Here is a 57,671-nt window from a genome sequence, read left to right as displayed (position 1 = left end):
GATAAAGAATCTAATCGGGTTTTAGGTGTACAAATGGTAGGGCCAGAAGTATCATCTCTTATTGCTGAAGCAGTTTTTGCAATTGAGTCAGGGGCAACGGCAGAAGATCTCAGCCTTACAATTCATGCACACCCAACTTTACCTGAACCACTCATGGAAGCAGCTGAAGGCGTTATGGGACATGCTATTCATATGCTGAATAAAAAATAATTCGAACAGTTAGAGCATATTTAATTTAACTAGGCCTGCACAATCATACGTGCAGGTCGAATTATTTATTTTGGAGTGACGATTAATGGAAATCATTAATGTTGGATGTATTAAAGAATGGATTGAAGTGTGAATGTCTTACTTGGTCGGAATGTTTCACAAAGGTTCATTCAAATGGCACTTGTTGTTAAAACGTGATAGAAGAATGAAGGTATTTTGAAAAAGATAAAAGCTTACTTAACTGAGAAACAATTCGAAAAGATAGTATTAATAAAGGATGATTTTAAAAGTGAATATTACTAGAGAAAAGTTAGAAAATCAACAAATTTGGATCTATGGTATATCGCTTCTGTTTGGAGGGATTCTAGGTATCTCAAACGAGGATTTAGGAAAAGGCTTAGATTGGGCTATTTCGCCACTCATAGCCATTCTCATGTATGGAATGTTTGCACAAATTCCATTCTTAAAACTACGTGAGGCAATTTCAAATCTCAGATTCATGGCGGCATTACTAATTGGAAATTTTATAGCTGTGCCTATAATTGTTTGGATATTAACAATGATATTTCCACAATCTCCACCAATTTTATTAGGCGTTTGTTTGGTTTTACTTACGCCATGTATTGACTACGTAATAGTCTTTACTCAACTTGGAAAGGGAAATGAGAAATTAATGTTAGCTTCCACGCCTATTTTGTTTGTAGTACAAATGATATTACTTCCATTGTATTTATGGCTATTTATAGGTGAAGAAATGGGAGGAGTTGTTCATATAGAGCCATTCCTAGAAGCTTTTTTATTACTAATAGTTACGCCTTTAATATTAGCGATCATTACTCAATTGTGGGCTAAAAAGACAGCACTAGGTGAGAAGGTATTAGATATTACAACGTGGTTCCCCGTACCATTTATGGCTTTAGTATTAATTGTGGTAGTGACTTCCCAAATTGGTAAGGTATACAGTGATTTCGAAATTATTGTGCGTGTGATTCCGATATATATTTTGTTTTTAATCATTACACCATTTATATCGCGTTTTATCGCATTTGTGTTCAAATTAGATATAGGTGCAGGAAGAGCATTAATCTTTAGTACTGGAACAAGGAACTCCCTTGTAGTTCTTCCTTTAGCATTAGCTTTACCCGATTCTTGGGCAACGTTAGCTGCAGCTGTGATTGTTACACAGACCATTGTGGAGTTGATCGGAGAATTATTCTATATCAAGGCTATACCTAAATTGATACTGAAAGATCATACTGATTACAAAGAGGGACTTTAAGTAATATTAATGTTTGATTGAGAGAGGGAAATGAATATATCAATAGTTTCTTCTTTTACTAAACCAGTTAATAGAAGCTTTAGTGATCTACAACAATCATGCGCGATTGTAGAGCAACATAGGTAGAAAATGATCAAACTTTTTTATAAAAACCAAACTTAAATCTGCTGGATAAGAATCCATTTTGATCAAACTTTTTTCAAAAATGGATTCTTTTTATTTATCGTAAAATATGGGTTTGCGAGGTATTTTTGATCAAACTTTATTTCAAAGCAACACTTAAACAAGATACTTCCACAAACGGACGCTTTAATGAAGCAACGAAAAAAGCCTAATTTCTCAATTTATTGGGACATTGGGCTTTTTATATTTACTTATAGTGCAAAATCGCGTTTAAAAAACGTGCAATTTATCTCTTAAAGTCACAGTTAATCGATAAAATATAAATAATACTATTCTTGACCCTATACCATGGTACAGGGTTTATACTTTATATGAGGTGAGATAAATGCAATTTCGTATTGGAGAACTGGCTGAAAAGTGTAGCGTTAACAAGGAGACCATACGATATTATGAACGTTTAGGATTAGTTCCAGAGCCTGATCGTACCGAAAAAGGGTACCGAATGTATTCAGAACCAACCGTCGATCGGTTGAATTTTATCAAACGGATGCAGGAACTGGGATTTACCTTAAACGAAATTGATAAATTGCTAGGGGTCGTCGATCGCGACGAAACCAAATGCCGTGATATGTATGATTTCACTGTTCTTAAGATAGAGGACATCCAGCGTAAAATTGAAGATCTTAAGAGAATTGAACGAATACTGGTGGATCTTAAAGAAAGATGTCCCGAAAACAAAGATATTTACGAATGCCCTATTATTGAAACACTGATGAAGAAATAAGAGGTGAAACAGGATGAAAAATACAATAAAAAGCACAGGTTGGTTTCTTGTCGCTCTAATCACATGCCCATGCCATCTGGTTTTACTGCTTCCGTTGTTTGCAGGAACAGCATTGGCATCATACTTCACGGAATATAAAGATATTATTTTCATCATGATGGGTCTGTTGTTCGTTTTTGCTCTTTTTATGGGTTGGAGGAAACTTAATCCAGAAACAAAGAAAGAAAGCACAACGACACATGATTGTTGTAGCATGGAGAGGTTTAAAGCATGAAGGAAAGAGTGTCGCAATTAGCTACCATCTTTTCGGCTTTTGTTATGGCTGGATGCTGCCTGGGCCCGTTGATTTTTATCCCCCTGGGATTAACCGGTTTTGCCGGAGCATTAGCCTTCTACTCATTGAAATATCGATTATTGTTTAGCATCGTAACGATTATCCTTCTTGCTTACTCCTTTTACATGGTTTATGGAAGAAAGGGAAAAAGAAAAAGTTCTATCATCGGCTTATGGATCACGACATTTTTCGTTTTTTGTATGTTTCTTTTTTTATTTCTAGTTGAAGGTGGATTATAAAAATGAGGTGTTTATATGAGAGTACACTTAATTAGGATTAATTATCCCTTCTGTTAGTGGTTAGTGCGTGTAGTAACGAAAAAGAAGCACAAAATACTATAGATGCTAAGGAGCATGTAAAAGCTACCATTGAAAAAACTAAAACAGGGACATTTACGGTTTTGGGGATGGATTGTTGTCCGCCTTCAGTTGTCAAAGATGTTTTGAAACAAGTGAATGGTGTTGGCAAAACAGCCATTAAAGTCAGTGGAAGTAAGGGGAAAGTAACAGTATCTTATGATGATAAGAAAACGGATTTAAAATCAATTAAGTTGGCAGTGTCGGATTTAGGGCTTGGAGTCGAGTAAAAGGAGGGCTTTAACATGAAAAAATATCGAGTAAACGTTCAAGGAATGACCTGTACGGGTTGCGAAGAGCATGTTGCTGTTGCTCTTGAAAACATGGGAGCAAACGGGATTGAAGTGGATTTTCGCCGTGGGGAAGCTGTATTTGAACTTCCAAATGACGTAGAAGTTGAAACAGCGAAGAAAGTGATTGCTGAAGCTAAATATCAACCAGGAGAAGTTGAAGAAATACAATTGCAAGAAATGGTACAGTTAGGTGATGAAGGTGACTATGATTACATCATCATTGGTTCCGGCGGAGCTGCCTTTTCATCAGCCATTGAAGCCGTGAAATATGGAGCAAAAGTGGCGATGATTGAGCGTGGAACAATTGGTGGAACATGTGTAAATATTGGTTGTGTTCCTTCAAAGACCTTGTTACGTGCTGGCGAAATTAATCATTTAGCAAAAAACAATCCGTTTGTAGGATTGCATACATCAGCCGGTGAAGTTGATTTGGCGCCATTGATTAAACAAAAAAATGAGTTGGTAACAGAGCTTAGAAACTCTAAATATGTTGATTTAATTGATGACTATGGTTTCGAATTAATAGAAGGTGAAGCAAAATTCGTAGATGAAAAAACTGTTGAAGTGAACGGAGCACTTATATCGGCTAAACGATTCTTAATCGCGACAGGTGCTTCACCAGCTAAACCAAACATTCCTGGGCTTAATGAGGTAGATTATTTAACTAGCACGTCTTTACTTGAATTAAAGAAGGTACCAAAACGTCTTGTGGTTATTGGTTCTGGTTATATTGGCATGGAATTAGGACAACTATTTCATAATCTCGGCTCAGAAGTTACGTTAATGCAACGAAGTGAACGCCTCTTAAAAGAATATGATCCAGAGATTTCAGAATCAGTTGAAAAATCTCTAGTCGAACAAGGAATAAATCTTGTAAAAGGAGCAACCTATGAACGAATCGAAAAAAATGGAGACATAAAAAAGGTTCTTGTAGAAGTTAATGGCAAGAAGCGTATCATTGAAGCAGATCAATTGCTAGTTGCGACAGGCAGAACACCAAACACGGCTACTTTAAACTTACAGGCAGCAGGCGTGGAAATAGGTTCTCGTGGTGAAATCATAATAGATGATTATTCAAGAACAACAAATACTCGTATTTATGCCGCAGGAGATGTCACGCTAGGTCCCCAATTCGTGTATGTGGCAGCCTATCAGGGTGGAGTGGCAGCAGGAAATGCTATCGGAGGACTGAACAAAAAGCTAAATTTAGAAGTGGTTCCAGGGGTTACGTTTACGGGCCCGGCAATTGCAACCGTTGGTTTAACGGAGCAACAGGCAAAAGATAAAGGCTATGAGGTTAAAACATCCGTTTTACCGTTAGATGCCGTTCCGAGGGCCTTGGTTAATCGGGAAACAACAGGCGTGTTTAAATTAGTGGCAGACTCGAAAACAATGAAAGTTTTGGGAGCTCATGTGGTGGCAGAAAATGCAGGAGACGTAATTTATGCAGCTACATTAGCTGTCAAATTCGGTTTAACCATAGATGATATTCGCGAAACCCTTGCCCCATATTTAACAATGGCAGAAGGGTTAAAATTAGCTGCCCTTACGTTTGATAAAGATGTTTCAAAATTATCTTGTTGTGCTGGTTAAATCTTCTTTTTTGGAGCTTTTTTACCTTACCTTTTGCTACTAACGGGTCGCTTTAGTATAGTAAGAAACATTACTTCAATATTGATTCTTTTATACTAAGATCTTCCACACTCAGACGCTTTTCTAGAGTAACGAAAAAAGTCCAAATTCTCAATTTTAATACTGAGAAATTGGGCTTTTTATTATTGTAATTTCCTTATCGTTGTAAATCCGCATTTTCCTGACGCTACCCCATCAAAAAGATGATTCTTCCGTTGTTCCAGTCTGCTATTGTTTCGGTTGGACAAAAGAAAAAATTAAACAATATATTGAAAAAGGACTTACTCCTAATCCAGTAAAACATATTCGTGAAAACATAAAAGGAAACCGATGTGGTTGTGAGGTGAACAACCCTCAAGGTAGTTGTTGTTTAGGGAATGTTATTGGCTATATCAAAGAACTAACCTAAATAAAAATTCACCTTCAACGAAATGATCAAACTTTTTTATAAAAAATTGAACTAAGTATTGATATGAGAATCCATTTTTATCAAACTTTTAACATTTCAAAGCTACAATTAGCATGAAAGACGTAAATATTGTGTAAGGATATAGGAAACTGTTTTTTTATTTATAAAAAAAAGAAAGAGCTTGGACATTTATTGTAGCCCATGCTCTTTCTGTTGTTATTTTCTACCAACAATCGTCATACATAGAATGGTTTTGGTTCTGGTGGTTATTCGTGGTACTATTATTTGAATTTGTCTGTCCTGTATTTAAATTCTTTGATGTTGAGGTTTCATTAGGTATATTGTTTTGATGATTATTCATGAAAGAATCCATCATTTCAGAACAATAATCCATCATTTGTTGCAAATTTCCATTCCCATTCCCTTGACTAGGAGTGTTGTTTGAATGTGCAAGAGCAGCAGTGCCAATACCTAGAAATAAAGCAATAGCTACAAAAGACGTAAGTAATTTTTTCAATACTTCCACCCTCCTTTGTCTTCATTATACCCATATATATAAAATACGAAAAAAGGGAAGATTGAATTTTACAAAAATTCAAAAATGATAAAGCTTTCTTTATAAGTAAAATAAACTTTTTTAAACAAACACTGAGTTTTACCTATATACATATTTTAGATTGATCGCTCGTATGAAAAGGAGGGTAAAAATGTATTATTATCCTAATCAATGGTATCAATATCCATATGTTTATCGATTAGAAGAAAATAATGGACAAGAGGAAAAGGAATGGGAAATTGAGAAAAAATTTATGGATGATATGAGGAAAATGATGTATCAGCAATTGTTGATGCAAAAGGAAATATTAGAAAAGATCCATCATATTGAAAGGAGATTATGTAATTTAGAAAGAAAGTATAAAGGCCTTTCATAATATATAAACAGGTTACTCCTTTTTTTCACTAAAAAAATTCTATGGGTGTAGCTCTTAACAAGTTACACCCATAGAATTTTTAACCTTCGAATTGATAAAGAGGTGTGCTTAAATATCTTTCTCCATTACTTGGAATAATCGCAACAACTTTTTTTCCTTTACCAAGCTTCTCAGCTACTTTCAAGGCAGCATATATGGCAGCTCCTGAAGAAATCCCACCAAGAATCCCTTCTTGTTTTGCTACCAGACGTGAAGTTTCAAAAGCTTGCTCATTCTCTACTGTAATGACCTCATCATAAATTTCAGTATCTAAAATTTCCGGTATGAATCCAGCTCCAATTCCTTGAATTTTATGAGGTCCTGGCTTACCGCCAGAAAGGACTGGGGATGCTACTGGCTCAACGGCAACAATATGTATTGCTGGAAACTTTTCCTTAAGGACCTGACCAGCACCTGTAACCGTACCTCCTGTACCAATTCCAGAAACAAAAGCATCAATTCCACCAATTTCTTCAGCTTGACCAACAAGCTCTTGTCCAGTTGTTTCTTGATGGATTTTTGGATTGGCTGGATTATTAAACTGCTGAGGAACAAAATACTGTGGATTTTCCTCCAATAACTCTTGAGCTTTGCGAATTGCTCCCCCCATACCTTCCGGTCCAGGAGTTAAAACGAGCTCGGCACCATAGGCACGGAGTAAATTTCGACGTTCCATACTCATGGTTTCTGGCATGACGATAATCGTTTTGTATCCCTTTGCGGCAGCTACCATTGCTAACCCAATTCCTGTATTTCCACTAGTTGGCTCAACAATCGTACTTCCCGGCTTTAGGATTCCATCTTTTTCAGCTGCTTCAATCATGGCTATAGCAATACGATCCTTTACACTACTTCCTGGGTTAAAATATTCAAGCTTTAAATAGACATCTGCATGATCAGGATTTACAACGCGATTTAGTTTAACAAGTGGAGTATTCCCGATAAGTTCTACAATTGAATTAGCCACTTTCATCAAAATCTCCTCCAATACTAGTAATTGTTGGTATATAGGCTTACCAACCACTGCCCTTCACAGTGATAGGGCTTATCTTTCCTGAAATGGCGATAGCTATTTATTACCACCCTATATCACAGTCGTTATCACGTATTGTCTATGACTTAGTTCAACTTTCATTGCATTTTGCTCATTATTTTTCGTACTGAGCATAGCGTTTAAGGCTTGTCCCTGGTCGCTGAGACACAAATCATACATATTTTTGATTTCTTGTTCGGTTAGATTTGGCTGCATTTCCTTCATAAATGGTAGTGTGTACGATCGAACATTGAGTGATTATTGCTATTGTTATTACTGTTGTGTGCTAACGCAGTAGTTCCGATTTCAATCAATAATACAATTTATCACCTCCTTTCGAAAGGATGATAAAAAAACTTAAAAGCTCTTTCCTGAAGAGTTTTACGGAATATTCATATAAAGAAAAACACACTTCATTTCAATAATAAAATAATCGTTTAATTAATAAAGTTATTTTGTCAATTTCTTTAAAAATCGAATGAGAAATGGATTTGTGTCTATAATCTAGGATAGATTTTTTTGTGTTTTAGATTCTCTATAAGTACTTATCATTAATAAAATAGCTCCACTAACTAAAAATACATCCGCAGTATTAAAAATTGGATAATTAATAAATGTAACTTCGAACATATCTGTTACTTCCCCAAAAATTAAACGATCTACAACGTTTCCCATTGCACCTCCTATAAAAAATCCAAAGGCTATACGTGTTAGCTTATCGGAGACTTTACGAGAATAAATAAGGCCAAAGACAATAACAATAATTGCAATACTAATCAAGAATATTTTTTGTCCCGAAAAAATTCCCCAGGCAGCACCCGCATTACGATGAGATGTTAATTGAAAAACACCATTGATAAGTGGAATGGATTGTCCGTAGTCCATAAAATTTCGAACTAAATATTTACATAATTGATCAATACTTACTGTGAGAATAATGATCCAATACAAAGTCGTCACCTCGGAGTTCTATTTTCTATAAAGAATTGTACTTAATACTTTAAAAGTAAAGGGGATTTATCAGTAAAATGATCGTAAGTCATTACGGTTAATTGAGAATTTAATTATTTTCAAAATTTACGAAGTGAGACCACAGGTTAGAAAATATATTATTTTCTGCCATGATATAAAGGCCTAATCCTATAAACACAATTGGAATAACCCATCGGCCGTATTTCTCAAGTGTTTCAGAAACATATCTGAATCTTGCTAGACGATATCCGATTAAACACCAGACCGCAACCATTATAAAGAAAGTAACAACTGTAATGACCAGTTGGTTGTTATTTAAAGTAGAAAAGAACGGAACATAAATTCCAATATTATCTCCACCATTAGCAAAGGTGATAAAGGCTACACTTAAATAGAACTTATTAAATTTATTTAAACTGGAAAGAATAGCACCTTCATTTTCATCTTCACCCTTTATAAACAGTTTAACTCCTAGGTAGATCGGGATTAGTCCTAATAATCCTACCCACTGATCAGGAATGAGTGTTACTCCAAATGTAGCTAAAAGGCTAATTAAAACTAAAAGTGCAAAACCAAGATATTGGCCAATGACTATATCTTTAGGGTAAATACGACTTCCCTTCGGCTGCATGTTAACCGTTCGGCCATTACTTGCTTTAGCTTGTGAACTTGCCTGAGAGAACAGCAACATCAAGACAAAAATATCATCGATATTGGTTACTATAAAAGACCCTAAAGCAGAGAGAATAGTTAAAATTAAATTCATAAAAAAACTCCTTTTTAAAATACGGAATAGAATATATTTTGTTGTGTTAGTTTGTTACACATTCTATTATTTACCCTTCATGTAATGATTTAGAATTTCACTTTGCACGATCCTAAAATTAATAGATAGTATTTTAGGTGAAAATATTGGAAGTTATTATTCAAATAATCATTTGAGTATATTGTGCTTTTAGATTAAAATTATTAATGTAAAATGTCAACATTAAAATGTTGGTTTGAATGAAAATAAAAAGGGAGAGTAAAATGAAAAACAAAAGAACCAGATCTATTGTACGTATTAGCCTTCTACTTCTTATGGCTTTAGCAGTAGCCTATACTCTTTATCAAAACTTTTTCACTGAAAGAATACGGGTTCAAGCAGGGGATCAAGCACCTGATTTTGTTCTTGAAGATATGAACGGTAACAACGTTCAACTTTCTGATTTAAAAGGAAAAGGAGTTTTTCTAAACTTTTGGGGTACTTGGTGCAAGCCTTGTGAAAAGGAAATGCCATATATGGAAAGACAGTATAACCATTTTAAGAATCTTGGTGTAGAGATATTGGCGGTTAATATTGCAGAAAGTGATATTGCTATTGAATCGTTTGTAAATAGGCATGGGCTTACATTTCCTATACTTAAAGATAAAGATCGAGCTGTGACGGAAGCATATGACATAACCCCGATTCCTACAACATTTTTGATCGATAAGAAAGGAAAAGTGTTAAAAGTGATCACAGGAAGTATGACCGAAAGGGATATAGCAAATTACATGGAACTCATTAAGCCATAGAATTAATAAACAGTTAGGTGGTATCTTTTTGGAACAACTAAGCTTATTTCTTGCATTTGGTGCAGGTCTTTTATCATTTATTTCGCCTTGTTCACTTCCTTTGTATCCAGCTTTTCTTTCCTATATTACAGGAGTGTCTATAAATGACCTAAAAGAAGGAAAAGGTATTTTAAGAAGGAAAGCTTTTATACACACCATCTTGTTTTTGGTAGGATTTTCCATCATATTTTTAGCTTTGGGACTTTCTACTTCTTTTATCGGTACATTTTTTATGGATTATCAAGATTTGTTAAGGCAACTTGGAGCTATTGTGATGGTGTTTTTTGGTTTAGTTCTAACAGGGGTTCTTAAATTTGATTTCCTACTTTCTGATAAGAAAATTCATTTTCAAAAGAGGCCTTCAGGTTATATTGGATCAATTTTAATTGGGCTTGGTTTTGCTGCTGGATGGACTCCTTGTACAGGTCCAATTCTTGCAGGTGTCATTGCATTAGGTGTATCAGACCCAGGAAAAGGATTACTATACATGCTGTTCTATGTCTTAGGTTTTTCTATTCCATTTCTATTAATGTCTTTATTTATCGATAAGATGACTTTTCTAAAGAAACACAGTGCAATCTTTATGTCAATAGGAGGCATTTTGATGATTGTGATGGGGGGATTATTGTACTTTAATATGATGACAAAAATTATTGCAGTCTTAACAAGTTTGTTCGGAGGATTTACTGGATTTTAAGGGGTTTTTAGAATCATTCTTTTTAATGGATTAAAAAGCAAATCTGAAAAATTAAAAGTGTAGTTAAGTATATTTAAATGATTAAATCGTAAGGAGTTATTAGAATGGAACATGTCAAATGCGAATGTGGTCACTCCATTCCACATGGAACGGTTCTTTGTGAATCTTGTGGACGAACTATCGGGAATAAGAAGGATGAAGTTTCTGAAAAACTATTGGATATGAGATACGATGGAGGCGCAAGACGCTCACAAACATATAAAAAGTCACTTATCGATAAGATTTGGAACTTTTTCTCATCCGTTAAAGTAGGAATTTGGATAATTGTTCTTCTTTTAATTGCTTCTGCGATTGGAACCATTTTTCCTCAAGAGATGTATATTCCTCCAACCGTTGTCCCACAAGAGTTTTATAAAGATGAATATGGATTTCTTGGACAAATGTATTATGAATTAGGTTTTCACAATCTATATAGTTCATGGTGGTATTTTTTATTAATAGCAGCTCTTGGGATATCACTTGTTGTCGCGAGTTTGGACCGGTTTATTCCATTGTATCGCGCTTTGAAAAAGCAAGGGATTACACGTCATGAAAGTTTCTTGCGTAGACAACGTCTTTTCAGTGAAACAAATGTCGAAGAGAACCTTGATGAACAACTGGATTTGATAATATCCAACTTGAAGAGGAAGCGTTATCAAGTACGTGAAGAAAATGGTCATTTTCTAGCTGAAAAAAGTCGATTTTCAAGATGGGGACCTTATGTGAACCATGTTGGACTAATTATTTTCCTCATTGGAGGAATGCTGCGATTTGTGCCGGGGATGTATGTAGACGAAATGCTTTGGATTCGTGACGGTGAAACAAGTGTTATCCCAGGAACCGATGGAAAATACTATTTAACCAGCGATAAGTTCATTATGGATACCTATCAAAAAGATCAAGAGGATGAAGTTTTTTCTAATACTCTTTCACGAGTCGGAGATGGAAATGTCGTTAAAAACTTTCAAACAAACGTGACTTTGTATGAACGAAAGGGTGAAATTGTTCACGGGGCAGAACCTGAACTTGAAAAGATAAAAGATGAACAAATTAGAGTTAATTACCCCTTAAAACACGATTCATATGCTCTTTATCAAACCTCTTATAAATTAAATGAACTAAATAAGTTTAATTTTAATTTAGTAGACAAAGAGACAGAAGAAAGTTTTGGCAAGATTAAAGTTGATTTGTTAGAGCCAAACAAGGAGTATGATTTAGGCAATGGGTATAAAGTTGAAATTGTGACTTATTTGCCAAACTTCTATTTCAATAGTGAAGGTGTACCTGATACAAAAAACCGTGTTCCCGACAATCCAGCATTTGTATTTAACATGATATCTCCTGAAAAACCAGAAGGTGAAAGAAGCTTTATTGCCATTAAACAAACATTTGACCCAGACGAAGATAATCAATTAAAAATGAAATTTGAAGGCGTTGAAACAAAAAACCTGTCAGCCCTTACAGTTCGGAAAGATAATACGTTATGGTTTCTAGGAGTTGGCGGTGCTATTTTCATGATTGGAGTTATTCAAGGAATGTATTGGAATCATAGACGTATATGGATTAGACGGGATGGTGACAACGTATTAATTGCAGGACATACAAATAAAAATTGGTATGGTATACAAAATGAAGTGAACGGTATTTTAAAAGAAACCAGCATTCAAGAACTAACCGATCAAACAAACGAGAAAAGCTAAAATTCGTAAAGGAGGAAATGATGTGGTAGCCCTTAGCAGTAACTTATTATATGCAGCATTCTTACTATATCTAGTTGCAACATTTTTATTTGGAGGAGCTATTCGAGATAAGAGAAAACAATATGAAAAACCAAGTAAATGGGCAAAAGTCGCAATAACTATCACTATTCTAGCTTTTGCTTCCCATTTGGGATATTTTATTACTCGATGGGTCGCTTCTGGACAAGCGCCTGTTAGTAATATGTTTGAATTCATTACAGCCTTTAGCATGATGATGGTCCTGGCTTTCATAATTCTTTATTTTATCTATAAGGTAGCAGTATTAGGTTTGTTTACTTTACCAATAACATTATTGATTATTGCTTATGGGAGTATGTTTCCGACAGACATTTCTCCATTAATACCAGCACTTCAAAGCGATTGGCTTGCTATTCACGTAACAACAACTGCACTAGGTTCAGCTATTTTGGCCAGTAGTTTCATTTCAGGGGTCATTTATTTACTTCGTTCTGTTGATCAGACGAAACGCTCAAAAGGGACCTTTTGGCTAGAAGTTGTCATGTACACGATTGTGGCGACACTTGCTTTTGTAGTGGTTACAAGTGTTTTCAGAGGGATGGAGTATGAAGCCGTCTACAAATGGGTTGATAAAAATGATCAAGAGGTTGAAATGACATATAATCTACCTTCCATTGTAGGTCCAAATCAAGGTGAATTACTTACAAAAGGTAAAATGGAAGCCTTTGTTGAAGTACCAGCTATCATTGCAGCAGGCAAACTAAACACAGTTATCTGGTCATCTGTTACAGGTTTATTTTTATACGGGGTGCTAAGACTGATTTTAAGAAAAAGAATTGCTGCAGCGCTTCAGCCATTAACGAAAAATATCAAACTTGATTTGGTCGATGAAATCGGATACAGATCCGTTGCAATAGGTTTTCCAATATTCACTTTGGGTGCTCTTATTTTTGCGATGATCTGGGCTCAAATTGCGTGGACGCGTTTCTGGGGATGGGATCCTAAGGAGGTATGGGCCTTAATTACATGGTTATTTTATGCTGCCTATTTACACCTCCGCCTATCGAAAGGTTGGCATGGTGAAAAATCAGCATGGCTCGGAGTAATAGGTTTTGGAATTATTATTTTCAACCTAATTTTCGTTAATCTAATTATTGCTGGTCTACACTCTTATGCATAAAGAAATAAATTCTTTTAAAGCTAACTAAAAGTTTATGTGATAAATCTAAATTCATTTTTATCTATGTTATTGGAGGGGAATAATCTTGTAGATCCCCTCCACTTATGTAAATTGACAGTATTTTTGAAAATGTATTTTAAACATATCCGAATTTCTATTCTTATTCAACTCTCCTTATGATGAAAAGAAAGTAGAACCATCGATTTAAAAATTTCATCATCGATATAGTAAAATGCTAATTTACCTTCCTTTCTATAGTTAGCTACACCTGAGCGTTTTAAAAACCTCAAATGATACGAAGCTGTAGCTATAGAGGACTGAATAATATTAGCCACATCACATACACAAAGTTCCCCTTCTATAGCTAATGAAAGAATAATCTTTAATCGTGTCTCATCAGCAAGAAGTTTAAATTTTTTTGATAGATGAAGTGTACTTTTAGAACTTAACAAATCTTGTAACCTTGATACTTTTATAGGGTCATAACAATAGATCTCACATTCATCTTTTAGAGTATCTTTTATATTTTTATCAACTAATGACAATTTTCCCACCTCATTAAAAATATGTGATTAGCTTATAATGAGCAAGCTTTAATGTCAATATTCAAATATTTACTTGAATAAAGAAGCGAAGTGTTTCATATTCTTTTATGTCACAAATCGTAAGATCAACATGTTACTTTATTTTCGCTCTTAGTTTATAAGTAATCCAAAAATCATCATAAGTTATTATAAATGAAGGGATGCATGTTTAATGGATAAAAACAAGAAAGGTGATTATATCCCTGCACTAAAATACCATTGGATGACTCGATTTTATGATCCGTTAATTCAATGGGGAATGCAAGAAAAAAAGTTTAAAACGCATTTAGTTAAGCAAGCAAACCTCCAACAAAAGGAAACGATAATGGATTTAGCTTGCGGTACAGGTACGCTGGCACTTTTAATACAGCAATCACAACCTGGTGTGCAAGTAATTGGGGTTGATGCTGATCCTGAAATATTATCAATTGCTATGGAGAAAATTAAAGAAACTCAAGTTAATAATATCACCTTTGAGGAAGGGTTTTCTTATAAACTTCCCTTTTCCAATAATCTATTTCATCACATATTTACAAGTTTATTTATTCATCATTTAACTCTGGAAATGAAAAAGAAAACATTTGAAGAAGTTTATCGGACACTCAAATCTGGTGGCCAATTCCATATTATTGATTTTGAAAAGCCACAAAATTGGTTGATGCGTGTTGCATTTTTTCCTATTCAATTTTTAGATGGGTTTGAAACAACTTCAAATCATGTTAAAGGGGTTATCCCTAGCCTATTAAAAGAAACAGGATTTGTTTTAATAGAAGAAACTGGACAATTTTCAACTATCACGGGCACACTAAGGGCATATAAAGCTTTTAAGCCATAAGCTGTTTGATTTTTTATCAGACTTCTTGCATTATGTAATTTTTAAATGTCCATTTTACTGTAAATAGTATTGACCATAAAAAATTAAAACAGAGAGATGGGAATGACATACATGGAGAATATTTCACCTTTAAAAGCAGTTACGGATATCTGGAAGGTTAAACGAGGCAAACCAGAAGACATTCTCTCTCGGCAACTATCTCGTTTAACTGACCTTATTAGTTTTGCAAGATCAAACTCTCAATATTACGCACAAAAATATAGCGAGTTGCCTGAACGGATTTCAAGCATACAGCAAATCCCTCCAGTCACCAAATCAGAACTCATGGACCATTTTAATGATTGGGTAACTGATCCAGAAATCACCATAGAAGGTGTAAAGGAATTCGTGTCAAATATGTCATTAGTTGGACATCTTTATTTAGGGCGCTATATGGTTTCGACCACTTCAGGGTCAACCGGAGTACCTGGAATCTTTATTCAGGATAAAGCTTCAGATACTATCATGAAAACATTAATGGCTATTCGCGGAACAACAAAATTAAAATGGAGTGACATATTGAAAGTAGCAGCCAAGGGCGGACGAAATGCGGCGGTATGTTCTACGGCTGGTCATTTTACGGCATTCAGCACAGCTGAACGTCTGCGTTTAAGAAATCCTTCGAACGGAAAAATTAGAGCTTTTTCTATCCAATTCCCCCTTTCCACGCTTGTAAAAGAATTGAATGAATATCAACCAGCCTTAATTGGGGGGTATGCAACAGCGATGGAAATTCTAGCAGAGGAACAAAAAGCAGGTCGGTTACATATTCAGCCTGTTGCAATCCTTTTGGGGGGAGAAAAGTTATATCCAAATGTTCGTGCGAAACTAGAATCTGTTTTCCAAGCTCGCGTTCTAGATCTTTACGGCGGTACAGAAGCAACAGCCATGACTTTCGAATGTGAAGAAGGTCAGTTTCATGTAAATACCGATTGGATTATATTTGAACCGGTAGATGAATTTTACCAACCTGTGCCATCAGGAAAACAATCCCATTCGGTTTTAATTACAAATCTGGCCAACAGAATTCAGCCCCTAATTCGTTATGAACTAACTGACCGTGTCACCATGTTTTCGGAACCATGCAAATGCGGGAGACCATTCCCGGTCGTTCAAGTCGAAGGGAGAACGGATGACATTTTAAAATTCTCTACCTCCAACGGTCAAATCGTTCATATTCTGCCCTTGGCTCTAAAAACCATTGTGGAGGAAATACTAGGCGTAAGGCGTTTTCAACTAATTCAAACGGCACCAGATAAATTAACAGTACGTTTAGAAGTAGACGAGGGTAATCTTAGAGATCAAGTTTGGGAAAATGTTAGAGAAGCCCTATTAGATTACTTTGCTACCCAGGGACTAACTAACCTTTCAATAGAAAAATCGGAAGAATTGCCACAAAGGCACCTTAAAAGTGGAAAGTACCAGCATGTTTTGATTGATTATCTTAAATAAAACAAATATTAAATAACATTGACGTATATTCTGTACGCTAAGAGATTTCAAATTTGCTTACAGTATTAAATTCACGTTTTTGCTCTGGACATATAAAGACAAGGCTAATTCACCTTAGTGTTGGAGAAATCAGTCTTATCTTTTCTATTTATTATATTAGATCCCAAATAGTACATAAAATAAATATCATAAACATTATTACTTTTAATAATAAGCTTTTTTTGTACTACACGTAACAAAAACGAACATTTTTGTTACGTGTAGTGATGATCAACTTTTAGTCTAGCTAACTCGTATAATGAGCGTAACAAAAATATGTCACAATATTATTCGTAACAATATTTATCACGAATGGATTTTGGTACAATATTTGATAGAGGAGAGGATGAACATGAAGTTTGGCTATATGCGTGTTTCTACATTTGATCAAAATTTGGATCGCCAAAAGAAACAACTTGAAGAATTTGGGTGTGATCGCATTTTCTTTGAAAAAGTAACTGGTACGAAACGAGGGCGACCGGAGTTGAATCGTATGTTGGAATTTTTGCGAATGAACGATACGGTTGTTGTGACGGATCTGACTCGTCTATCCCGTTCTACGAAAGACCTTATTGAAATTACAGAACTCATCTCACAAAAGGGAGCGCATTTAAAAAGTTTAAAGGAATCCTGGCTTGATACAACAACAGCACATGGGAAAATGTTGTTTACTATCTTTGCGGGTATTGCTCAATTTGAGAGAGATTTAACTTCTGAACGGACAAAAGAAGGGATTCTGGCTGCAAGGAAACGAGGAAAATATCCTGGAAGACCGAAAACCGATGAGGAAAAGGTTAAGTATGCCTTGTATCTTATGGACCAAGGGTTGAGTCGTACTGATGCTGCCGAGAAGGCTGGTATTTCTCGCATGACTTTGTATCGTAAGATGCAAAATAACAATAAAATCGAGTAGCAACCATCGGACAAAGGAATTCTGTCGATCATTTCTCAGATTTACTTTGCCCCTGGTTGCACGAACGCTGGTACTGCCCCTAGAAGGTGAATTGGATTATCAAAACTTATTATTGATTTGCCTTTTTGAATTATATGATATTACCGTTAAATATGCAGGGGATAGTGGTAAAAATCTATATCTAGTTTTTGATAAAATGACGATTACAGAAAATGAATTAATAAAGTATTGTAATGAATGGATAAGGGGGATAATTGGTATTGTATTTGAAAATTAACGACTTTATTATTCTTTCAAACAATTATTTGATTTTTTAATCATCTTTATTATTCCTATTACTAAAAAATTTAGAAAGAGAAAAAGTTAAATGAAGCTTGCTAGAAAAAAAAGATGTGGAAGTATTTCGCACCTGCCGTTTAGAAGGATTAATGAACATCCACCAAAATGGACATAAAATACGGACTGTTGGTTCGCAAATATAAAAAGGTTGTAGAGGAGTTGCTTCTTTCTCTACAACCTTTTATATTTATTTGTAAAATGATATTTGTAAAATACTATTATCTTTATCATCTATTATAAATACAATTTTTTTATAAATTGATGATAGTAAGTTTATACCCAAATTATTATTAATATCGCTATTTAACGAAATATTATCCGGTGAAGGAATAGCAAAGCTAATTGGATAATGACTTTGTAAAAAATTCAGTAAGTGTTTATGTTCTGAATCTATTGATGAAGAATTAGTAGATAGTGTGTCAAGTAAATAGTAACTTAATATTCTTTTCTCTGGTACAATAGGATCGGTTTCAGTCATCTCTAATGACACCATTTCTTCAGGGTCACTAACCAATGTATTTATCGTTTTTTTCTTATAAAAACAATTTAAAAAAGGGCTTAGAGTATTCTTTTTCACCGAGTCTCTAAAATTATCAATAGCTTGCTGTTTGGGGTGTGATAATAGAATAGCAATTTTATTATTGTCCTTATAACAATAATATCCTTTATTAAATAAGCATATAATATTATCATATTCGTATTTATTATTTTTATTTATATATATTAACTCTTGGAAATCATCAGAAATATAGTAGTATTTTGAAATTATCATTTGTTGCACAATCGATAAATTATTAGGTACTTCAATATTTCTTATGTTTGTTATTTTTTCTTTATGGTCGAAGTTAACAATTACATTATTTTCTGTATCTAAAATAACTAATTCTTCTCTAGAAATTTTTTTGAAATTTTTCATTTTATTTTACTGTCACTTTATTGGAGAAAATTTGTTGAACTATTAAAGTACTGTCTGGAGCTGTAAGTGCCGTTAAAGTACCTCCTACTTTTATTCTATAAGTTCCTGGCTTAAGGACCCAATTTATTCCCTGTGAAAATATTCGAGAATTAGAACCTGAGGAAGACCTTGTTGCTCTACCATAAAATAGCCATGTACCCTTTTCATTTTGTTTTTCAAAAGTATAGGTTAGACTTCCTCTTTGAATACTATGCACAGGGGAAATTAATTCTACAGTTGTTTCTGCTCCACCTTTTATTGGCCATGCTTTTGCTACTCCACCACCAACAATAGAGCTAAACAGCTGAATTTCTTTTTCTGGATTTTTTTCATCTACAGGTATTTCTTCATTTGCTACTTCATCTAAATATTGGAGAACTTGACCATCCTCATTTACATAAACTGATTCATTTGCAGATATATTTGGTACCAATGCAAATGATAGAACAAAAACTACTAATAATGCTAGAAAACTTTTAAATTTCAAAGAAAACAACCTCCTATTATATTAGTTTCAATTTCATTATATATCATAAAAGGATAATAATGGAAGTGTTTTCAGAAAATTTATTTGTTGTTCCATAGGAGCTATATAGATTGTTGAATGAGGGGGGAAAACTGAATAGAGGTGAAGTAAAAAAAGTTAATCATACATAGATTATTAAGTAGCACAAACAAGTTCTTAGTCTGTGCTACTTTTTTATTACCCTAAAATTGGTTCACTCTTCATATAACCTCTTTTTGCATGATATAGAATCCTGTGAGTTGATAGACTTTTAGTTTCAAATATTTCATTCAGTACAGTAATTACAGATATAGCACTATAACGATTAGTTATTAATCTCTGAGGATTGGATGCAGCTAGTTCCTGACAACTTAATTGAGAAGGAGCTATTTCATCATTGTCCTCTAAAATATCTGGATATAACGTACCTATTGGTTCTGAGAGTATTTTCCAATCAGACTTAAAACCACAAACCATTTGTCCAGTGAAACCTGAATCTTTATATTCTTCCAATTCCTCTTTCGTCCAGGACTCAATTGGTCTATTTCTGTGATCCTTTGGTAAGATAACATTTTCATTGCCCACATCAAAATATAGTAGGGTCTGAGCGGTGTTAAAATACTCATGGAATATCTTTCTTGAATAGTTATTATCAACACAAGAAATAAGAATAGGGACTATTCTATAGTTATATGGAATTCTTTCATAATTGAGTTGGAACAATGTGTCTATTGTTTTAGTGTCTTCTACATAACCTCCAGTGTAAGTGGCTATGTCTAGTTGATAAGCAGCACGATACCTTTTAGCTAAGACATCTGCTTTATTTTTACCTACATCTTTTGCTAAGCATAGTTGGTTATTTCTATTTTTTTCTTCATAAATATCTGGTTCAGCAATTATTAACTTTGCCGATATCTCAAACATACTTAACATTTGGCACAATTGCTGAATAACAATTCCTCCAGTACCTCCTGCGCCTATAACTAGAATCTGATAATATACTTCCCTTTGATAAGAGCGGCTTAAATCTATAGAAATAGGTTGCATCTATTCAACCTCCACTACAGTTAGATCATAGCCATTTACCTTTTGTTTAGTTGTCAATGTAAATTCAAATACTTTGCTACTATCTATAATAATATGTTCATTTAATTCTTTATTGAATGTACGAACTAGCACATCAGGGAATAATCCATTAATATTACCAATAATGGCATATAAAATAGGAGCACGCTGGTTGTCATCGTCTATTTTGGACGGAGTAGGACTTAAAATATGATGTGAATGTATTTCCATTACCTTTGAATACCTTCTCTCTATGAGTTTAAGAGCGGTCTCTTGTGCCTCTTCTGTAATAGTGACTAAATATCTGCTAACTCTTTGGGAAGGAATATCCATAAAAAATTCCTCAGTGTCATGATCAAAGTAAATATTAGCAAATACTTCAGTACCGTGATTATCTGAAAAGTACTTTGCAATATGGATAAAATCTAATAAGATTTGAAATGGAATCTTCTTTTTTTGATGTTTTAAAGAAGAGTCCTCGAAAGAGAACTCTTTATTATCCATGCTGCCATTTTTCTTTGCTTGCATAATAGGAATAACCACATCTTGTTTTTCTACATATACCAAGGTGGTATATTTAGGTACTAAGATTGGAAAGTCTTTTTCTAATTTCTTTCTAAGTTGTTCCTCACTAATAGGTTTATATTCAATTTCTCCATCCTCAGACGTTTTTTTAGATGGAAGTCCTCTTTCAATTTCGTCCTTGGAGAAATAATTAGTAACTGGATATTCATTCATCCCAAACCGAATAATGGTTTTACTTGTTAATTTAAAGTTATCTTTCTTATTTGTTGAACTCTTTGTAGAACTAGAATTAGTATCAGTCTTTAGCTTTGGTTTATTTTCCTTTATATCATTCATTTTATTAAGGTCAACTTTTTTAGTCTCCACTTCAATATCAAATAGTGAAAAGATATCATCCTGTTTTATTGTCATTTTCAATTCCTCCATATTGTATTTTTATTATAGATTCTCTAAAATTTGAATTTTCGAATGTGGTAATAAGATTTCATCATCAAATTGTTTATTTTCATATTTTTTAAATAATGCTGCCACACTTAAATTAGTAGTTGTTTTTGCTCCATAATCTTCTCCAAAAGGTGCCTGCAAAAACAATAAATGCAAACTGTTTAATTGATAGATGTCATCTATTTCAGGAAAAGTATTTCCTCCCATGCAAACATGACCATCTAAAGATACATGTGAAAAGGGGAAAAGAAATACTTCCTTATCTTTTGTCAAAAATTTGGAGCCTTTAACAGCAACAATGTTTTTCAATTTTACTTTTTTCTCCATTACTTCATATAAGAAGATTAGTCTTGGTAGTCCAACCTGTTTAAATAGTGTTTTTCCATACCGCATATCAAGTTGTTGTTTTGGTACCTCTATATATACTAGTTGATGCTTTACTAATTCATTAATCCAAACATGTTTCACGCAATTTTTTGGAAGAATTGGAGTTTGAGAATCAATTATGTAATCCTCTATACTTTCTTGAAGAATACTAAAAAGATTAGGGAGGGTAATGTTATATAATCCCTCTACCATTCTTCCATTTAACTTAATCATTTGATCCAATGACTCTAAAGTATTATTGAAATCAGAAGTGATTTGTAACACTTCGACTTGTGCATTTAAGTGCTGTGGTTCATCACTAAGCCGAAAGATAATGTCCATTTTGCTGTTCCTCCAGTTTTTCGTAAATATTATTAGTCTCATCAGCCACCTCTATTAAAGCTGATAATAATTCATGATAAAATCCATCAAAAATGAATCCAATAATAATACCCAAAGACTCCTCTACAAATGCTTCACATTCTAAATCAATGTGATTCAAAGTTGACTTAATAAAGGCTATATACTCATCTTTTTGACTAGAAAGTAGTATTTTTTCCACTTTAAAGCTATTCAACACTATATACCATTCTGCATTTGGGTTGAATACACTCTCGATTTGTTTAGCAAGTGAGATTTCTTCTGGATCATCCGTATAAACTGTTGCGTGTTTTGTATCAAAACCTAAATCATTCATACCTCGCATTAAAAAATCGTATCCAGGATTAGACATAAAACCTACTTCTACTCGATAGTTACCGTATCCACTTACATCCACTTTAGCGTCATGGAGAATCTTTAACATTAATAAGTTAGAAATTGAATAGTCATAACTTGCTTTAGACTCTGCATCCATCAAAATTGATGTCATTTTCTTCACCTCTCCTAAATAAAATCATCCTCATAACAATATATTTTTTTGGTTTCTTGACTCCAACGGACAAAAAATTCTTGGGTTTGCATATAAGAGGACCACATATTATTTTTTATATTGTCATAGTCTTCTTCAGAAAAATCATCCGTATATTCATCCGATGGTAAATAATAGAATTCATTGAAGGCAAGAATTGCTTCATCATAGGTAAATGAATTGAAATTAATACTTTCTGTTGCAGAATGGTTAATAACTATATCCATAAAGTAGGCCATTCCTGCTTCCGATGAATTTGGTTTAACAATAATATTTTTATTTTTAATTTCCTGTGAGAGTTTCCTCATATTTATTTTCATAAATCCTCCAATAGAAAAAGAAGAAAGGAGAGCCTTTCTTCTTACATTTTGTTATTTATTTCTCACCGGAAGAATCAATTGTATTTCCTCATGAGAAGAATCACATGGTGTTAATAAAAATGGACGCATAGAACCTTGGTATTTAAAGGACACATACTCTGATTCCATTGCTTTTAATGTATCGATCATATAATTATTATTAAAGGCAATATCAAAATTATCTTCACCTTCTAAACTTTCATAATCGATTTCAATTTTTCCGCTTCCAGTTTGCGCTTGATATGTTGATAAAGTCGCAACTCCATTTACATGGAGTTTAACGATTCCTTTAGTCTCATTATCTGCTGCATTAGTCAAACCATTAATCATTTCAAAGCCTTCCAAAAATTCTTTTCTGCTTATTTTCATTTCAGCAAGATGCTCTTTTGGAATTAAGCGGCTTACATCTGGATAAGTTCCTTCTAATAGACGGCAATAAAAAGTGAGATTATTATTTTGTAAAATAAGCATTCGATCATTTTCACAAAACACAGTAACTTTCTCACTTAAATCAAAGGATTTCAAACTTTCCAATATTGATTTTGCTGGGATAATAATCTTCCTGGACTCCTTATGAGATTCTGTGACGTCAATAACGCCTAAACGGTGAGAATCCGTACAGACAAGTCGTAGCTTATCTTCTGTAATTTCAAAACAAATTCCTTGTAGAACTGGTCTAGCATCAGAACTTGAAGCTGCATACCCTGTTTTTTTGATAAATGAATTAAATTCGGTTCCTTTAATAGACAGAGTTGGCTCTATACCATCAAATCTAGGTAATTTAGGATACTCTTCTGCCTTAAAAACTGATAGTTTAAATTCACTCTTTTTTTTCTTCCCATGTTTTATTACTAATTGCGTATCATCTAACGAAATGCTTAATTCGGTTTTAACTTTCTTAGCAATTTCATATAACTGATAGGGAACAACTACCTTACCTTCTTTATTAATAAGTATTGACTCATCTTCGAATAAAACTGGTAATTCATAACGGATAGTAGTGTTTAAATCAGATCCAATAACGATTATCTTATCTGACTTAACTTCTAAATAAAAACCTTGTAGTATTGGATTTGATGTTTTAGTTTTTACTAATTTCTCTACTTTTGAAAGGACCTCTAATAAACTCTCTTTATTAATAATAAATTCCATGTAATTTCCTCCTAAAAAAGGTTAAAAAAATAACACAAAAGTATTTTTGTGTTTGTTTACGCTGTTTGATGTTCAAACATATTATTTTTTATATCACCTTCAATAAATCCATTGATTTCTTTAATATCTTCTCTGTTCAAACGTATTAAACAAGAATGAAGGCTATCGATTTTCTCTTGTGGTTTTAAAATTCTCACATAATTTAATACATTTTCAACAGGTATTTTATAATGAATACTCATTTTAACTAAGTCACTTACGGGTTTTAAAGTATCATAGTATTTAATTAACTCTTTGTCAGTAGCCTTTTCCTTAATATCTTTTATTTCAACACAATCAGATTTAGTATCAGAATTTATATGATGAAATAACTCCATTGCTGCTCTTGGTTTAAGATTGATTTTATTTATAAATTCTGTGATGGAAATAAAATAAGAATTCCTATTGAAATTGTTATTTCCAGTCTTCTTATCAATTTCTCTTTTTTTATTGTTATTATCGGTAGTACTAGTTGTTTCTTTGTTTTTTCCTTGTTTTTGCTCATTAGGTGGTAAAGCCCAATCAGGTAAACGCGGTGGATCATAATATCCCACTACTTTATTTTTTTTATCATTCAAGTAGATAGAATTATTACTTTTAGTTTCAGAGATTTTAACATATATAGGCTCTAATTTGTATAAATAACGCCCAATACCAAACTGTACAGCAGCTCGCTTCATCGCATTCGATAAACCACCCTTAAAGGCTTCAAAATTAGAAGGTTCAGAACCATCCGATTTGGTAATCCATTGGCCATTAATATAACAACTAAGTTCACAAATTATACCACCGGAGAATTCTACGTATGAGTTTTTCCAGCCGCCAATACCAAATACTTCATCTAGTCTATTTTGAATAGCTCTGTTATTCACGTAAGCTACTACAAAAGCATAAGCTCCGTTGTTACCTTTGTTACTTGTTTGAACTTTCCATTCTATATCATTTTGTGAGAATGGTTGTCTTAATTTGTTAAGAATTTCTTCTGTAGATTGCGTCGTCATTTTTTTCTCTCCCTTTCTTAGAATAATTTATAACTCTTTTACATCGATAAACATAAAAAAGCCTTTGGAGAGATAGGGAAAGAATAGCAAAATGCTATTCTTAAAATCTATCAACCCAAAGGCTGTATGTTTATTTTAGAAACCGCAAATCCAAAAGGATCGCCAAAAAATTAAAAAATATAAAAAAGTTATAATTAAATTATACATTTTGTCTCCAACTGTAACAACTATTAAATAATTCATTCTATATATTTTTTAAAGTCTATGATATACTCTATTTAGATTAATAGTAAACATGAAAGCGATAACCGCTAGTATCCTCTTATCTAAGGGGGTATTAGCGGTTTTTTTTATTTTTTTGGAAAGAAGGGGAAAAATGATGAGAAATTTAAACCAAATTTGTATTGAAGATGATGTTGAAAGACTTATTATTTTGAGGAAACGATTGAAGTTAAATCAATTTCAATTCGCGAAAGAGATAGGCATCAGTAGCAGCTATTTAAGAAAAGTGGAAAGTAGAACAATTCCTTTTCCATTTAAATTCCGAAAAAAAATTGATGAATACTTAAAACAGGAGCATTTAATCTATGAAAAAGGTTCTAACCTCTATAAGTGATGAACAGATCATCGGGGCAATACAATCAAATGATGTAGAAATTGTATTCTATGATTCTAACTTCATTAACCATGAAGAAGAAAATTACATCTTTAATTTGTTAATTATTACTTCAGATGAAATAAACAATCAGTTCCTTACGTCTCTTAAAGTCCATGATATTTACATTTTGGGTAATTCAAATGACAATAAAGCAAATAGGAGAAACATGTATTTCTTTGAGAATGAGGATTCGCTCAGAAAGGCTCTATTCATCTGGCCAAAGAAAGTAAAAAATAATCAAGATAAAGATATTAGTACTTCTGAGAATACACTCAATATGGAGATTCAAGTTGACCAGGGACCTTTACATACTTCAATTACAGGTGAGGCACAAGAAAATAAAATAACTGACTCCATTGAAACTTTTGATTGTAATAATGCACCACCGGTGAATATTAAAGATGATTTCCCATCGACGGAATATCCTATTAGTATTAGTCATTTCAGTACAAATAAAATTGAAGCTATGAGAAAGCAATATGTATACAAAGGGAAACAATACCCACAAAACAAAACGATTGCTGTATGGTCTCCACTTCATCGTATAGGAGTATCGAGTTTTATTCTAAACTTTGCAATATACCTTCAAGAACAAAAAATACAAACAGCTGTTATAGAGGCAATGCAACCTCCAAAATTATCTAGTGTTTTGTCTAGATATGAACCAATGCCGGTTAATTTTCGTTCTTTTATAGAAGTGTTTCATTTAGAAGAATATGAACTTATGGAATTAGATTATCACAAAACGAATTGGCAATATATGGGAGTTCTGTGGCTGCCTATTGGAGAAAAAGATTATGTTTATAACTGGACTGAGGACTTTTTAGAGGTGTATTTTCAATTTTTTCGATATCATGATGTAATTTTAACAGATTTGCCAAGTGGAAAGATGACCGAAGAAACAGAAAAAGTACTTCAAAATATAGATGAACTTTGGGTAATGGTAGACAATTCAATTGTAGATATTTTAATGTGGAAAAAATATATTCACCAATTAAGAGAAAGACATGGAATATCAATGAAATTAATCTATAATCGTAGTTTTCCATTTAGTAAGATTAACTCTTTAGTGAATGGCCTTGAACTCCCGATAATAGGCACCCTTCCGGATCTAACAGAAGAATATATTCGATTACAATATAAAAAGAAGCCTCTTATCTCATTTGATGAAGTAAGGGAAAAAGTAAAAGAGAATTATGAACATCTTATTAAGGCGGGATTTCAATTGGATTCCATATCAAATCCAAAAAAATTGCCTCTCAAAACAATTATCAAAAAACTTTTCCAATGAAGAGGTTGAATAGAACTTAAATAAAGTGCTATGATAAATACATAAATTGTATATATTTTAGTATTTTGTTGCTTTCTTTTTGATAAGCGGTTTAATAATTAATAATAGCGGACTTTGGTTCGTAGTTTTGAGGAGTATTTCTGTCCTTTAACTACATACCAAAGTCTTTTTTTTTGGAGGTGAAGGAGATGAAATTACAAGAAGTAAAAAAAGTACTATTTAGTGGAAAAGGCAAAATCATAATCAGCATTCATACTATGCAGCGATTAGAGCAAAGAGGTTATACCAAAGCAGATATAGTTACTGCCATATTAAATGGAGAAATAGTGGAAAGGCAATCCATTTCAAAAGTTGCAGTACTTGGAAGAGATACTGACGATAATCCAGTGGTTGTAGTAATTGCAAAAGTATCAAATCATCAATTTAAGATTGTTACAACTATGCCACCAATTGATCGTAGTAGATTTAAATATTGTATTTAACAAGACGAAAGAGGAGGATAAGTATGAATTCCTTATATAGAAAAACAAAAGTAAAAGGGTTTTATGAATATTATCGTACTCCTTGTCCTATTTGTGGCAAAACAGGAGCATGCATGACCAATGAAGATAATAGCAAAGTAGTATGCATTCGAGTAGAAAGTGACATTCATTTTTCAAAAAACTCCGCGTTAATTAGTTACTTGCATGTATTAAAAAAAGATAATAGAAATAAAGTGAATGTAAAGGAAATGGCTGAAGAAGTAAATGGATTTCCCAAAAAGGACAGTATCACATTAGATACAATCTATCATGCGCTTTTAGATAATCTAATTTTAGATGATTTTCATTATAATCATTTAACTTCAAATGAACGCAAATTGAGTGATGAACAAATAACTATCAGAAATTATAAATCATTCCCTGATAAGCCGTGGACTATTGTTAAAGCCATTAGCAATGATTTAGGGATAAATGATTTTCAAGGGATACCAGGGTTCTATTTTCAAAATGGTTATTGGAGTATAGCAGGAATGAAAGGAATTCTCATTCCTTACAGAAACCAATATAACCAAATCGAAGGCTTTCAATATAGAATTGATAACCCACCGAATATAGTGGAAGTTAAACTTAATGGGAAAGAATTTCAGGCTAAAGTAATCAAACAGCCAAATGTTGTAGAAGTAAAATATAAAGGAAATATCATATTTCAAGGCGAGGTTCCTCTACAAAAGGAATGGACTACTATTACAGATAATAATGAGTTATTGGGATGGATTAGAGTTAAAAAAGCGAATAGATATTACTGGTTAAGTTCTGCCAATAAACCTAATGGGACAGGTTCTGGTAATCCAGCACCTATTCATGTATCAATTCCTAGTACAAAGTTAAAAAAATGGGTTCCTGGTACTCTTTATAAAGCTAAAACCGTGTGGCTTGGTGAAGGAGCTTTAAAAGGAGATATAGCAGTTGACTTAATGGCTAATCTATATGATCCATTAGAGATAGATCAAATTGGAGATACTTTCATTAGTCTTCCTGGTGTAGGAGCATGGAGGTTAGCAATCCCAGTATTGAAAGAGATGGGGGTTCAAACTATTAATATTTGTTTCGATGCAGATGCTATTGAGAATGTTTATGTAAAAAAACATCTATTGGAGTGTGCAAAGGAATTAAAAAAACAAAAATTTCATGCTAATTTAATTGTTTGGAAAGAATCGGATGGAAAAGGGATTGATGATTTATTATTAAAAAATAAAATCCCTAACATTAAAAGGATTTATTTGTGATTTTTCATAATTCTCCGGAATAATTTCATAATTGACCGGAATAGTTTTTCATAATTATTCGGAATGAAAAATTGAGTAATCTTAAATTGATTTAAGATTACTCAATTATATATTATTATATCTTTTAAACTTATAAGTAAAATAACTTTTTTGGGGGTGATTATTTATTGAACAAAAAATTACTTTGTGTAGTTAAACCTAGAAAAGATGAAAATATCTTTAGTTATATTAATAGATTATCAATTGAAAATATGTATGAAACAAATACATGGATATTAAACGATTCTGATTTTAATCACTATATTGGTCCTCGCAATCTGCTACCATGGAAATTTGATTTTTCATCTTTAATGAATTTAACTGGCTTGTCACTTAATGAATTATTAATAACTACATTTTATAACGAGTTTGATTATGAAAAAGGAAAATTTAAGCATTTTAATTTTACTTTGTATCAAGACAGTTTGATGAATGCTCATGCTAAGGTATGTCCTAGATGCCTTGAAACTGTTGGTATTCATCATAAATTATGGGATATAAGAATTTTTTTAGTATGTCCAATACATAATTGTTTCCTTGTTTCTTCATGTAGTAGCTGTGGAAAACCAATTAAACAATATAGAAAGAAGTTTTATTATTGTAAATGTAATAAGGACTTAAGGACCTTAAAAGTTAAAAATGCTGACGAAAGCAATTCCTTCGTGTCAAGAATCATCTATTATAAATTTAACTCTGATACCAGAAATTTTAAAGAAAGTAATCTAAATTTGTTAACTAAACTTGATCTAAAATATATCTTATTGATTTATCACTTTTTTATAAGATTGTACTATAGAGATAAGAGTAGAGTAGGGAGTATTTCAATTCCATTTGAATATGAAGATAGGGAATTTACTACCTTAATTATGAACATTACAAAAAGATTCGAAAATTGGCCTGTTAATTATTCTGATTTTTTGGAATTGTACAGAAATTTTAAGAAGTGTAAGCCTAAATATGATAGAGGCAGTTATATTAATAACTTTGGCTACTTTTTTATTGATTTATATAATAAGTATAATCATCCTCAAATGGACTTCTTAAGAAATGAATTTGAAAATTATATATTTAAAAACTGGGATAGTTCATTAATTTCAAATAGTAGGAGTTTTAACAAGGATATTTATAGTGCTTATTATCTTTCATTATCACAAGTCGCTAACATGTTAAAATGCAAACATGTTACTGTAAAAAAACTTATAGCTAATGGATTTCTTAAAGCGAGTATTACCAAGGAGAGAGAAGAATTTTTATTAATATCAAGAGAAAGTGTTAATAGATATCTTTCAAATAAAAGATTCTTGGTTAATAGAAAAGTAACAAGTAGTATTTTAAACATATCACTTAACGGTGTGATTTCTTTAGAAAAGACTCTTTTGGAAGTAAAAAGTTCTCCAATCATTAATGGTACTAATGAAGTATTATATGACCGGCGGAAGATTGACCAAATCTTCCGAATTATAGAGAAAAGGTATGAAAGATATTGTTTACAAAGTAATCAAATTTCTTGTAATGAAGAAGAGCTAACAGATATTACAAAGAGTATTAAATATTCAGTAGGCACTAATTTATCCGATATGATTACACTTATAGTCAAGGGGAAAATACGTGTGGTTGATAAAAGAGTGAAAGATACAGGCTTAAAACGATATCTTATTAGAAAAAATGAAGTATGGGAAGAGTCATTAAAAAATAAGTTAGAAACAGGAAAAGGGGTATTATCTCGACTGGAACTAGTTAAATACCTAGGGATAAAAAATAGTCAAATTAGTTTGTTAATCAAATATGGGCTATTAAAACCAACCGAACTAATGGAAAAGCCATATTTTTCAGTAAATGAAGCAAAAAAATACAAAAATAATTATATTAATTTATCTCAGCTTAGTGATCTTGTTTCCCAAGACATTGACTTACTGTTAAACACATTAACTAGTAAAGACATTAGCCCTGTATTAAATCATTTCCAGAATAAATTTAAAATATATAGTAAAAGTGATGTAAAGCTAATTATAGAAGAATAAATATAAAATCTCAGCTTTTTTGAATAATTAATAAAATTCAGTAGATTCAGTCATTAGAAAGCTATTTTAATCTTTATTAGATTATGTTAATTACGCTTTTTAAGAATAATAAGCGTTTACCATCGTTTAATTCAGGTCCTGAAACAGCAATCAATTTCCCCTTATTATATTTTTTTAATATTCTTTTTGTACTAATAGATTTAATCATAGAAATTTGAAAGGTTGTAAAGTACTTGGATTCAAATTTAGTAAAGGAATCGTTTGTAATAGCCCCTGAGCTATTAGTTTTAAGTCTATTTGTACAAATCCAATATTCAATATCCTTTTTCTTAACACCAAACAAGAAGGCAACATCTTTTTGCGATAAAACTCCACTTTGTTTAGCCAGTTTAACAACAATATTTCGAACTATTTTAAAAAGTACTCTTTTTGAAACCAAAGAATTACCCAAAACTTTTTTATCTAATTCGAATGGTAAGCACCCTGCCAACATTGCTTTAATTACAACAAAAGAGTAATGTACACCAACCCACTGAAAGGCTTTATTTAAAATAATTTTTGGTCCAATTATTAGAGTGGTTCTCTGTTGTAACCTTAAAGTGATTTCTTCTAATTTGCCAATAGGGATTTGCCATTGCATTACAGAACCAGTTTGTATGTTAATAGCTGGCCATAATACATTATTGGAAAGTATGTTAAAAGTAACTTTTGGGCTTGTCCGCCAAGTATTCCGTAAGTGTTCTTTTGAAATCGATTCTTTGTAAAGGGACAACCATTTTTCGATTTCAATTTTTTTCACAAAGAAAAATTCCATTTCCTTGAAGTTACACATAAACAGCTGAAAATAATCACTTCTTTTAATTGTATCTTCTTTTAATTTAGTAATTTCACATGCCTTTTTTATACTAATAAATTGATTTGGATAACTATTTGGTAATTGATTCTTAAGTATATAGTTCATAAACTCAGTGTGCAATGGTTCCAAATTAGTGCCAATTAACTTATTAACAGCATTACAAAATAGACGAAAACTATTAAGGTTGTTTTTATTTTTCATCAATCTAATGAATGTATAAAATTGCTTTGGCCAATCCCTCAATAATATGTAAGCGTGTATGTATAAAGGACAAGATTGAATAAGTGTTTTTGATTTTTTTAAACGGCTATTAACAACTGCGTTTCCGCTATATTTAAAACCATCTAATGTTATAATCTCATCAATATTGATTGTTTGTGGTATCCAAGTTGCTAAAAACTCTAATGCATAATAGAATGTCGAAGAATTTGAAATCCAATCATTAATATTAACAGTTTTATCATGGGAGAAAAATTTATCAACCTCTTGTTGATAATTAAATAGAAGAGATAATGTAACATTTTTGGGTTTAGCTGAAGATAAAGGCATCCCACAAACACATTTATCGGAAATAACGGTCTTAATATTTATATCTCTAGAACAATACATACATTTATCAATTAGAAATAATTTGTGCTTTCTACATATAAAACTATATGTAAAACTCCAGTCTAAACGGTGAATCGGTTCCTCTATTAAACATACTGGACAAACCTTTGTTGTTTGGTATGAAAACCAAGGGCACTTAATAGTGTTCTTGGTATAATCTACTCTTAAACCGTGAAATTCTAATAGATAAGTAAAAGTCATACTGTTTGCAAGCTGATATTCGATGCGTAAAAAGTTTGAAGTATCTTTAATATGGTTTTGTTCGCCCCAATTCATTAAATTAACATTAGGCTGATAACCTGTAAATACGGAAAAGTGATCATTAATCCATTTTATGTTATCCATTAAGTTTTCTTTTGCCGTCCTATAAAAGAATCCAGTAAGGCTTTCGTTGTTCTTAGGCTTTAAATAAAAAAGTAACATGATGTTCTTCACCTCAAATATAATAATCTCCAAAAAAATACTCTGGTAAACTAGGTGATAATATGGAACAAGTTAGAAAAATAAAACCATCCAAAAAAGGCAGCTTTAGAGGCTTTATAAATAGCAAAAAGTCTAATGAAATGGTTGCTTGGGAGAGTCTGTTAGAGAAGGACTTCATTAAGGTTTTAGATTTTGATCCTTCAATCATAAAAATTCAATCTCAACCAATAAAAATAGAATACAGATATAAAGGGAAGATATACAAATATTTTCCTGATTTTTTAGTGGAAACTAAGGATAAACAGTATATTATTTTTGAAGTTAAGCCAGAGGATAAGATTAAAGAAGAAGATAATAAAGTTAAATTTGAAGTAGGGAAAATATATTGTGAAAAAAAAGGATGGAAATTCAAAATAGTTACAGAAAAAGATATAAGACAAGGATATCTAATACAAAACCTCGATAAGATTAGAGGAGTCGACGAAAGGTTAACTAAAGAAAGTACAAAAATAAAAATTTATAATTTTATACAAAAAAATGGAAAAAGTAAGATGGAAGATATCATAAAGTTTGATGATAGTATACCTAGTCCAGAAATTTATTCGAATTTATACTATATGATTTATAATCAGCAATTAAATATTGATCTCATAAATGAATTACTCAATGATGAAACTTTTATAGATATTGTGAGGGGATAGTTACTAATGAGTATGTTTGCATTTTTAGCAGGAACAAAGTTAATGATAGATGAAGATAGATATATAGTTAGAAGAGAAATAAATGGAGCAATCGAACTAGAGAATTTAAATTACAATAAAATCGAGATTTGGGATAAAGAACACTTATTAGAAAAGTGGAATAAAGAAGAATTAGTATTCAGAAATAACGATTGGCGCAGCAGTGAATCTGAAATTAGGGACTTTTCATTGCTAGATATAGATTCAGTTAACGAGGCTAAAAGAAGGTATAAAATTATAAAACCAGTGATAGACGGAGAGATACTACCTGCAGAAATTAAGAGTTATTTAGATACGATAGAACCAAAAGTTAGTAAAACAACCTTTTATGAATGGAAGAGTAGATGGGAAAAATATGAAGATATTCGAACTCTTGTAAAAAAGAAGCCTGGTCCCAAAAATCATTATACAAAGGGAGAGATAGTCGAACTAATAGAAGAACTGGTAAATGAATTCCAATATAGTGGTGAAAAGTTTACAGATGAACATCTTTTTTCTGAATTTTCATTAAGAATCGAAGAAATTAACAGATTTAGAGATGATAAAAATAAAATTAAAATAGTATCTCGTTCTACATTTTATAGAAGGAAGAAAACTATAGAAGACAAATTTAGAAAAGAAGAGATTAGGCTTGGTAAAGTTGAAACTGAATTGAGGAAGAAAGGTTCTAGAAAAGAAGTTGTAATTACTAAACCCTTGGAAAGAGTGGAGATTGATTGGACACCTGTCGATGTCTTATTAATTAATCCATCGACACTAAAGCCAGAACGTCCTTGGCTAGTCTATGCAATAGATAAAGCTACCGGTCATCCACTAGGATTTTATGTAACATTTAAGGATGTAAATGCATCTGCGGTGAAACAATGTCTATTACATTCTATTATGCCAAAAACGTACCTGAAAAAATTATATCCCTTAATAGAAAATGATTGGGTAGCATATGGAAAACCCTCTGAGGTAGTATTTGATAATTCAATAATAAATGAATCGTATGATGTTAAGGATACTTGCCAACAGTTAAATATAAATGTTCACTTTTGTAAAGTTGGTGCTGGTTATCAAAAGGGAACTATCGAGAGAGGATTTAGAACACTTAACACTACATGGATTCATACATTAAAAGGAACGACTTTTTCAAATGTTTATGAGAAAGGATTATATGATTCTGTAGGAGAAGCTTGTATAACAATGCAGACGTTTATTTATATGGCTCATCTGGTGATGGTAGATGTAATTGCGAATTCTTATGATAAGAGACGAGGAGGAAAGCCAAAGGATCTATGGCTTAAAGGATTAGTGAATAATCCTTTGCTACAATTACCTATACCACAAAGCAAAAAAGAGCTTAAATTAATTTTTATGAGTGGAATAGATTATAGAAAGATACAAAATAAAGGCGTTGTTATAGAAAACGAATACTATAATAGTAAAGATTTAATGGAACTTAGAGCTAACTTAATTAACGAGGTAAAACACGAAAAGAAAATTGGGTCTGTTAAAGTTCGATATGACTTAGCGGATATGAGATCTGTTTATGTTTATGATAAATTTAAAAAAATATATATTCAAGCAAATAACACATCTCTTGAAAGAAAGGAAATTCCCACGAATTTACCTGTTTATTTGTCTCAGTTAGAACTAGACTCTTCGGTAAGAACACTTGGCGCTAACAAAGATGATGTAACTAATTTAGCAAAAACCATAAGAAAAGTAAAAGAGCTCACAAATTGTGATAAAAAGAAATATAACCAACAAAAACGCAACTTGGAACAGTTGAATAAACGAGATTTGCCTAAGAGTTATAATTATGAAGGTATTTCTTCAATGGGATTAGCGGAACTACAAATAGAAAGTCCTATTGAAGCTGATACAATAGTTGTTCATTTTGATGAACAGAAAGAAAGGGAAAATAAACAGAAAAAATATGCAACTAAAAGTAAAAAAGAGCAATTACAAGATGAAGAAACAATGATTGGGAAAAGTAATAGTGATTATATTGATTTAGACTCATTACCAGATTATGGAGTGAGTTTCAAAAAATGAGGTCATAACGATGAATGAATTATTTAAGCCACTAAAAGGTAAAATTCCTGATGTCAAAGAAATAAAAAAAAGGAAAGAGCACGTTAAAAGTATCATTATTCAATATCCGCGTTATAAAAAAATATTAGATAAAATAGAAGAACACCATCAGTTATCCTTTGGTTCTGTTCAGCCTGATGGTTTATTTATATATGGTGAAACTGGTCTTGGGAAATCTACTCTACTCAAAGAGTATGAAAGTAAATATCCGAGAAAAATTATTGATGGTTTTACAAAAATTCCGATTTTATATTTAACAGTTCCTGTAGGAGCAACACCAAAGTCAGTGGCTTCTAAAATATTGTTGAATATGGGAGATCCAAACTATGATCGTGGTACAGAGAATAATATGACTGTCAGAATATTATCTTTTGTTGAAAAGTGTGAAGTTGAAATGATTATAGTAGATGAGTTTCAACATTTAATTGATAGCGAAAGTAAAAATGTATTAAACAAAGCATCTAATTGGGTGAAAAATTTATCTAATGAAGTTAGAATACCAATATTAGTATGCGGAATGCCTGAATCAAATAAAGTCTTTGTTTATAATGAACAATTAGACCGCCGCTTTTGTGAAAAGCAAAGTTTACAGCCTTTTTCCTACCAATCGAAAGAAGAGGAAATAGAATTTAGAGCGTTTTTAAATGGATTAGATAAGCAACTGCCCTTTCCTGAGCAAGCTTTCTTAGCTGATCCAGTATTAGCAAAGAAGATTTTTTATGCAACTAAAGGAAATCCTTATTATATAAAAAAACTAATAGAAGAATCAACCGTACAGGCTTTAAAAAGTGGGAGTGATTTAATTTCTGAGGATGACTTGTATATTTCATTTAAATCCATTTCATTATCAACAAGACCCTTTGTTATCAATCCATTTAATGATGAGAAATTTAATTTGATTGATGCATTTGAGAAAGAGAAAAGGATGAAAAAATACATATAATAACGCGTAATAAGAAGGTGAAAAATAAATGAACTCGTTTTTACTAATATTAACGCTTTTATAATTGATAAACGTCTAGAACCTTGTTTCATAAGGGATTAGACGTTTTTTATGAGATTTAAGGTTAATAGTAATTAACGCTTAATTTAAAAGTTAACACTCATTTTATTTTAGTGGAGGAGTCTCTTGTGTAACTAAAGGGGGAGTTGAATAAGGTATAAGTTCAAAATATTATTTGACATTATCAATTAATGATGATAACATCTAATTAGAGGCGATAATATATGAAAACACAGGATAAAATTCAAATACGTGAATTGCTCCAGCAATTGGTAAGGGACTTTGGTCTTCTTCAGAAAGACGGATCTGATTGTTGTGGAATTACAGTATCACAAAGTCACATTGTTTATGAGTTAAGTAAGAGCCCAAATGTATCTCTACAGACATTGGCAGAAAAGTTAATGATGGATACAGGGCTTTTAAGTAGACAGGTAAATAAACTGGTTGAACTTAACTTTATTTTAAGAGTTCCAGATCCTAATGATAGAAGGTATGTCCTTTTGTCACTTACGGATGAAGGGGAATTGAAGGCAGAGGAAATTTCCAATCAAATGTTAGAGTATCTAGGTAATATTTTTCAACATATTCAGGAAGATAAACATCAACAGGTAATGGAAAGTCTAAGTTTGCTTCTATATGCAATGAATAAAAACAATGGGCTAGGTAGTTGTGCCACCAAATAAGGTGGCTTTCATTAAATATTATAATTGATAAAGTCAATTAATGTGAAAGTCAATTAAGGAGTTGGAAAAATGATTAGGAAAGTAGAGGAAAGGGATTTATTGGCTATATTAGAGATTTATAATCAAGGAATTGAAGATGGAATAGCCACCTTTGAAGAAGAACTTAAAGACGAAAACTATATTTACAAATGGTTTAATCTCCATAATGGAAGATATTGTGCTTTCGTAGCAACAAACGAACAAGGAGAAATAACTGGTTGGGCTTCCATAAATGCTTATAATACAAGAGCTGTTTACCAGGGTGTAGGAGAACTATCCATATATATACATAGGGGATTTAGGGGGAAAGGAATAGGTCAGCAATTATTACGGGTCTTAGAAGAAGAAGCAAAATCACATGGTTTTTACAAGTTAGTGCTCTTTACATTCCCTATCAATGCTTTAGGTCAAGGTCTGTATCGAAAGCAGAATTATAGGAAAGTTGGATTATTTAAAAATCAAGGAAAATTAAGAGGGGAATTTGTAGATGTAATGATTATGGAAAAATTGCTTTTTGATCAAGATTATTATTTGTTAAAAACAAAGGAGAGTAAATAATATGTCAGAATTCAAAATCGGATTAATTTAGTAATTTTTCCGGAATGATTTGTCATAAATATTCGTAATATAATTGAGTTGTTGTATTAAAATAAAGTTCTAGATGAAAAAAGTTGCTTTTTTACAAAAAGTTCTCAACTGATTTGAAGTTAAATGTAAAATAACTAAATATTTAGTATTATTTCATCTAAGATTAATTAAAATAGACAAAAAATTGGAAAACCTCTGTTCTTAAATTTGACAGAGGTTTTTATATTTTTTCCAATCAATATAAGGAAATTAACAATTATCAGCCAGCACTTGATGTTACCTAAAAATACTTGAAAAAATCACAAATTGGTAGTCACCCAATATAATTTAAGCTTAGGATTTTCCCTCCCAATTTGATAAATATCTGTATAAGCTGGACTTACTAATTCCAGTTGTATTTTGAATTTCTATTAATGAAAACTGCTTACTAATATACATATCAATTGCTTTTTGAATATTACGTAAAGACTTTTTGGGTCTACCTGTATTTTTCCCCTGGTTTTTAGCTGTTTTTATTCCTATTTTAGTGTTTTCACTTATAATATCGCCCTGAAGGTTTATTAGATGTTGTACATATTCATTAAACTTTTCTTCCATTACATTACTCGTATCAATATTCTCTTTAATAAACAAAATATAAGCATCTTTTTCCCTAATAATATTTAATATCTCCTTTAATTTTTTTAATGAATCAGCAATTGTATAAAATTTTTCAACCACAATCTTATCGTGTTTATTTAAGTTTAATAACATCTTTTTAAGTGTAGTTTTATTCTTGTGAGAACTAAGTTCTTCAGTATAGATTACGTTACAATGATAGGTAGTAAGACTTTCTAACTGATCTATACAATTAGGGTCATCTTCAACAGGCCTCATATAACCAATTAACATGTATTAGCCTCCTTAGTTTTTAAGCGTTTAAATAAACCATATCATAAAAATTATTTGAAAAAAAGAACCAAAATGGTTCCATTTTGGTTCTTTTGGTGTTAGACTGTTCAAAGTAAGTTAAAAAAGCTGATTATATATTTATTATATAAAATATTATAACGGAGGTATTTTTTAGTGATTGAAAAAATGAAGAGAGATTGGTTTTCAAATATTCCCGCAGATATTCTATCTGGAATAGTAGTTGCCTTGGCACTGATTCCAGAAGCAATAGCGTTTTCCATTATTGCGGGTGTTGATCCAATGGTTGGCCTGTATGCCTCTTTTTGTATGGCTGTAACCATTTCTTTTGTTGGCGGAAGACCAGCTATGATTTCGGCTGCGACTGGAGCTATGGCATTACTAATGGTGCCATTAGTAAAAGACTACGGTATAAACTACTTATTAGCAGCCACTATATTAACAGGTATTATCCAAGTTGTTTTTGGAGTTTTAAAAATAGCAAAGCTAATGAAGTTTATTCCGAGGGCAGTTATGGTTGGCTTTGTTAATTCTTTAGCTATTTTAATATTTATGGCACAAGTCCCTCATTTTATAGGTATCTCCAATATGACTTATATCTTTGTAGCCATTACATTATTGATTGTCTATATCTTACCAAGATTTATAAAGACGGTTCCAGCACCATTAATTGCAATTGTTTTATTAACAAGTTTAGCAATTTTCTCTGACTTTGATTTAAGAACAGTTGGAGATTTAGGTAATATCACTCAATCGTTACCATCTTTCTTTATTCCTGATGTACCACTTAATTTTGAAACATTAAAGATTATTTTTCCATATTCCATTGCATTAGCTATTGTAGGTTTATTAGAATCTCTTTTAACTGCTTCCATTGTGGACGACATGACTGGAACAGGTAGTAATAAAAATAGGGAAGCTAGAGGGCAAGGAATTGCCAATGTTATTACAGGTTTTTTTGGTGGTATGGCAAGTTGTGCGATGATAGGACAATCCGTTATAAACGTAAAGTCAGGTGGTAGAGGTAGGTTATCTACACTTGTTGCTGGACTATTTCTTATGTTTCTAATTTTGGTATTAGGGAATATAGTAGTCCAAATTCCAATGGCAGTCCTGGTAGGTATAATGATCATGGTTTCTATTGGTACATTTGACTGGTCATCTTTTACTTACCTAAAAAACGCTCCAAAAACAGATGCAGCAGTTATGTTAGTCACTGTTATCATCGTAGTAGCAACACATGATTTATCTATCGGTGTTATAGCAGGAGTTATATTAAGCGCCATCTTTTTTGTGGCTAAAATATCTAAAATTAAGTTGGTTAGGAATGTGAATAACCAGAATATTACTTTCGAGGTAGAAGGGCAGTTATTTTTCGCTTCCGTGGAAGAGTTCGTGGAGCAATTTGATTTTTCTGTGGAGAATAAGAATATTATTATTGATTTCACCAATGCGCACATATGGGATGATTCAGCTGTTGGTGCGATCGATAAAGTAGTGATTAAATATCGAGAAAATCATAACAACGTGACTATTAAAAACTTAAATGCAGCAAGTAAAAAAATCGTGGATAAGTTGGCAGTATTTAACGATCCAAATGCAAAATTATCTGCACACTAAAAAGGGGAGTGAAGTGTATAATGTATAAAAAAATACTATTAGCCATTGATGGATCAGAACATTCTAAAAGAGCAACAGAGGAAGCAATGAAAATTGCTTCTTTAAGTGAAGAAAGTACAATAAAATTAGTTTATGTTGTGGATTTTTCCAAATCAAAAGATGAGGTTTTACACGCTCATAATAAGGAGGAATTGGAGTTATCTCGCAAGAAAAAATTATTGCCTTTTGAAGAGTTATTAAATGCCAATAATATTGATTTTAGTTTTGAATTATTACACGGAGACCCTGGACCAGCTATAGTAGAACATGCTAATAAAAAAAAGTTTGATATGGTTGTAATCGGAAGCAGAGGACTTAACACTCTACAAGAAATGGTACTAGGCAGCGTCAGCCATAAGGTGGTTAAAAGAGCCAATTGCCCAGTATTGATAGTAAAATAATTGTATTATAAAACCCACTTTAAAAAAAGTGGGTTTTATTTTTGAGGAAAATGGAAATGAATGAGTTTAATTGAAAATAAAATAAAAATAACATAAATTAAGTTCCCGTTTTATATAAAAAGTTATATTATATATGTAAGCGCTTGCTTAGTTGGGAGGAATGAAAATGTATAGAAATATCTTATTAGCAACCGATGGTTCCGTACACTCAAAAAGAGCTGCATTAAACGCAATTTATATTGCTAACTGTTGCTCAGAATCTAAAGTAGAAATCGTTATGGTAAGTGATCCTTCAAAGGCAAAGACTGAGACCCTTCATAATTGGAATAGCTCTGAATTTGTTGATAAAAATAGAGGGAAAATTTCAGAAGTGGAAAAGTTAGTGAAAGAATCGGGGCTCAATTATGAAGTTGTTATATTAAAGGGAGAACCAGGTCAAGTTTTAGTAGACTACATTAATAACAAGGGTACAGATCTTGCAATAATGGGAAGCAGAGGATTAAACGTCCTACAGGAATTTGTTTTAGGTAGTGTAAGTCATAAAGTAACTAAAAGAGCTAACTGTCCAGTATTAATTGTAAAATAAACTTGCTAATTAGAAAGAAGGTTAAAACCTCCTCTAATTAGCTCTTTTTGCTATTGTTACTTTCTGAGGTTTTTTTGCAAGGATTGCTCCAAATATTCCAAGAATCGGAAATAACAGTAAAAATAATAAGCTTTCTATATAACTGTGAAAATAATCATATCCTATTCCTAGTGGCAATGGACCAATTGCAGAACCTACAACCATAACCATCATAGCAATCCCGTTTATACTCCCTAGGTATTTTCTTCCGAAATAATCAGACCATATAATATTGAGTGTAATTCTTTCTATTCCATTGCTTGCTCCCCATAATATTCCAAAAATAATTCCAATCCAAATGCTTTTTACATTTATTAACAGAATGAGGAATGTAATCTCTGTTAAGAATATCCCCATCAAAAGGATTTTTGTTTGTATTTTTTCTAGTATAAAACCTGACAAAAATGAAATTGGGAATCCAACTAATGCCATCAGGCTTAAAACACTAGCTGCTAACTGCGGGGACAGGTGCTGTTCTTGAAATATGGATAAGAGATGGAATGTAATAGCTGTATTTACAAGTGCAGGGATTCCCACGCAAACTAAAATTGCCCAAAAAGCTTTAGTTTGCATAGCTTCTTTTAAGGTCCAATCCATCACTAAATAAGAATGGGATATTTTATTATGAGATTTATTCTTGAATTTTTCTGTAATACCATCTGGCAAGGCTCCAATATCCTCAGGCCTATTTCTCACTCCTATTATAGCAAGGGGTGTGAAAATAATTAGTAATGCGACTCCCCATATTTGCCAGGTTGTTTGCCAGTCCCACTTATCAATTAACCACGTATTTGCAATAGGAAAAAAAGCAGCACTTGAAAAGCTTCCTATAGCCATAAAACTCATTGCTCTTCCTCGTTTTTTTATAAACCATTGTGGCACTATGGTATTAGGAATTAACGTCATACTTCCTTGACCCAAGAACCTAATCAAGAAAAAACCAATTCCTAACATCCAAATATTGGTAACAAAACTATTGAAAAAACAAGCTAATGAAAACAAGACACTTACTATTCCGAGCATTCTACGATAACCAAAGCGATCCATAAACTTTCCCATAAACATTATCAGAAATCCAGAGCATAAAGTAGCGATGGAATATAGACTGGATATTTCGGTTCTATTCCACCCAAAACTTTTTATGTATTCCTCAATGAATGTCGAATTTGAATAGGTTTGACCAGGCCCTGAAAAAAATGTACCTAAACCTGCTATAAAAACAATAAACCAACCGTAAAATATAGAAGTATTCCTCTTCCTTTTATTCATAGTATTAACTACACTCCTTTTGATTAAAAAGATGAGAAGATGGCTATCTAAAATAATTCTTGTATTAAGGAGCCAACCTCTAAAGTGATGAATTATAGTGGAGAATAGCTACACTAAGTAATGATTTAGTTTCACTAGTAATTAATTGGAGATTTGTAAAACACTGATGAAGTATTATTTTTCTAGATATCGATACAGAGTAGTTTTACTGATTCCGGTATGTTCCTTTATTTGGGCAAGACTGAATTTTCCACTTTTGTACATTGACATGGCAAGTTTAACATTTTTATCTGGCTTTTTTGGTCTTCCAGGTGCTTTTCCATTTTTTTTTGCTTCAAATAATCCTTCTTTGGTTTTTTCACTAATCAAGTCTGTTTGGAATTCAACTAAATGATTTAGTATCCCAGTAAATTCATAGTGTTTTGTTATGCTAGTATCGACATTTTCATGTAACGACTGCAAAAATGCGTTCTTTTTCTGAACTTTCTCCATTATTTCCAGAAGATGACGGGTGGAATCAGCAAGTGCGAAAAATTTAGTAATAACAATTTTGTCCTCACTTGAAAGAGAGTTTATTAATTCTATTAATTTTATTCTTTTTTTGGCTGAGGAATGGTCTTCTAAAATGATAGATGTGCAATTTATTGCTTCTAATTGAGTTATTTGTTTTTTGCAAGTAAGATCTTCTTGTGTTGGTCTAGCGTAGCCATATAACATATTTATCCTCCTGATGGTGTTGTGACCAAACTATAATAACATATTTTTTTATTGTACTTCCTATGATTTTCCTCTTATTAGAGATAATGTTTTTATTAAGTTTAATTGGACACAAGGTAAATCAATCAACTATGATAGATAATAATTTTTTCATATTTTTATTTATCAGGAGGATAATTGGCTTAGCTTAACAGTGCATCTCTAATTATTACTTTATATAAAAAGGTTTCTTAAAGTAGTTGAAAAAAGAAACCCTTTGTTAGTTTCTGTGACAATTTTTATAAAAGAAAATATTGTATTCTTACACTTCTATAATAATGGGTAGTAACATTGGTCGACGTCCAGTTTCAGCATATAAGAATGGACTAAGAACTTCCACAATCTCTTGTTTAATTTTCCCCCAATTTAATATATCTTGTTTGAGTAGTGTGGATACACATTCATTTACCACTTTTTCTATTGTTCTCATAAGTTCTTCAGACCCACGCATATAAACGAATCCTCTTGTAACTATTGCAGGTGGAGATACTAACTGCTTTTTTTTACTATCCATACTTAGACTTATGATGATAATTCCTTCTTCGGATAAAATTTTGCGATCACGTAATACAATATTTCCTATATCACCTATACCGCTTCCATCAACATAGACACCTTGGGAAGGTATTGTTTTACTGTTAATTCGTGCTTCATCTTCAGAGATTTCTAGTACTTGACCATTATCCATAACAAAGCAATTTTCTAGTGAAACACCCCAATCAACAGCTAATTCTACGTGTTTTTTTAACATTCGGTATTCTCCATGAATGGGCATGAAGTATTTGGGCTTTATTAGTGATATCATTAATTTTTGTTCTTCTTGGGTACCATGACCAGATGTATGAATATCACTAATTTTATGGTGTATAACATTTGCACCTACTCGGAATAATTGATTAATTGTCCGATTAACACTTATAATATTCCCAGGAATAGGAGAGGAAGAAAAAACAACTGTGTCACCTTTGACAATATGAATTTGTCGATGATTACCATTTGCTATTCTCGACAATGCAGCCATAGGTTCTCCTTGACTTCCTGTACATATAATAGTTACTTCATGAGTTGGAAGATAATTAATTTGACTGATTTCAACAAATATATCTTCAGGAGCCTGTATATAACCTAGGTTTTTTCCTATCTGAATTGTTTTTTCCATACTTCTTCCAACGATAGCGATTTTCCGCTTATAACGAATAGAAGCTTCAACTACTTGTTGTATTCTATGAATGTTTGATGCAAATGTCGCAAATAAAATACGAGATTGTGTTGCTTCGAATATCTCTTTAATCGATTCTCCAACTTTTTTTTCAGACATTGAAAAACCGGGTACTTCACTATTTGTACTATCAGATAATAAACATAAAACTCCTTCTCGACCAATTTCTGCTATTTTGTGAAGGTTGGCTTCTATCCCCATTGGTGTAAAATCAAATTTAAAATCACCTGTATGCACAATATTTCCATCAGGTGTGGTGATTACTACGCCGAAAGAATCTGGAATGCTATGTGTTGTTCGGAAAAATCTTACTTTTATATTGTCAAATTGAACATCAATATCATCTGAAATATGTATCATTTCTACATAACCTGTTTTATGTTCCTCTAACTTACTCTGAATTAATGCTGTTGCTAGAGCCCCTGCATAAATAGGTACTTTTATACGCTTAAATAAAAAAGGAACTCCACCTATATGATCTTCGTGTCCATGTGTAATAAATAAACCTTTAATTTTGTCTTTGTTTTTCTCCAAGTACGTATAATCAGGTATAACATAGTCTATACCTAATAATTCGGATTCAGGAAATTTAAATCCAGCATCTACAATTATAATTTCATCATTGTACTCGATTACATACATGTTTTTTCCGATTTCTCCTAGACCACCTAAAGCAAATATTTTTGTTTTGCTGCTATATTGTAAACTATTCATATTCTAACTCCTTCTAAATTAAAATTCGATAAGAGAAATTAATATCGATATATATCTAGATTTTATTAATGATTTTTCTAAATTTCGAAGAATTACTTTTGATATAAATATTTTATCTTCATCTTTCATACCATTATTAAGCATAGTCTATCATTTGTAGACCTAAAAAGGAACCTTTTTGAAACTGTTTCTTATGTCTCATAAGAATTAGGAAGTTTAACATTTGACAATATCAATTAATGACGTTATCATTTAGTGTAGAGGCGATAATATATGAAAACCCAGGATAAAATTCAAATACGTGAGTTGTTACAACAGTTGGTAAGGGACTTTGGACTTCTTCAGAAAGATGGTTCTGACTGTTGTGGAATTACAGTATCGCAAAGTCACATTGTCTATGAGTTAAGTAAGAGTCCGAATATATCTCTACAGACATTGGCAGAAAAGTTAATCATGGATACAGGACTTTTAAGTCGTCAGGTTAATAAATTGGTTGAGCTTCACTTCATCTCAAGAGTTCCAGACCCTAATGATAGAAGATATGTCCTTTTGTCACTTACAGATGAAGGGGAATCGAAAGCAGATGAAATTTCCAATCAAATGATGGAGTATCTCGGTAATATTTTCGAGCACATACAGGAAGATAAGCATCAACAGGTTTTAGAAAGTCTAAGTTTGCTATTGGTTGCAATGAACAAAAATAATGGGTTAGGTAGTTGTGCCACCAAATAAGGTGGCCTTCATTAAACAATATAGTTGATAAAGTCAATTAATGAAAAAGTCAATTAAGGGGATGGAAAAATGATTAGGAAAGTAGAGAAAAGGGATTTATCGGCTATATTAGAGATTTATAATCAAGGAATTGAAGATGGAATAGCCAGCTTTGAAGAAGAATCTAAAGACGAAAACTATATTTACAATTGTTTTAATCTTCATAATGGAAGATATTGTGCTTTCGTAGCAACCAATGAACAAGGAGAAATTATGGGGTGGGCTTCGATTAACCCATACAATAGTAGGGCTGCTTATGATTGCGTAGGAGAAATATCCATATATATACATAGGGGATTTAGGGGCCAAGGACTAGGACAGCAACTATTACATGTCTTAGAAGAAGAAGCAAAATCACAGGATTTCTACAAACTAGTGCTCTCTACATTTCCTATAAATACTTTAGGCCAAGGTTTATACCGAAAACTAAACTATAGGGAGGTTGGATTATTTAAAAATCAAGGAAGATTAAGAGGCAAATTTGTAGATGTAATGATAATGGAAAAGTTGCTTTTTGATCAAGATTACTATTTGTTAAATACAAAGGAGAGTAATTAATATGTCTGATTTTATCTTATCATCTTGCTGTCAGCCATCGGATGAAACTCAAGAAAATACAACTATCAGTAAAGAACTACCTATTGCTATTATTGGGGCAGGTCCTGTAGGTTTAGCTGCTGCAGCTCATTTGATTCAATATAAGCAAAAAGTGATTGTTCTAGAAGCTGGAACAGAAGTGGGAGCAAACATCCTTACTTGGAAGCATATAAAACTATTCTCACAATGGAAATACAACATCGATAAAGCAGCATCTACTTTATTAGAGAGAGATGGATGGGAACAACCGAATCTTGAGGAAATACCTACTGGTAAAGAACTCGTGGAAAATTATTTAATCCCTTTATCAAAGATTCCAGAATTACAAGAAGTAATAGCTTTAAATACAAAAGTCATTTCTATAGCCAAAAAAAATACCGATAAAATGAAGACAGCTAACAGAGAGAATGTCCCATTTGTTATTTATACAGAGTATAAAGGGACTATTCAAGTTCTTGAGTCAAGAGCTGTCATTGATGCTACTGGTACATGGGGAAATCCTAATCCAGCTAACTCCAATGGAGTTTGGTTAGAATCAGAAAAATCCCTGAAGGACAACATTTTTTATGGGTTACCTGATATCTTGGGAGAAAGTATAAACCGCTACAAAAATAAGAAAGTAGCAGTTATAGGAAGCGGTCACTCTGCCATTAATGCTTTATTAGAATTAGGGATTTTAAAGGAAAAGAACCCTAAAACAGAAATTATATGGATTATCCGCAAAGAACGGGTAGAGGATGCATATGGTGGAGAGGAAAAGGATGCCTTAGAAGCAAGAGGATTATTAGGCAGCAGGATTCATGGATTGGTGGATAAAGGGATCGTTCAAGTACACACTTCCTTTAGAGTAGATCAGTTGATAAAAAGGAATAATACCTCAACGCTAAATATTATAGGAGAAGTGAACGGTGTAAAGCTGGAAATTGAATCGATTGATGAAGTTATTGTCAATACAGGAAATCGACCTAGTTACTCTTTTTTAAATGAATTACGTACAAAAGTTGATTTTGCTACTGAAAGTGTAGAGGCAATTTCTCCTTTAATTGATCCTAATTTGCATAGCTGTGGAACAGTTCGTCCACATGGTGAAAAAGAATTGAGGCAGCCTGAGAAGAATCTATATATTGTTGGATCTAAAAGCTATGGTCGAGCTCCAACCTTCTTAATGGCTACAGGATATGAACAGGTACGTTCAATAGCAGCATTTATGGCAGGAGATATAGAATCTTCTGAAAAAGTAGAGCTAGATTTACCTGAGACAGGGGTTTGTAGCGTGAGTTTCTCTAATATTACACCTAATAATAGTTGTGAGACGAATTCGTGTTGCTCCTAATAATTAAGAGTGAGGGTTATATATGGTTATAAATAAAGGTGGCAATCTAAGTAAAGATTATTTTAAAGCTTACTTGAAATTAATCATGAATAGTTTGGAAGTTTCCATTGAATTAGCAAGAGAGAAGGCTTTTGCAAGATTATTTAGCAATAAAGAAAATACACTTGGATCTATATCCTATAGTAATTTCATTCGAGCTTATTGCGAATTAGAGAAGGAAATAGCTCATTAATTAAATATACTATTGAAAAGAGAAAATAAGAGTTTAACTAACTCTTATTTTCTTGCATACTATGACTACTCCATTTAGTATAAAGGTAATTCAAATGGAACGGATGATTATACATGACTATTGAACAAATAGATACTATTGCGAATATTTTGAAACTACTAGGTGATAAGACAAGGTTATCCATAATGGGAATGCTAATGATAAATGACTGCTGTGTATGTGAATTTGTGGATGTGTTTCAAATGTCACAGCCAGCTATAAGTCAACATTTGAGAAAATTAAAAGATGCTGGTCTGGTTAAAGAGCAAAGAAAAGGCAAATGGGTTATCTATTCTCTAGAGCAAGGAAATCAATATTTCCCTATGATTAAAAACATTTTAAATTACATTCCAAATCAAAATGAAAAATTTATTTGGCTTGAGGAAAACGGAATGCGTATTTCTTGTGAATAAATAAAATAATAAGGGTTAATGTGGTTGACATTAACTTTTTTTATAATTAACATATAAGCATATAATTATATACGCAAATGAGTTCTTCATTAATATCTTTGATTGGTTACATGAGTACCATTTTTTTTTGAAGATACTAAGGGAGGTAAATAAATCTGGCAACTGTAATGGATATAAAGGATACTGCAAATGTATTAAAGCTTTTAGGAGATAAAACAAGATTATCTATGGTAAGCATGTTGGATGAACAGGAGTGTTGTGTCTGTGAATTTGTTGAACTTTTTAATATGTCACAACCTTCTATTAGCCAGCATTTACGGAAGATGCGAGATCTTGGAATTGTTAAAGAACAAAGAAAAGGTCAGTGGGTGGTTTATTCTTTAAACACAACAAGTGAATACTACGTATTAGTTAAAGAGTTATTAAAACATGTTCCAAGTCAGAGAGAAAAATTACTATGGCTAGAGGAAAAGGGTTTAAGAATTATATGTAATTAATGGAGGTTAACAGCTTTGTTACAAACTATATTAGCAATAATTATCTTTTTAGTAACACTGACATTAGTTATCTGGCAACCGAAAAATCTTTCGATTGGTTGGTCAGCATGTGGCGGGGCAATATTAGCTCTTCTTGTTGGTGTAGTTGATTTCAATGATGTCATTGACGTAACTGGAATTGTTTGGAATGCAACACTTGCATTTGTCGCAATCATTATTATTTCTTTAATCTTAGATGAAATAGGATTTTTTGAATGGGCAGCTTTACATATGGCAAGAGTTGCTGGTGGTAATGGACTCAAGATGTTTGTTTACGTTGCTATTTTAGGTGCTATTGTTGCAGCGTTTTTTGCAAACGATGGGGCAGCACTAATTTTAACACCAATCGTTTTAGCGATGGTTAGAGCTTTAAAGTTAGACGAGAAAATGGTTTTTCCGTTTATCATTGCAAGTGGTTTTATAGCAGACACTACATCATTACCTTTAGTTGTTAGTAATTTGGTCAACATTGTTTCTGCTGATTTCTTTGATATCGGATTTGTAGAATATGCATCCAGAATGATTGTGCCAAATATTTTTTCTTTAATAGCAAGTATCCTGGTGTTGTACTTATATTTCCGTAAAAGAATTCCAAAGGTTTATGATTTAAATCAATTAAAAGTACCACAAGAAGCAATAAAAGATTTAAAGATGTTTCGTTTATCTTGGATGATTTTAGCTGTTTTACTTATTGGCTATTTCGTGAGTGAATTCCTGTCTATTCCAGTCTCAATCATAGCAGGTGTAATTGCGATTATTTTCCTTGTATTTGCAAGAAGAAGCGCTGCTGTATCTATTAAGAAAGTAGTAAAGGGTGCTCCGTGGGCAATTGTATTCTTCTCTATTGGAATGTATGTCGTAATTTATGGATTGCGTAATGTAGGTTTAACAGACCTGCTATCTAGTGTTATTCAAGCAGCTGCAGACCAAGGATTGTTTGTTGCAACCATGGGAATGGGATTCATTGCAGCAATCATATCGTCCATAATGAATAATATGCCAACTGTACTTATTGATGCATTAGCAATTGCAGATACAAATGCTACAGGAGTAATAAAAGAAGGGTTAATTTATGCCAATGTTATTGGATCTGATTTAGGTCCTAAGATTACACCAATTGGTTCATTAGCAACGTTGTTATGGCTCCATGTTTTATCTCAAAAAGGTGTAAAAATATCATGGGGAACTTATTTTAAAACAGGTATTGTCTTAACTATTCCAACCCTTTTGATAACTCTAATCGGCTTATATCTGTGGCTTTCCATTCTTTCATAAATGAACGGGAATTGTTAATTATACAGAGTAATATTGATACTAATTTTGGAGGATATAAATATGAAAGTACTAATTATAGGATCTGTAGCAGCAGGAACATCTGTAGCAGCAAAGGCACGTAGGAACGATGAAAATGCGGAAATCACTCTATATAATGCAGACTATGACATTTCTTATTCCATATGCGGTATTCCTTATTTTCTAGGTGGAGAAGTAGAAAATCTGGAAACATTAACTCCAAGAAGTGCTGCTTGGTTTAAAAAGCGATATAACGTAGATATTTTTACTCGTCATGAAGTAACTACAATTGATGCCGAGCAGAAGAAAGTTCAAGTGAAGAACTTAGATACAAATGAAATAAAAGAAGACTCTTATGATGTATTGGTTTTTGCAACAGGGGCTTCTCCAATTAAACCTGATATTGATGGAGTAGATGGAGAGCATGTTTTCCAAGTTCGTACGATACAAAATACAGCAGCTATTGATCAATATATGAAAGCAAACCAACCAAAGAAAGCAACCATCATAGGAGCTGGCTATATTGGATTAGAAATGGCAGAACAGCTTACTCATAGAGGTTTAGAGGTAACAATCGTACAACGTAGTAATCATGTAATGGCACATATGGATAAAGATATCGCTTCACGAGTGGAAGAACACTTAGTTAAAAAAGGAGTCAATCTCATCTTAAATGATGAGGTAACTGCGATAAGCAAGAAGGAAGTACAAACTAAATCAGGAAAAGCTATTGAAACGGATATTGTTATATTAGCTACGGGTGTTCGTCCAAATACACAATTGGCTAAGGAAATCGGTGTTGAAATTGGTAGTACTGGAGCTATTGCAGTTAACTCCAAAATGCAGACTAACCTTCCTGATGTTTATGCTGTTGGTGATGTTGCTGAAAGCTACTCCGTTATTACAGGAAAACCTATCTATCGTCCATTAGGAAGTACAGCTAATAAAATGGGAAGAATAGCTGGAGATGTAATAACGGGAGGTTCTTTAGAACACCGAGGTATTTTAGGTACTGGTATCTTAAGAGTATTTGATTTGGCTGTTGGTCAAACAGGTATGAATGAAGTAGAAGCATTAGAAGAAGGCTATGATATCGAAATACTTCATAATATTAAACCGGCTAGAGCAGAGTACCTCGGAGGAAAAGAATTAGTTATTAAAGCAATTGCTGATAGAGAAACTGGCAGAATATTAGGTGTACAAATAGTTGGAGAAGAAGGTGTAGATAAACGGATTGATGTATTTGTAACAGCAATGACGTTTAAAGCAAAAGCAGAAGATTTATTCCATCTAGATCTTGCCTATGCACCTCCATTCAGTACAACAAAAGATCCAGTAATGTACACTGGAATGGCTCTGCAAAATGCTATTGAAAAGAAAAATAAGCTAATTACACCAAAGGAACTAACGGAGAGAATAGAAAAAGGAGAAGCTCTTCAAGTAATTGATACCAGAGCACCAAAACAACATAATGTATCAAAAGTGGAGAGTGCAATAAATATACCACTAGGTGAATTACGTGTGAAAAGTAGAGAGCTTGATCGTAACTTACCAACCGTAACTTACTGTAATGGTGGAGTCACTGGGAATGCTGCACAAAATGTTTTGCGTAACTTAGGGTTTAATGATATATATAATCTTTCTGGTGGAAATAAGAATTACCAAAATTATATGAAGAACAAATAATAATTAACATTTAGACCTCGGGTGTAGAGTACTTGGGGTCTTTTTTTGCAAAAGTGTTATATATCCAATACTAAGTTAAGAAGAAGAGCTTGTAAAAAAATGTACTTAAACAAATGAGTGCTTCCCTTGAATTATTGGAACTTCTCTTCCTTATGTCGCTATGGGAGCAGAATAATTATACAAGGTGATTATTATGATTTTTTCGTTCCAGATAGAAATTGATATAATGAACTCTAATCAAACTTACAATCTTGTTTCAAAAGATAAAGAGATGGTGAAAGTTAGTAATTTTGAAAGATAGCGAAGTTTCAATGTATTTCGCTTATTGTAATGAATGATGAAGCATATCTTGGTATAATTGACTATGAGTGTTAACATTTTGTTATATATGGATAAATGAGGGATTTGAATTGGCGTTAAATTTATTGTTACATAAAAAAAATGATATAAAAAATGATAATTTAATCGTACTGATACATGGACTTGGTGCATCTGATAATACATGGAAACAGGATGGTATTTCATGGATAGATCTATTTTTAACTGATGATACATTTAAAAATGTAGATGTAGCGGAAATAACTTATGATACATTCCATTTAGCAAACGGATTATTGGCTCTAATGGGAATTAAAAAACTTAAACTAGGTAAATTTAAAAGTTTTTCTGTTGGAAAAGGTCCTTTTACTACTATTGAAACTTTGGCTAGGGAATTAAAAAGAGAAATTGACTCGAAAAAAATTAAGCAATATAAAAATGTATTATTAATCGGTCATAGTATGGGTGGATTAGTAGCTATAAGATATATTCTCGAGGAACTTGAACATAATCAAACTCATAATGTAAAAGGTATGATTAGTTTAGCTACACCATATAATGGTTCTTCATTTGCTTTATATAATCAATTAATAAAGAGTATAAACAAGCATGCTCAAATTCCATCTTTAGAGCCTAATAGCAGTTTTTTAGATGAAACGATAAGATTATGGCAAAAGCATTTAGAAACAATTAATTTAGATTTTAAATTTTTCTTTGGAACAGAGGATACTATTGTGCCAGAAAACAGCGCCATTCCACATATTGTCAGATCGAAATGGACAGGAGGAATTCCTCTTCCAGGAGATCATAGTGGGATCTTAAAAGTAGAAAATCATAGTTCTATAAGTTACAGACATGTTAGTGAAGCAGTAAATGAGATTTTTGAAAGAGATATTGTATTAAAAAAAAAATAATAGATGAGCAAAGAAAGCTAACTTTAGCAAAATCTATTTCACGACTTAAGGCAAATGGTTTGGATAAAGAACAAGCTTTATATTTTTTAGAGAATAAACACTATAATTTTGAATATTTAAAGCCAACTGACGAAAAACGATTAGTAGTAATAGAAGGTGAGTTTGGACTAGGTAAATCTTTTGCTATTGATAAGATTTATTTAGATTTGTTATTAAGAGCAGAGAATGAATTTGATTTTCCTATTCCGATAAGTATAAATGCAGCACAATTAGACATTGACGTTCAAAAGTATCTAGAAAAAATAGTTCTTGATAAATCAAAAAGATACTGGATTATAGTAGATGGAATGGATGAAGTATCAGTATCAATCGCATCAAATATATTAGAAAATATGCGTATTGCTATTGAAAGATGGGATAATCTCTGCATAATCCTTACAAGCAGACCATTAAGTATTTTTGCTAATATCTCTGAAAAGATAAGAATGAAAGGTTTGAATGAAGATGAAGCATTAGAGATAGTAAATTTTATCAATAATCAGCAAAAACTTTATCATTTTTACAATCTACCTAAAGACATAGAAGTAGTAATTCAACGTCCTCTTTTCGCGATTTTACTTGGATTATATTTAAGAAAAACAAATAATATAATCCCAAATACCAGTGGCTAACTACTAGCATACTTAATAGAAAACGCCTTTAAAAATGTAGAAATAAATGAATCAAATACAAATCAGTTACTAATGAATTTAGCTATGATAAGTACTAGCAGTGGAAATGTTCCTGTTAAAAAGACTGAAATAGGTGACATTGTCGAAGTTAGGAGTCTCTTAAACAGTGGTTTGATTATTGAAGAAAATGGTTACATATCATTTGTTCTTCCGATATTGAATCAATGGTTTGCTGCTAAGTCGTTATCCGAAAATATGATAAATATTAATCACATAATTGAAAAGGGTACTTTAGATTACTGGAAATATCCTCTTATTATTCTAATTACCATATTTAAGGAGGATACTATTGACAATATTCTTCGCGAAATTGTAGAAAAGGTACCAGGTTTTGCTTCAGTACTAATAGAGGAAAGTATAAAAAAATGGGGAATTCATAATGATATAACCTCTTTATCAACACAAGAATGTGGAGAAAAAATTAGAATGACCATGAGTTCTTGGATAAAATCTTTAGGCATCTTAGCTGATATTATTGCACCAGTGGATATGAATCGAACTATCCTACCTATTGGAATAATGAAAGATGACGAATGGTTATATATATCTTGGTATAGGGGAAGAAAAAAACTGCCTGAAATCAATATCCTAGATGGAAATAAGATTGAATATGACTGGCTAAGTTATAAAGGAGCTAGACCAGGTGATAGATCAAGTTGGTATTGGAGATGGACATTCGAGGAATTAAGGGGTAAATTAACAAAAATAATTAAAAATAAGGCATTGCCCATCTGTACAGAGATAATTTATAAAGAATTAATGTGGAGCACTTCCTTAAAAATAGTCAGGAAAGGCTCTTTATACACCAAAAGTATCAGTATAAATGAAATAAAATCTAGAATTGAAAAAGAATATCAGAATATTTCAGATATAAATGTAAATAAAAAACGAGTTCCAATGTCATTGTATAAGGATTACATTGCAAATTTAGAGATTAAAGGTATTAATGTTGTAGAATGTCCGATACCTGGGGAGGATATTGAAAATCCTAAAGACAATTGGGTATGGAGTGCCTACTCCGATGAACAGCTATATATAAGAACTGTAAAAATTTATAAAGAAGTGATTATTGGATATAAAGAGATTGTTGAAACATTCTTCCCATTATTAAAAAATAGGTTAAGGAAGTTTGTACTTTATCCTTTTACTCTAAAAGGAGATTTACAAGCACCTAAAGAAACAGATGGATTCTCTGCGGGTCCGGGATTAAATTGGCACTTAGAACCTTTGCCATCAGATTATAAAGATTTTATTTTAGATATCCAATTTACAAAAGAAGATTCAGATGATTTTCATCTTGATGATAATATTATCTATGAAATTGGTAAAAAAATTAAAGAATATCGTCGAGATGATTGTATGTGGTTAAGTGTGACTCGTACTGGTCAAGTATTAGATATATTCGAGGATACACCAATAACTGACATTATTTATAAATGGCTAGAGCAAGACTTGAAATCAATAAATTGGGTTGATTAGTATTATATAGAGAGTTAATTAAAATCCTAAAATTTACACCCAAATTTAAAGTTACACATTTTGATTATTTTATCATTTGTGTAGCTTTTTTGAATTATTTTTGCCCCAAAAGTTGCTCTTCCTCCTGCATAGCCACCTTTATATTCTTTGTAGTTCTGTAGCTAATATATTATTTCTAATAGAAAACAAAATATTTTTTCCGATTAAATATGAAAAAATAATTAGTATTTATCTATTAAAATGACCGTTCCTGATAATTATGAAGAAAACAATAAAAAAATAGGCGCTTTAGCAAGATTGCATTCCGAAAGATTATGAAAAATAACATATTGATGGAATTTAGTATAAGTATAAAGAAGTTATAATCTAAAAAATTTAAAAGGTGGACCTTAATATGCCAGTATATAGCATTTTTAATAATACTAAAGTGAAAGTAACTCCAACGGAAGCAGCAATAGATGTTGCAGCCGCTTATATAGGAAATAAAACGCTAACCATCTTACCTAGTTTTAACGGACAAGACTATAAAGGTGATACAATCACTCTCTTTATAGTAGGTGGAAGTTATAAAGGACATGAATATTTACCTGAATCGGGTATTACCAAAATACAAATAAGATATAAATATAATTTAAACGTATTCTTATGTAAATTAAGAGAATACTTCAAGGTCAATATTCTTCATGAAGACATAGTTGATTCACTTTCAGATATCAAAATTAGTTAAATGTAACAATTAAAATGGCATTCAAAAATCTCTCGGCTTGATAGGTACATTATTCAACCGAGAGATTTTTAATATTTAGAAAATGTATTTTATTTTCTACACTTAATAAATAAAGTACATTATTTATTAAGTGTAGAACTATCATAACAACCAAAGATAATTTCTTAGATAAAAACTTATTAATAAGAAATTGAAATTCCTTTTTATTCCTTGTGTTTTCTATTGTTGAACAAGGTTCTTTAATTAATAATCTTTTTCTTTCTTCAAGTAACAATCCTACATCTTTGTCTTCCTCTTTTTTTAGTAAAGCTGCATATTAATGTTAATTCAAAACAAATAGATGAACTATTATATGTTATTCGATTGGAAAATATTCTAAGAAGGTATCGATGAGGTTTTTGAGGTCGGTGGAAGTATTGGTTGCATCATATTGGTTTTTTAGATGGAGTAACAAATCATAGTCGTTCAATTATATCCCTCCTTTCATATTAATCTTTCTATTTCATAAGTATATAATCCTACTAGTTCACAATTTATTCAAAAAAAGTTTAATTTTTGGTACACTCTCTTCACTTTTTCCCTATAACTCTTTAGATGTTTAATATTAACCGTTTGTCCTAATAGAAGTTAAGATTGCAAGTATCTAATTATAGGGCTGAAATTACTCGAACATTTTCCGGTTATATATAAAGGACAGTTAACTATAATAAAGTCACGAACGAAGTAATCTATTTACTTAGAAAGTTCAAAGTGAAAGGAGATAATAAAATGAAGAAAAAAGAAGTAATTAACCAATTAGAAAATTTCTTAAATGAGGTAAACAGAAGAAAGGAAGATCAACTTTTAAAAAAGTTGTATGATAAGCAAATTCTTGATGAATTATCTTCAGATGTTCTTTATATTAAGGTCATCTTAGAAGGAAGTTCAAATAACGAAATTCTTCTCAGCGAAATGGAAGAATTACAAATTCATTTTGACCATATGAAAGAACTTGTTGAATCAGATCTCTTTAGTCCACTCTATCATTTAATGATAGGTTTAGAGTTCTTTTAGAATAAAAGATCCGTTTAACTGGACTGTGTTAGAAAGATTCCCACTCTTT

Annotated in this window: 61 protein-coding genes and 1 pseudogene (1 of these 62 running past the window's edge); 43 read left to right on the top strand and 19 right to left on the bottom strand. The window is 32.1% G+C overall.

The window, feature by feature from the left end:
* The 8 genes and pseudogenes from lpdA to NiCM35_RS20950 form a co-directional block, all read left to right on the top strand.
* Nucleotides 1-210, top strand: the 3' portion of a protein-coding gene (gene lpdA, locus NiCM35_RS20985; protein ID WP_047943208.1) for a dihydrolipoyl dehydrogenase. Its footprint begins 1,209 nt before the window's first position; only the last 210 of its 1,419 coding nucleotides appear in the window; its start codon lies off the left edge, out of view; its stop codon occupies nt 208-210.
* Nucleotides 211-499: 289 nt separating this feature from the next.
* Nucleotides 500-1,489 (top strand): arsenic resistance protein, encoded by a 990-nt coding sequence (locus NiCM35_RS20980; protein WP_082138368.1) that lies wholly within the window; start codon nt 500-502, stop codon nt 1,487-1,489.
* 508 nt (nt 1,490-1,997) lie between these two features.
* Nucleotides 1,998-2,396: a mercury resistance transcriptional regulator MerR1 gene (merR1, locus tag NiCM35_RS20975; protein ID WP_047943210.1), complete on the top strand. Its 399-nt coding sequence runs from the start codon at nt 1,998-2,000 to the stop codon at nt 2,394-2,396.
* Between the two features lie 13 nt (nt 2,397-2,409).
* Nucleotides 2,410-2,670, top strand: a complete 261-nt coding sequence (locus tag NiCM35_RS20970) for a hypothetical protein (protein ID WP_047943211.1) — start codon at nt 2,410-2,412, stop codon at nt 2,668-2,670.
* Complete coding sequence (merT, locus tag NiCM35_RS20965; protein ID WP_047943212.1) at nt 2,667-2,969, top strand: mercuric transport protein MerT; 303 nt, start codon at nt 2,667-2,669, stop codon at nt 2,967-2,969. The genes NiCM35_RS20970 and merT overlap by 4 nt, the downstream gene beginning before the upstream one ends.
* 50 nt (nt 2,970-3,019) lie before the next feature.
* Nucleotides 3,020-3,316, top strand: a complete 297-nt coding sequence (gene merP / locus NiCM35_RS20960; protein ID WP_220040973.1) for a mercury resistance system substrate-binding protein MerP — start codon at nt 3,020-3,022, stop codon at nt 3,314-3,316.
* 15 nt (nt 3,317-3,331) lie between these two features.
* Entirely contained in the window at nt 3,332-4,972 is a 1,641-nt protein-coding gene (gene merA / locus NiCM35_RS20955) for a mercury(II) reductase (RefSeq protein ID WP_047943213.1), read from the top strand.
* Nucleotides 4,973-5,204: 232 nt separating this feature from the next.
* Nucleotides 5,205-5,420, top strand: a pseudogene (locus NiCM35_RS20950) (putative iron-sulfur cluster-binding metallochaperone); the annotation flags it as partial.
* A 223-nt stretch (nt 5,421-5,643) separates the two neighbouring features.
* On the opposite strand, the gene NiCM35_RS20945 reads toward NiCM35_RS20950, so the two are convergent.
* Nucleotides 5,644-5,946 (bottom strand): hypothetical protein, encoded by a 303-nt coding sequence (locus NiCM35_RS20945; protein WP_226752556.1) that lies wholly within the window; start codon nt 5,944-5,946, stop codon nt 5,644-5,646.
* 181 nt (nt 5,947-6,127) lie between these two features.
* Between NiCM35_RS20945 and NiCM35_RS20940 the strand changes: the two genes are divergently transcribed.
* Nucleotides 6,128-6,352: a hypothetical protein gene (locus NiCM35_RS20940; RefSeq protein WP_047943215.1), complete on the top strand. Its 225-nt coding sequence runs from the start codon at nt 6,128-6,130 to the stop codon at nt 6,350-6,352.
* 79 nt (nt 6,353-6,431) lie between these two features.
* On the opposite strand, the gene cysK is transcribed toward NiCM35_RS20940, so the two are convergent.
* The 3 genes from cysK to NiCM35_RS20925 all read right to left on the bottom strand — a co-directional run bounded on the left by cysK (nt 6,432) and on the right by NiCM35_RS20925 (nt 9,162).
* The gene (gene cysK, locus NiCM35_RS20935) at nt 6,432-7,364 is read right to left on the bottom strand and encodes a cysteine synthase A (protein ID WP_047943216.1); all 933 of its coding nucleotides are present in this window, start codon (nt 7,362-7,364) and stop codon (nt 6,432-6,434) included.
* 564 nt (nt 7,365-7,928) lie between these two features.
* The gene (lspA, locus tag NiCM35_RS20930) at nt 7,929-8,384 is read right to left on the bottom strand and encodes a signal peptidase II (protein WP_226752555.1); all 456 of its coding nucleotides are present in this window, start codon (nt 8,382-8,384) and stop codon (nt 7,929-7,931) included.
* 100 nt (nt 8,385-8,484) lie between these two features.
* The gene (locus tag NiCM35_RS20925) at nt 8,485-9,162 is read right to left on the bottom strand and encodes a CadD family cadmium resistance transporter (RefSeq protein WP_047943217.1); all 678 of its coding nucleotides are present in this window, start codon (nt 9,160-9,162) and stop codon (nt 8,485-8,487) included.
* A gap of 263 nt (nt 9,163-9,425) precedes the next feature.
* Here NiCM35_RS20925 and resA point away from each other — a divergent pair, with 263 nt between their 5' ends.
* From resA to ccsB, 4 genes are all read left to right on the top strand, one after another.
* Nucleotides 9,426-9,953: a thiol-disulfide oxidoreductase ResA gene (gene resA, locus NiCM35_RS20920; RefSeq protein ID WP_047943218.1), complete on the top strand. Its 528-nt coding sequence runs from the start codon at nt 9,426-9,428 to the stop codon at nt 9,951-9,953.
* Nucleotides 9,954-9,981: 28 nt separating this feature from the next.
* Nucleotides 9,982-10,689, top strand: a complete 708-nt coding sequence (locus NiCM35_RS20915) for a cytochrome c biogenesis CcdA family protein (RefSeq protein ID WP_047943219.1) — start codon at nt 9,982-9,984, stop codon at nt 10,687-10,689.
* A 104-nt stretch (nt 10,690-10,793) separates the two neighbouring features.
* Entirely contained in the window at nt 10,794-12,428 is a 1,635-nt protein-coding gene (gene resB, locus NiCM35_RS20910) for a cytochrome c biogenesis protein ResB (protein WP_047943220.1), read from the top strand.
* A 22-nt stretch (nt 12,429-12,450) separates the two neighbouring features.
* A complete protein-coding gene (ccsB, locus tag NiCM35_RS20905) occupies nt 12,451-13,626 on the top strand; it encodes a c-type cytochrome biogenesis protein CcsB (protein WP_047943221.1) in 1,176 nt (391 codons plus the stop codon).
* Between the two features lie 164 nt (nt 13,627-13,790).
* On the opposite strand, the gene NiCM35_RS20900 is transcribed toward ccsB, so the two are convergent.
* Nucleotides 13,791-14,171 carry an ArsR/SmtB family transcription factor gene (locus NiCM35_RS20900; protein WP_082138369.1) on the bottom strand — a complete coding sequence of 127 codons (381 nt, stop codon included), beginning with the start codon at nt 14,169-14,171 and terminating at the stop codon, nt 13,791-13,793.
* A 211-nt stretch (nt 14,172-14,382) separates the two neighbouring features.
* On the opposite strand from NiCM35_RS20900, the gene NiCM35_RS20895 reads away from it, so the two are divergent.
* From NiCM35_RS20895 to NiCM35_RS20880, 4 genes are all read left to right on the top strand, one after another.
* Entirely contained in the window at nt 14,383-15,045 is a 663-nt protein-coding gene (locus NiCM35_RS20895) for a class I SAM-dependent methyltransferase (RefSeq protein WP_047943222.1), read from the top strand.
* Between the two features lie 102 nt (nt 15,046-15,147).
* Complete coding sequence (locus NiCM35_RS20890; RefSeq protein WP_047943223.1) at nt 15,148-16,536, top strand: phenylacetate--CoA ligase family protein; 1,389 nt, start codon at nt 15,148-15,150, stop codon at nt 16,534-16,536.
* A 391-nt stretch (nt 16,537-16,927) separates the two neighbouring features.
* Complete coding sequence (locus tag NiCM35_RS20885; RefSeq protein ID WP_047943224.1) at nt 16,928-17,488, top strand: recombinase family protein; 561 nt, start codon at nt 16,928-16,930, stop codon at nt 17,486-17,488.
* A gap of 91 nt (nt 17,489-17,579) precedes the next feature.
* Complete coding sequence (locus tag NiCM35_RS20880) at nt 17,580-17,765, top strand: hypothetical protein (RefSeq protein WP_047943225.1); 186 nt, start codon at nt 17,580-17,582, stop codon at nt 17,763-17,765.
* A gap of 249 nt (nt 17,766-18,014) precedes the next feature.
* On the opposite strand, the gene NiCM35_RS20875 is transcribed toward NiCM35_RS20880, so the two are convergent.
* The 9 genes from NiCM35_RS20875 to NiCM35_RS20835 form a co-directional block, all read right to left on the bottom strand.
* On the bottom strand, nt 18,015-18,743 hold the full coding sequence (locus NiCM35_RS20875; RefSeq protein WP_047943226.1) for a hypothetical protein: 729 nt from the start codon (nt 18,741-18,743) through the stop codon (nt 18,015-18,017).
* Between the two features lies 1 nt (nt 18,744).
* Nucleotides 18,745-19,269 (bottom strand): hypothetical protein, encoded by a 525-nt coding sequence (locus NiCM35_RS20870; RefSeq protein ID WP_016204963.1) that lies wholly within the window; start codon nt 19,267-19,269, stop codon nt 18,745-18,747.
* A gap of 216 nt (nt 19,270-19,485) precedes the next feature.
* Nucleotides 19,486-20,334 (bottom strand): ThiF family adenylyltransferase, encoded by an 849-nt coding sequence (locus NiCM35_RS20865; protein ID WP_047943227.1) that lies wholly within the window; start codon nt 20,332-20,334, stop codon nt 19,486-19,488.
* Nucleotides 20,335-21,288 (bottom strand): hypothetical protein, encoded by a 954-nt coding sequence (locus tag NiCM35_RS20860; RefSeq protein WP_047943228.1) that lies wholly within the window; start codon nt 21,286-21,288, stop codon nt 20,335-20,337.
* 27 nt (nt 21,289-21,315) lie between these two features.
* A complete protein-coding gene (locus tag NiCM35_RS20855) occupies nt 21,316-22,029 on the bottom strand; it encodes a hypothetical protein (RefSeq protein ID WP_047943229.1) in 714 nt (237 codons plus the stop codon).
* Nucleotides 22,007-22,558, bottom strand: a complete 552-nt coding sequence (locus tag NiCM35_RS20850) for a hypothetical protein (RefSeq protein WP_047943230.1) — start codon at nt 22,556-22,558, stop codon at nt 22,007-22,009. Before NiCM35_RS20850 ends, NiCM35_RS20855 begins: the two co-directional genes overlap by 23 nt.
* A gap of 14 nt (nt 22,559-22,572) precedes the next feature.
* Nucleotides 22,573-22,917 carry a hypothetical protein gene (locus NiCM35_RS20845; protein WP_047943231.1) on the bottom strand — a complete coding sequence of 115 codons (345 nt, stop codon included), beginning with the start codon at nt 22,915-22,917 and terminating at the stop codon, nt 22,573-22,575.
* A gap of 51 nt (nt 22,918-22,968) precedes the next feature.
* Nucleotides 22,969-24,108 (bottom strand): DNA polymerase III subunit beta, encoded by a 1,140-nt coding sequence (dnaN, locus tag NiCM35_RS20840; protein WP_016204957.1) that lies wholly within the window; start codon nt 24,106-24,108, stop codon nt 22,969-22,971.
* Between the two features lie 56 nt (nt 24,109-24,164).
* Entirely contained in the window at nt 24,165-25,148 is a 984-nt protein-coding gene (locus NiCM35_RS20835; RefSeq protein WP_053215732.1) for a Rad52/Rad22 family DNA repair protein, read from the bottom strand.
* 376 nt (nt 25,149-25,524) lie between these two features.
* On the opposite strand from NiCM35_RS20835, the gene NiCM35_RS20830 reads away from it, so the two are divergent.
* The 5 genes from NiCM35_RS20830 (at nt 25,525) to NiCM35_RS20810 (ending at nt 30,925) form a co-directional block, all read left to right on the top strand.
* Nucleotides 25,525-25,764 (top strand): helix-turn-helix domain-containing protein, encoded by a 240-nt coding sequence (locus NiCM35_RS20830; RefSeq protein ID WP_040344260.1) that lies wholly within the window; start codon nt 25,525-25,527, stop codon nt 25,762-25,764.
* Entirely contained in the window at nt 25,736-27,097 is a 1,362-nt protein-coding gene (locus NiCM35_RS20825; protein WP_047943232.1) for a hypothetical protein, read from the top strand. The genes NiCM35_RS20830 and NiCM35_RS20825 overlap by 29 nt, the downstream gene beginning before the upstream one ends.
* Before the next feature lie 188 nt (nt 27,098-27,285).
* Complete coding sequence (locus NiCM35_RS20820; protein ID WP_016204952.1) at nt 27,286-27,579, top strand: DUF4258 domain-containing protein; 294 nt, start codon at nt 27,286-27,288, stop codon at nt 27,577-27,579.
* Between the two features lie 23 nt (nt 27,580-27,602).
* Nucleotides 27,603-28,865, top strand: a complete 1,263-nt coding sequence (locus NiCM35_RS20815; RefSeq protein WP_016204951.1) for a DUF3854 domain-containing protein — start codon at nt 27,603-27,605, stop codon at nt 28,863-28,865.
* A 167-nt stretch (nt 28,866-29,032) separates the two neighbouring features.
* Complete coding sequence (locus NiCM35_RS20810; RefSeq protein WP_016204950.1) at nt 29,033-30,925, top strand: TniQ family protein; 1,893 nt, start codon at nt 29,033-29,035, stop codon at nt 30,923-30,925.
* A 76-nt stretch (nt 30,926-31,001) separates the two neighbouring features.
* Here the strand turns inward: NiCM35_RS20810 and NiCM35_RS20805 are convergent, their stop codons facing one another.
* Nucleotides 31,002-32,813: a TniQ family protein gene (locus tag NiCM35_RS20805; RefSeq protein ID WP_016204949.1), complete on the bottom strand. Its 1,812-nt coding sequence runs from the start codon at nt 32,811-32,813 to the stop codon at nt 31,002-31,004.
* Between the two features lie 62 nt (nt 32,814-32,875).
* Here NiCM35_RS20805 and NiCM35_RS20800 point away from each other — a divergent pair, with 62 nt between their 5' ends.
* The 5 genes from NiCM35_RS20800 (at nt 32,876) to NiCM35_RS20780 (ending at nt 37,918) form a co-directional block, all read left to right on the top strand.
* Nucleotides 32,876-33,514: a TnsA endonuclease N-terminal domain-containing protein gene (locus tag NiCM35_RS20800; protein WP_053215733.1), complete on the top strand. Its 639-nt coding sequence runs from the start codon at nt 32,876-32,878 to the stop codon at nt 33,512-33,514.
* Between the two features lie 6 nt (nt 33,515-33,520).
* Entirely contained in the window at nt 33,521-35,596 is a 2,076-nt protein-coding gene (locus NiCM35_RS20795) for a TnsB C-terminal domain-containing protein (RefSeq protein ID WP_016204946.1), read from the top strand.
* 10 nt (nt 35,597-35,606) lie between these two features.
* Entirely contained in the window at nt 35,607-36,578 is a 972-nt protein-coding gene (locus NiCM35_RS20790) for a TniB family NTP-binding protein (protein ID WP_016204945.1), read from the top strand.
* Between the two features lie 284 nt (nt 36,579-36,862).
* Entirely contained in the window at nt 36,863-37,321 is a 459-nt protein-coding gene (locus NiCM35_RS20785) for a MarR family winged helix-turn-helix transcriptional regulator (RefSeq protein WP_016204944.1), read from the top strand.
* Nucleotides 37,322-37,390: 69 nt separating this feature from the next.
* Nucleotides 37,391-37,918, top strand: a complete 528-nt coding sequence (locus NiCM35_RS20780; protein ID WP_016204943.1) for an arsinothricin resistance N-acetyltransferase ArsN1 family A — start codon at nt 37,391-37,393, stop codon at nt 37,916-37,918.
* 363 nt (nt 37,919-38,281) lie between these two features.
* Here NiCM35_RS20780 and NiCM35_RS20775 read toward each other — a convergent pair whose 3' ends face one another.
* Nucleotides 38,282-38,839 (bottom strand): recombinase family protein, encoded by a 558-nt coding sequence (locus NiCM35_RS20775; protein WP_016204942.1) that lies wholly within the window; start codon nt 38,837-38,839, stop codon nt 38,282-38,284.
* Between the two features lie 174 nt (nt 38,840-39,013).
* Here NiCM35_RS20775 and NiCM35_RS20770 point away from each other — a divergent pair, with 174 nt between their 5' ends.
* From NiCM35_RS20770 to NiCM35_RS20760, 3 genes are all read left to right on the top strand, one after another.
* Nucleotides 39,014-40,477 carry a SulP family inorganic anion transporter gene (locus NiCM35_RS20770; protein WP_016204941.1) on the top strand — a complete coding sequence of 488 codons (1,464 nt, stop codon included), beginning with the start codon at nt 39,014-39,016 and terminating at the stop codon, nt 40,475-40,477.
* 20 nt (nt 40,478-40,497) lie between these two features.
* The gene (locus tag NiCM35_RS20765) at nt 40,498-40,917 is read left to right on the top strand and encodes a universal stress protein (RefSeq protein WP_016204940.1); all 420 of its coding nucleotides are present in this window, start codon (nt 40,498-40,500) and stop codon (nt 40,915-40,917) included.
* 166 nt (nt 40,918-41,083) lie between these two features.
* Nucleotides 41,084-41,503 carry a universal stress protein gene (locus NiCM35_RS20760; protein WP_016204939.1) on the top strand — a complete coding sequence of 140 codons (420 nt, stop codon included), beginning with the start codon at nt 41,084-41,086 and terminating at the stop codon, nt 41,501-41,503.
* Between the two features lie 33 nt (nt 41,504-41,536).
* On the opposite strand, the gene NiCM35_RS20755 is transcribed toward NiCM35_RS20760, so the two are convergent.
* The 3 genes from NiCM35_RS20755 to rnjA all read right to left on the bottom strand — a co-directional run bounded on the left by NiCM35_RS20755 (nt 41,537) and on the right by rnjA (nt 45,500).
* Entirely contained in the window at nt 41,537-42,811 is a 1,275-nt protein-coding gene (locus NiCM35_RS20755) for an MFS transporter (RefSeq protein WP_016204938.1), read from the bottom strand.
* Nucleotides 42,812-42,985: 174 nt separating this feature from the next.
* A complete protein-coding gene (locus NiCM35_RS20750; protein ID WP_016204937.1) occupies nt 42,986-43,528 on the bottom strand; it encodes a recombinase family protein in 543 nt (180 codons plus the stop codon).
* Nucleotides 43,529-43,829: 301 nt separating this feature from the next.
* The gene (gene rnjA / locus NiCM35_RS20745; protein WP_047945031.1) at nt 43,830-45,500 is read right to left on the bottom strand and encodes a ribonuclease J1; all 1,671 of its coding nucleotides are present in this window, start codon (nt 45,498-45,500) and stop codon (nt 43,830-43,832) included.
* A 273-nt stretch (nt 45,501-45,773) separates the two neighbouring features.
* Between rnjA and NiCM35_RS20740 the strand changes: the two genes are divergently transcribed.
* From NiCM35_RS20740 to NiCM35_RS20680, 13 genes are all read left to right on the top strand, one after another.
* Nucleotides 45,774-46,232, top strand: coding sequence for a MarR family winged helix-turn-helix transcriptional regulator (locus tag NiCM35_RS20740; RefSeq protein ID WP_016204934.1), 459 nt, complete (start codon nt 45,774-45,776; stop codon nt 46,230-46,232).
* Nucleotides 46,233-46,301: 69 nt separating this feature from the next.
* Nucleotides 46,302-46,829: an arsinothricin resistance N-acetyltransferase ArsN1 family A gene (locus NiCM35_RS20735; RefSeq protein ID WP_016204933.1), complete on the top strand. Its 528-nt coding sequence runs from the start codon at nt 46,302-46,304 to the stop codon at nt 46,827-46,829.
* A 1-nt stretch (nt 46,830) separates the two neighbouring features.
* Nucleotides 46,831-48,201, top strand: a complete 1,371-nt coding sequence (locus NiCM35_RS20730; protein ID WP_109769256.1) for an NAD(P)-binding domain-containing protein — start codon at nt 46,831-46,833, stop codon at nt 48,199-48,201.
* A gap of 22 nt (nt 48,202-48,223) precedes the next feature.
* A complete protein-coding gene (locus NiCM35_RS20725) occupies nt 48,224-48,433 on the top strand; it encodes a hypothetical protein (RefSeq protein WP_016204931.1) in 210 nt (69 codons plus the stop codon).
* Nucleotides 48,434-48,546: 113 nt separating this feature from the next.
* Nucleotides 48,547-48,885, top strand: a complete 339-nt coding sequence (locus tag NiCM35_RS20720; RefSeq protein WP_016204930.1) for an ArsR/SmtB family transcription factor — start codon at nt 48,547-48,549, stop codon at nt 48,883-48,885.
* A 167-nt stretch (nt 48,886-49,052) separates the two neighbouring features.
* Complete coding sequence (locus tag NiCM35_RS20715; RefSeq protein WP_016204929.1) at nt 49,053-49,382, top strand: ArsR/SmtB family transcription factor; 330 nt, start codon at nt 49,053-49,055, stop codon at nt 49,380-49,382.
* 15 nt (nt 49,383-49,397) lie between these two features.
* Nucleotides 49,398-50,696: an arsenic transporter gene (locus NiCM35_RS20710; protein WP_016204928.1), complete on the top strand. Its 1,299-nt coding sequence runs from the start codon at nt 49,398-49,400 to the stop codon at nt 50,694-50,696.
* A 60-nt stretch (nt 50,697-50,756) separates the two neighbouring features.
* Nucleotides 50,757-52,400, top strand: a complete 1,644-nt coding sequence (locus NiCM35_RS20705) for an FAD-dependent oxidoreductase (RefSeq protein WP_016204927.1) — start codon at nt 50,757-50,759, stop codon at nt 52,398-52,400.
* A 410-nt stretch (nt 52,401-52,810) separates the two neighbouring features.
* Nucleotides 52,811-53,632, top strand: a complete 822-nt coding sequence (locus tag NiCM35_RS20700) for an alpha/beta fold hydrolase (protein ID WP_047945083.1) — start codon at nt 52,811-52,813, stop codon at nt 53,630-53,632.
* Nucleotides 53,633-53,691: 59 nt separating this feature from the next.
* A complete protein-coding gene (locus NiCM35_RS20695; protein ID WP_047945082.1) occupies nt 53,692-54,303 on the top strand; it encodes a hypothetical protein in 612 nt (203 codons plus the stop codon).
* A 72-nt stretch (nt 54,304-54,375) separates the two neighbouring features.
* Nucleotides 54,376-55,842 carry a hypothetical protein gene (locus NiCM35_RS20690; protein WP_109769258.1) on the top strand — a complete coding sequence of 489 codons (1,467 nt, stop codon included), beginning with the start codon at nt 54,376-54,378 and terminating at the stop codon, nt 55,840-55,842.
* Nucleotides 55,843-56,236: 394 nt separating this feature from the next.
* Nucleotides 56,237-56,569, top strand: a complete 333-nt coding sequence (locus NiCM35_RS20685) for a hypothetical protein (RefSeq protein WP_016204923.1) — start codon at nt 56,237-56,239, stop codon at nt 56,567-56,569.
* Between the two features lie 768 nt (nt 56,570-57,337).
* A complete protein-coding gene (locus tag NiCM35_RS20680; RefSeq protein WP_016204921.1) occupies nt 57,338-57,622 on the top strand; it encodes a hypothetical protein in 285 nt (94 codons plus the stop codon).
* Nucleotides 57,623-57,671: the final 49 nt, after the last annotated feature.

Origin of the sequence: Niallia sp. M35, from assembly GCF_050971705.1 — a bacterium.
Lineage (GTDB): Bacteria > Bacillota > Bacilli > Bacillales > Cytobacillaceae > Niallia > Niallia circulans_A.
This window is presented reverse-complemented; position numbering and strand designations above follow the sequence as displayed.

Coding starts and splice junctions, on each gene's coding strand:
- merR1 (WP_047943210.1), top strand. CDS start 1,998: ATGCAATTTCGTATTGGAGAACTGGCTGAAAAGTGTAGCGTTAACAAG.
- NiCM35_RS20970 (WP_047943211.1), top strand. CDS start 2,410: ATGAAAAATACAATAAAAAGCACAGGTTGGTTTCTTGTCGCTCTAATC.
- merT (WP_047943212.1), top strand. CDS start 2,667: ATGAAGGAAAGAGTGTCGCAATTAGCTACCATCTTTTCGGCTTTTGTT.
- merA (WP_047943213.1), top strand. CDS start 3,332: ATGAAAAAATATCGAGTAAACGTTCAAGGAATGACCTGTACGGGTTGC.
- NiCM35_RS20940 (WP_047943215.1), top strand. CDS start 6,128: ATGTATTATTATCCTAATCAATGGTATCAATATCCATATGTTTATCGA.
- cysK (WP_047943216.1), bottom strand. CDS start 7,364: ATGAAAGTGGCTAATTCAATTGTAGAACTTATCGGGAATACTCCACTT.
- NiCM35_RS20925 (WP_047943217.1), bottom strand. CDS start 9,162: ATGAATTTAATTTTAACTATTCTCTCTGCTTTAGGGTCTTTTATAGTA.
- resA (WP_047943218.1), top strand. CDS start 9,426: ATGAAAAACAAAAGAACCAGATCTATTGTACGTATTAGCCTTCTACTT.
- resB (WP_047943220.1), top strand. CDS start 10,794: ATGGAACATGTCAAATGCGAATGTGGTCACTCCATTCCACATGGAACG.
- NiCM35_RS20895 (WP_047943222.1), top strand. CDS start 14,383: ATGGATAAAAACAAGAAAGGTGATTATATCCCTGCACTAAAATACCAT.
- NiCM35_RS20890 (WP_047943223.1), top strand. CDS start 15,148: ATGACATACATGGAGAATATTTCACCTTTAAAAGCAGTTACGGATATC.
- NiCM35_RS20885 (WP_047943224.1), top strand. CDS start 16,928: ATGAAGTTTGGCTATATGCGTGTTTCTACATTTGATCAAAATTTGGAT.
- NiCM35_RS20875 (WP_047943226.1), bottom strand. CDS start 18,743: ATGAAAAATTTCAAAAAAATTTCTAGAGAAGAATTAGTTATTTTAGAT.
- NiCM35_RS20865 (WP_047943227.1), bottom strand. CDS start 20,334: ATGCAACCTATTTCTATAGATTTAAGCCGCTCTTATCAAAGGGAAGTA.
- NiCM35_RS20860 (WP_047943228.1), bottom strand. CDS start 21,288: ATGACAATAAAACAGGATGATATCTTTTCACTATTTGATATTGAAGTG.
- NiCM35_RS20855 (WP_047943229.1), bottom strand. CDS start 22,029: ATGGACATTATCTTTCGGCTTAGTGATGAACCACAGCACTTAAATGCA.
- NiCM35_RS20850 (WP_047943230.1), bottom strand. CDS start 22,558: ATGACATCAATTTTGATGGATGCAGAGTCTAAAGCAAGTTATGACTAT.
- NiCM35_RS20845 (WP_047943231.1), bottom strand. CDS start 22,917: ATGAAAATAAATATGAGGAAACTCTCACAGGAAATTAAAAATAAAAAT.
- dnaN (WP_016204957.1), bottom strand. CDS start 24,108: ATGGAATTTATTATTAATAAAGAGAGTTTATTAGAGGTCCTTTCAAAA.
- NiCM35_RS20835 (WP_053215732.1), bottom strand. CDS start 25,148: ATGACGACGCAATCTACAGAAGAAATTCTTAACAAATTAAGACAACCA.
- NiCM35_RS20830 (WP_040344260.1), top strand. CDS start 25,525: ATGATGAGAAATTTAAACCAAATTTGTATTGAAGATGATGTTGAAAGA.
- NiCM35_RS20825 (WP_047943232.1), top strand. CDS start 25,736: ATGAAAAAGGTTCTAACCTCTATAAGTGATGAACAGATCATCGGGGCA.
- NiCM35_RS20820 (WP_016204952.1), top strand. CDS start 27,286: ATGAAATTACAAGAAGTAAAAAAAGTACTATTTAGTGGAAAAGGCAAA.
- NiCM35_RS20815 (WP_016204951.1), top strand. CDS start 27,603: ATGAATTCCTTATATAGAAAAACAAAAGTAAAAGGGTTTTATGAATAT.
- NiCM35_RS20805 (WP_016204949.1), bottom strand. CDS start 32,813: ATGTTACTTTTTTATTTAAAGCCTAAGAACAACGAAAGCCTTACTGGA.
- NiCM35_RS20800 (WP_053215733.1), top strand. CDS start 32,876: ATGGAACAAGTTAGAAAAATAAAACCATCCAAAAAAGGCAGCTTTAGA.
- NiCM35_RS20795 (WP_016204946.1), top strand. CDS start 33,521: ATGAGTATGTTTGCATTTTTAGCAGGAACAAAGTTAATGATAGATGAA.
- NiCM35_RS20790 (WP_016204945.1), top strand. CDS start 35,607: ATGAATGAATTATTTAAGCCACTAAAAGGTAAAATTCCTGATGTCAAA.
- NiCM35_RS20785 (WP_016204944.1), top strand. CDS start 36,863: ATGAAAACACAGGATAAAATTCAAATACGTGAATTGCTCCAGCAATTG.
- NiCM35_RS20780 (WP_016204943.1), top strand. CDS start 37,391: ATGATTAGGAAAGTAGAGGAAAGGGATTTATTGGCTATATTAGAGATT.
- NiCM35_RS20775 (WP_016204942.1), bottom strand. CDS start 38,839: ATGTTAATTGGTTATATGAGGCCTGTTGAAGATGACCCTAATTGTATA.
- NiCM35_RS20765 (WP_016204940.1), top strand. CDS start 40,498: ATGTATAAAAAAATACTATTAGCCATTGATGGATCAGAACATTCTAAA.
- NiCM35_RS20760 (WP_016204939.1), top strand. CDS start 41,084: ATGTATAGAAATATCTTATTAGCAACCGATGGTTCCGTACACTCAAAA.
- NiCM35_RS20755 (WP_016204938.1), bottom strand. CDS start 42,811: ATGAATAAAAGGAAGAGGAATACTTCTATATTTTACGGTTGGTTTATT.
- NiCM35_RS20750 (WP_016204937.1), bottom strand. CDS start 43,528: ATGTTATATGGCTACGCTAGACCAACACAAGAAGATCTTACTTGCAAA.
- rnjA (WP_047945031.1), bottom strand. CDS start 45,500: ATGAATAGTTTACAATATAGCAGCAAAACAAAAATATTTGCTTTAGGT.
- NiCM35_RS20740 (WP_016204934.1), top strand. CDS start 45,774: ATGAAAACCCAGGATAAAATTCAAATACGTGAGTTGTTACAACAGTTG.
- NiCM35_RS20735 (WP_016204933.1), top strand. CDS start 46,302: ATGATTAGGAAAGTAGAGAAAAGGGATTTATCGGCTATATTAGAGATT.
- NiCM35_RS20730 (WP_109769256.1), top strand. CDS start 46,831: ATGTCTGATTTTATCTTATCATCTTGCTGTCAGCCATCGGATGAAACT.
- NiCM35_RS20725 (WP_016204931.1), top strand. CDS start 48,224: ATGGTTATAAATAAAGGTGGCAATCTAAGTAAAGATTATTTTAAAGCT.
- NiCM35_RS20720 (WP_016204930.1), top strand. CDS start 48,547: ATGACTATTGAACAAATAGATACTATTGCGAATATTTTGAAACTACTA.
- NiCM35_RS20715 (WP_016204929.1), top strand. CDS start 49,053: ATGGATATAAAGGATACTGCAAATGTATTAAAGCTTTTAGGAGATAAA.
- NiCM35_RS20705 (WP_016204927.1), top strand. CDS start 50,757: ATGAAAGTACTAATTATAGGATCTGTAGCAGCAGGAACATCTGTAGCA.
- NiCM35_RS20690 (WP_109769258.1), top strand. CDS start 54,376: ATGAATTTAGCTATGATAAGTACTAGCAGTGGAAATGTTCCTGTTAAA.
- NiCM35_RS20685 (WP_016204923.1), top strand. CDS start 56,237: ATGCCAGTATATAGCATTTTTAATAATACTAAAGTGAAAGTAACTCCA.
- NiCM35_RS20680 (WP_016204921.1), top strand. CDS start 57,338: ATGAAGAAAAAAGAAGTAATTAACCAATTAGAAAATTTCTTAAATGAG.